The organism is Kitasatospora sp. NPDC087861 (genome assembly GCF_044742585.1).
Taxonomy (GTDB): domain Bacteria; phylum Actinomycetota; class Actinomycetes; order Streptomycetales; family Streptomycetaceae; genus Kitasatospora.
Map to the genome: position 1 here is coordinate 71,178 of NZ_JBIUUS010000017.1, position 55,735 is coordinate 126,912.

Consider the following 55,735-nt stretch of genomic DNA (forward strand, 5'->3'; position numbering starts at 1 on the left):
CTGCCGGCTTGACCCGCACCCCCCGCGCGCCCCCACCCCGCCACGCTCCCCCCGGCGGGGTGGCTGCGCGTCAGCATCCGGGCCGCCTTCACCGCTCTGACGGCGGGCCTGAGCGGGGACGCCGCGGTGTGGTCAGCCAGTCGCGCGGATGTAGATGTCGGCGGCGCCCGGGGCTCCGCCGGGGATAGTGGCGACGTAGATGCGGCGGGTGGCCTGGGGGTGGGTGGGGGTCGGGGTGAGAGTGAGGGAGGGGGCGGCGGTGGGGGCGGGGGTGTCGTCGGCGAGGTCCGGGCCCGGGTCGGCGTCGGGGTCGGCGTCGGGATCGGGGTCGGCGTCGGCGGCCTGGAGGCCCGGAGGTGCCGCGGGTGCCCTGGGCGCCGGGTCGGCGGTGGCGGCCGGTGATGGCGTGGGAGTAGGGGTGGGCGTGGGCTCGGGGTCTTCGGGGAGTTCAGGGGCCTCCGCCGGTTCGTCGCCGCCGAGGGCGGCGGTGAGGTCGGGCGGGAGAGGTGCGGTGGCGCCCGGGGCGGGGAGGTCGTAGGTGCGCAGGAAATCGCCGAGGCCGACATCCTTGCCCGCGATGCGGTAGTGCAGGTAGGCGATGGGGGTGCCGTCGGCGGTGCGGGTGTAGATGGCGCCGACGGGGACGTAGTAGAGGCCGGCGCCGGGGTGCTGGGAGGGGTGGAGGCCGGCGAGGCGTTCGGCGCGGTCGCGGTCGGTCTCGCGGCCGGTGCCACCGACGGTGAGCGAGTTGACCCCACGCACCACCAGGGCGGCCGCGACCGACACGCAGAGCACCAGCCCGACGGCGACGGTGCGCCGCAGGACGGGTCGGCCGTGCAGGGCGGGCCAGGAGTCGGTGACCGTACGCTCGGGTGGAATGCCGTCCACGGTTCTCGTTCCCCCGTTCGATCAGGACGTCACTGTGCTCGACGAGGGACCGTAGCCCAGAGTTCCTCAGCCCAGGTAGGCGGGGGCCACCGCAGCCTGGGTGACCCGCCGGGGAGCGCCGCCGCCGTCGGCCGGGACGGTCCACAGGTCGGCGCCGTAGTCGCCGGGCATGGCGTAGAGGAGCGTGCCGGTGTCCGACCAGACGGCCTGGTCGTCGATGTTGCGCTGCTCGGCGGTGGCGGTCTCGGTCATGGTGGCGAGGTCGAGGACGTACAGCCGCCAGGGCGCGTCCGGCGACGCACCGGGGACGCGCTTCTTGTACGCGATGCGGGTGCCGTCCGGGGAGAGCGAGGGGCACTCGACGTTCTCGTGCAGGGTGGTGAGGCTGTGGGCGGCGAGGTCGCCGTGGACGAGGTAGGTGTGGCCGCCGGTGGCGAGGGTGGCGTAGAAGGCGTTGTCGTCGGCGAAGGTGACGCCCCAGATGTTGATGTCGTGGGCCTGGTACGGGTGGCCGTCCTTGATCACGTCGAAGGTCTCCAGGTTGTCCCGGAGGTTCCAGTCGCGGACGTCGACGATCGAGGTGCGGGTGGAGAAGTCGGTGCCCGCGTAGGAGTCGCCGCTGACGAAGACCGTCCAGGCGGCGAGGTGCCCGGACGGGGAGACCCGGGAGCGGGTGGGGATGCCGGCGGCCGGGAAGGAGCGCCGCTCGCGCAGGTGGTCGTCGAGGACCACGGCGCGGTAGGTGTCCTCCAGGGCGCCGTGCTGGGACTGGAGGCAGATACCGGTGCCGGCGGCGGCGTAGAAGCGCAGGCACTGGACTCCGGAGGCGGTGCGCGGGCCGTCGGGCCGGTCGGCGGGGACGGCGGTGAGCTCGTCGCGGTGCGGGCCCCAGGCCATGTTGCGGAACACCAACTCCCGCCCACCGGAGGGTCCTTGCAGGGTGACGGCGCCTTCGGCGACGGCGGGGCCGCCGGGCTGGGCCTGGTCGCGCTGGGCGGTGCGGTCGGCCGCGTAGAGGACGGCCCCGGTGCCGACGGCGCCGAGCAGCAGCACGGCGACCAGCAGCACGATCACCCTGGTCCGGTTCTGGAGTCGGTTCACGAGGGCTCCTCGGAGGCGGTGGCGGCGGGATCGCGCGGGGTGTCAGGCTCGCGCGGGGCGGCAGGATCACCCGGGGCAGCGGGATCACCCGGGGCGGCGGGTTCGCGCAGGACGGCGGCCGCGCCGAGCACGCACACCGCGAGCGCCCCCGCCGACCAGCCCAGCGCGCCGGTGCCGCCGACCGCGCTCCACAGCGCACCGAACAGCAGCGAGCAGGCGAACCGGGCGAGCGCCTGCCCGGTGCCGACCAGGGCGAGCCCGGCGCCGCGCTGCCCGGCCGGGACGGCGTCGGCCGCGGCCGCGGCGAGCACTCCGTCGGTGGCCGCGTAGAACGCGCCGTGCAGCAGCAGGACGCAGACGACCGCGGGCACGCCGCTGACCGGTGAGAGCAGCAGCCCGTACGCGAGCAGCAGGACCGCGTGCCCGGCGAGGAAGAGCCGGCGGCGGCCGATCCGGTCGGCGAGTGCGCCGAGCGGGACGGCGAGCAGCAGGAAGGCGGCGGCGGTGCCGAGCGGCAGCAGCGGGAAGAGGCTGGTGTCGAGACCGAGCCGGCGCTGGATGAGCAGGTAGAGGAAGGAGTCGCTGACGGTGGTGAGTCCGAGCAGGACGGCGCAGAGCGTGAGCCGGCGCAGCCCGGGAAGCCGCAGCAGGGCGAGACTGTCCCGCAGCGAGGGGGCAGCAGTTGACGGACCGTCAGCCACCTGCCGGTTCGGCACGAACAGCAGCAGGATCAGCACGCCGAGCGCGGCGACGCACGCGCTGACCGTGAACACCGCGTCGTAGCCGTGCCGTTCGCCGCCGTCGGCGAGCAGCGGCCCGCCGGCGAGACGCAGCACCAGGAAGGCGGTCAGCGGGCCGAGCAGGGCACCGGCCGTGTCCATCGCCCGGTGCACGCCGAACGCCCGTCCGCGGTGGGCGGGTTCGGTGGAGAGCGAGATCATCGCGTCCCGGGGCGCGGTGCGCAGGCCCTTGCCGGTGCGGTCGACGGCGATGACGGCACCGATCAGCGGCACGGTGTGGACGAGCAGCAGCAGCGGCTTGCAGAGCGCGGACAGGCCGTAGCCGACGGCCGCGACGGCCTTGTGGCGGGCGGCGCCGTCACGGCCGCGGCGGTCGGCGAGGTGGCCGCCGGCGAGGCGGACGAGCGCGCTGAAGCCGTTCTGGATGCCGTCGAGCAGGCCGAAGCCGAGCGGGGAGAGGCCGAGCCCGGTGAGCAGGTAGAGCGGCAGCACGGCGCTGACCATCTCGGAGGAGACGTCGGTGACCAGGCTGACGGCACCGAGGGCGAGCACCGTCCCGGGTACGGCGCGCAGGGCCCCCCGCCGCCCCGGCCCGCCGGATGCGGGGGCCGGGGCGGCGGGGGCCTTGGAGCTGCGGGAATCCGCGACGTACACGGGCGTCAGTTCCAGATGCCGGCGATGTCGGTGGCGTTGGCGGCGTTGCCCGCGTGGGTGCTCAGCCCGGCGAGGTCCTCCAGGGTGCGCAGCACGTTGTAGTGGTTGTAGCTGGTGCCGGTGCTGCTGCCGGGGGTGACGTGGGCGCCGTAGACGAGGGTCGGGATGCGGTTGCCGGCGAGGCGGTTGTCCTCGTCGAAGGTGACCACGAGCAGGCTGTTGTGACTCTTGGCCCAGTCCGCGTAGGCGGCGAGGTTGGTCTGGAGCCAGGTGTCGCCGGTGCCGACGGAACAGTCGTGCATGTCGTTGCAGAGGTCCGGCACGACGAAGGAGACCTTGGGCAGGGTGGTGTAGTCGGTCGGGAAGGCGTCCATGCCGTAGGCGCTGGAGGCGGGTACGTTGCCGAAGCCGAACCACGGGTTGTGCTTCTGCGCGTAGTTGTCGACGCGACAGTCGGTGGCGCCCTGGGAGGGCAGGCCCTCGTTGTAGCTGGCCCAGGTCTGGCCGGCGGCGAGCAGCTCGGAGCCCAGGTTGGGCTGCTGGAGGGCGCCGACGTCGACGCAGCTGTCGTCGGTGACGCCCTGCGCGCTGCCCGAGAACAGCATGTAGTAGTTGGGCTGGCTGGGGTGGGTGAGCGCGAAGGACTGGGTCAGCGTCGCACCGCCGGCGACCAGCGTGTTGTTGATGTACGGCGCGCTGGAGCTGCCGATGACCTGCGAGTAGGCGTGGTTCTCCATGACCACGACGATCACGTGGTCGGGCGAGGGCAGCCCGGCGGCGGTGTCGGCGGCCGCGCTGCCGCCGGCGGCCCACAGGCCGAGCGAGCCGCCGACGAGACCGAGTCCGGCGGCGAGGGCGGTGAGGGGGCGGCGGAGCGGGCGGCGGGGGCTGGTGGTTCCGAGGGTGCGGAGTTGTGCGAAGGCCATCGGGTCCTCCGTGCGTCGGGGCTGCCTGGATGGAGCGCCCAGAACAGTAGGATCGCGCCGGTGTCGTGTACCGCACAAGAAGGATGAAGAACAGACGAACAGCTGCCGCCCGCCGGCGATGCGCGTCACAGCCGCCCCGATTGACCCGTTCCGGCCGGGCGTGGTGGGATCACGGGGGCTTGTGACCACGGGGGCCCGTGGGGGCTCGTGGCGAAGGAGCGGGACGTGATCGGACTGGTCGCCCTCAACGGGGCGGGCCGCCTGCTGGCCGGGGAGATCCACACCGCCTGGCCCGACACCACCCACGTCTACAAGGCCTCCGTCTCCTCCTGCTTCGGCCCGACCGAGGCCCTGAACCACGCCCTCGACCGACACGACCTGGTGGTCTGCCTCGCGTCCGTCGCGACCACCGTGCGGCTGTTCTCCGACGCTTCGCACCAGGGCTCGCGCCGGCCCGGGTTGGTCAGCCTGGACCTGGGCCTGCGCTACGCCGTGCCGCTGACCGACCGTGGCACCGGCGCCGAGGAGCTGGCCGAGGAGCTGGCCGCCCTGCTCGGCGTCCGGGCCGTCCTGACCGGCGGCCCGCCGCCCGCCGAGGCCCCGGGCCGGGCTCTGGCGCCGACCCTGGCTCCAGCCCTGACGCCGACCCTGGCCGGGCACCTCGACGGGCTTGCCTCCACCGCCACCCGCGGCCCGCGCGGAGCGGCGGCCTCGCAAGCGGTCGCCGAGGGCCGGCCGGTCCGGCTGGAGAACGACCTGGCGTACCCGCTGCCCGCCCTTCCGCCCTCGGTCCGTCCCGACGCGCCCGCCGACGCCCCCGTGCTACGGGTCACCGACCGCAGCTACCCCGGCGAGGACGTGCTCCTGGTCCACCCCCGCACCCTGGTCGTCGGGGTCGGCGCGGGCGGCGGTGCCGAGCAGAGCGAGCTGATGCGGCTGCTCATGGACACGCTGGAGGAGGGCGGCCTGGCCCGGTCGTCGGTGGCCCGGTTGGCCACCGTGGCCGGCAAGGCGGACCACCCGGCGGTGCGCTGGGCCGCCTTCTGCCTCGGCGGGGTACCGGTGGACGAGCACCCGGCGGCGGCCCTGGCCGCGGTGCCGGTGCCGACCCCGTCGGAGCTGGTCGGCGCGGCCGTGGGCACGCCGAGCGTCGCCGAGGCGGCCGCCCTGGCGAGCGCGCCCGGCGGCGAACTCGTCGTCACCAAGCGGAAGTCGGCCGCGGCCACGGTCGCGATCGCCCGTACCGCGCCGCGCGGGCGGCTCGCCGTCGTCGGGCTCGGGCCCGGCGAGCAGGACTTGCTGGTGCCCCGCGCGCTGGCGGAACTGCGGCGCGCCTCGGCGGTCGTGGGCACGCCGGGCGCGGTCGAGGCGGTCGCCGGACTGCTCCGGCCCGGGACCCGGCGGATCGTGACGGACGACTGCACCGAGGCGGCCCTCACCCTGGCCGCGCACGGGCACGCCGTCGCGCTGGTCGCCCTCGGCGACGGCGCCGCACCGACCGTGCCGCCCGGCCCGTACGACGTCCACCGCGTCCCCGGCCTGCCCGCCCCACCGGTCCCCGGCCTGCCCGCCCATCCGCAAGGAGACCCCGCGTGACCGCCCCCGAACCCGACCTTCGCCACCACGGCGACGCCGAGGTGCGCGCCGACGGGTCCGGCCTGGTCGACCTCGCCGTCAACGTCCGCACCGGCACTCCCCCGACCTGGCTGCGCGAACGGCTCGCAGCCACCCTCGGCGACCTCGCCGCCTACCCCGACCAGGGCGCCGCCCGCGCCGCCGTGGCCGCCCGGCACCGGCGGCCCACCGCCGAGGTGCTGCTCACCTCGGGGGCGGCGGAGGCCTTCGTGCTGCTCGCACGCGTCGTGACGGCTCGTCACATCGTCGTGGTGCACCCGCAGTTCACCGAGCCCGAGGCGGCGCTGCGGGACGCCGGGCACCAGGTGCACCGGGTGCTGCTCTCCCCCGACGACGGGTTCCGGCTGGGGTCCGTCCCGGCGGAGGCCGACCTGGTCGTCCTCGGGAACCCGACCAACCCGACTTCCGTCCTGCACCCCGCCGACGCCGTCGCCGCGCTCGCCCGCCCCGGGCGCACCCTGGTGGTCGACGAGGCGTTCATGGACACCGTGCCCGGCGAACGCGAGTCCCTCGCCCCGGTCCGGGACCTGCCCGGCCAGGTCGTCGTCCTGCGCAGCCTCACCAAGACCTGGGGCCTGGCCGGGCTGCGGATCGGCTACGTGCTCGGGCCGGCGCCGCTGATCGCCGCGCTCGGCGCCGCGCAGCCGCTGTGGCCGGTCTCCACCCCCGCGCTGGCCGCCGCCGAGGCGTGCAGCGCACCGGCCGCGCTCGCCGAGGCCGAGCAGGCGGCCGCCGACCTGGCGCTCTGGCGTGAGCACCTGCTGAAGGGGCTGGCCGGATTCCCGTCGGTGCGGGTGTACGGCGAGCCGGCCGCCTCCTTCGTCCTGGTACGGCTGCCGGGCGCGGCGGTCGTCCGGGAGCGGCTGCGCGGGCGCGGCTTCGCCGTGCGGCGCGGGGACACCTTCCCCGGGCTGGGCGAGGAGTGGCTGCGGATCGCCGTCCGGGACGAGGCGACCACGGACCGCTTCCTGGACGCCCTCGCGGCGGTCCTCGGCTCGGCCTGACCGCCCGCTGTCTGCTGACCCCCCGGTGGCCGCTCAGCCCAGCCCGACCTCGTCCCCCACCGCGATCCGGCCGGGCACCAGCACCTGCGCGTACACGCCCGCGCAGGGCAACGCGGGCATGCCCTCCAGCGGGACCAGCCGGTTGTGCTCGGCCGGTCCGCGCAGGGCGGACGTGCTCCGGGGCAGCGGGCCGTGCCGCAGGGTGGGCACGGCGCAGCGCGGGGTGGGCACCACGACGCGCAGCCGCAGCGCCGGCCCGATGGTCAACTCCCGCCCCACCCAGGCGTTCTCGACGTACCCCTCGCCCTCGGTGCGGATCACCAGGTTGGGGCGGTAGCGCTCCGCCTCGGCGCCGGTCGCGGCCAGCGTGGAGGTGGTGATCAGGTGCAGCGGGGCGAAGTCGAAGAACCCGCCGGCCGGCGCCGCCCGCCCCAACTCGTTGACGGTGACCTCGACTTCGGCCTCGATACCGTGCGCCAGCACCTCGTCCGGGACGGCCCGCTCGATCGTCGCCCCGGGCGGGCACTCCGCGACCAGGGCGACCTTGCGGCCGAGTGCCTCGGACAGTTCCGCCTCGTCCACGTGCCGTCCGTCCGGCCCGGTGATCGCCACGCCGTCGCCCGTCGTCGCGGTGGCGGTGACCGTCGCCGTGTAGCCCAGCAGGCCGGCCCACCGGCGCGGGTTCTTGGCGCTGGCGATCCTGCCGGTGCCGAGGTCGAGCAGGGCGCGGGCGCGGTCCCGGTCCACGCCGCGCGCATCCACCTCGGCCGCCGCCAGCTCCTCCCCCAGCAGCGACTTCACCGGGTAGCGCCGCAGCCGTTCGACCGTCCCGAGCCTCATGCCGCGGCCGCCCACTCGCGCAGGGTCGCGAAGTCGCCCTCGCGCAGGCCGAGTCGGGGGTTGATGTGCAGGGCGAGCGCCGGGCCGGGGTGGTGGGCGGCGATCCACTCGTCGTCCTGCGGGCCGAGTTCGTCGTCCACCCAGACGAACGGGCGGCCGCCCGCCCAGGCCACCACGTCCCGGGTCTTCCAGTGCAGGCCGTCCGGGTCCGCCCCGAAGAGGTCCGTCCAGCGGATGTACGGGAGCTCGGGCAGACCGATGTGCGGGCCGATGTGGGTGTTCGCGTCGGCCATCCAGGTGGTCGCCCACACCAGTTCGTAGGGCAGGGCGAGCAGTTCCGGCCCGTGCGCCGGGTTCAGCCACACCCGCAGCGGCTTCGCCTGCGTGTCCGAGCGGTGCGCCTGCCGGTCCGCCCACCAGGCCGGGAGCATGCGGTAGGTGTCGTAGCCATCCGGCCGGCGCGTCTTCGGCGCGGCGTAGGGGTTGAGCGGTCCGTCCACGTCGAGGAGGAGCAGGGGCAGCGTCATCCCTGAATTCTCCGGCTGACCCGGCAGATTGACCACCGAATTGACCACGGGATCAATGACCGGATCGACGACGGGATCGATGACCGGATCGACGTTCAACGAGTGGATCGACCACCGGCGTGCGGACTCACGGCCGGGTCCACAGGTTGCGGGCGGCCAGGAACGGCCGCCGGGCCTCCCCTCGCGTGGAGGGGAGGCCCGGCGGGGTGCTCAGGGGAGGGCGGCTCAGACGAGGCCGGCCTTCTCCAGGGCGGAGCAGCAGGTGTTGACCAGGAGGCGGGTCACCACGTAGGGGTCGACGTTGGCGTTCGGGCGGCGGTCCTCGATGTAGCCCTTCTGGTCCACCTCGACCTGCCACGGGATGCGCACCGAGGCGCCGCGGTTGGAGACGCCGTAGCTGTAGACGTTCCACGGGGCGGTCTCGTGCTTGCCGGTCAGGCGGGACTCGATGTCGGCGCCGTACTGGGTGACGTGCTCCAGGACCTTCTCCTGCGAGGCGCCGAGCGACTCGCAGGCGGTGATGATCGCGTCGTAGTTCTCGCGCATCGCCTTGGTGGAGAAGTTGGTGTGCGCGCCGGCACCGTTCCAGTCGCCGCGGGCGGGCTTGGCGTCGAGGGTGGCGTCGATGCCGAACTCCTCGGCGGTGCGGTAGAGCAGGTAGCGGGCGACCCACATGTGGTCGGAGACGGTCAGGGCGTCGACCGGGCCGATCTGGAACTCCCACTGGCCGGGCATGACCTCGGCGTTGATGCCGCAGATCGCCAGGCCGGCGTCGATGCAGCGGTCCAGGTGCAGCTCGACGATCTCGCGGCCGAAGACCTCCTCGGCGCCGACGCCGCAGTAGTAGCCGCCCTGCGGGGCCGGGAAGCCGCCCTCGGGGAAGCCGAGCGGGCGGGAGCCCTTGAAGAAGGTGTACTCCTGCTCGATGCCGAAGATCGACTCCTGAGCGGCGAACTGCTCGGCGATCGGGCGCAGCAGCGCACGGGTGTTGGACTCGTGCGGGGTACCGTCGATCTCGTTGACCTCGCACAGGACGAGGATGTTGTCACCGCCGCGGATCGGGTCCGGGAAGGTGGCGACCGGCGCGAGCACACGGTCCGAGGCGTGGCCCTCGGCCTGGTTGGTGGAGGAACCGTCGAAGCCCCAGGTGGGGATCTTGTCCGCGTTGGCCAGGACACGAGTCTTGGAACGGAGCTTCGCAGTCGGCTTGGTGCCGTCGATCCAGATGTACTCGGCCTTGATTGCCACGGCGGTGTACCTCGCATAGCTGGGTGGTGGGTGCCCGCGTAGCGTCGCAAGCCGCCGTTTCCCGGTTGTTCCTCTCGTGTAACGCGCATGTGAACCAACCGTCCGCGTTGGCACGGTCACGGTGCGGGAGTGCCGGGGACGGCACTCCCGCACCGCGGGGCGCCGAGGCTCAGTGCCGGCGGGCGTGCGCGGCCCGGCGGCGCCGGGTGGCCCACAGCGCGCAGGCCCCGCCCGCGACGAGCGCGGCGGCCCCGGCGGCCAGCGGGCCGGTGGCGCTGCTGCCGCCGGTGGCGGCGAGGCCGGCGGCCGGGGCCGGCTTCTCGGCCTTCCCGGTGCTCCCGGGCTTCCCGGTGGCGGGCGGCGGGGCGGCGGCGCCGGTGGTGGTGTCGGCCACCGGCTGGGCGGCGGGGGCGGTGGTGGGCGCGTCCGTGGCGGGGGCGGTGGCCGGGGTGGTGGGCGGCGCGGTGGGCTTCTCGCAGCTCACCGAGGCGACGGTGATCGTACCGGTGACCTTGGCGACGTTCAGGTTCAGCGGGTTCACCTCCACCTGCACCTCCAGCGCGGAGGCGGCGGCGGTGGTCGAGGTGGTGGTCTTCTTGGAGAGCTCCACGGAGACGCTGCCGATCAGCGGCACGTCCACCTTGGTCGGCCCGTACAGGCCGATGGTGACGGGCTTGCCGAGCACGGTCAGCCTGGCGGGCGCGACGACGTTGGCGGTCGGCTGCCCGTCGACCGGGCAGGTCGCCTCGGCGCTCATCGCCTCCAGGCCGAGCAGCGTGGTGGCGGGCAGGCCGGGGGCGTGCACGTCGGCGTTGACCAGTTGGACGGAGGCGGCGGCGCCCTTGGCGTCGGCGTGGGTCACGGACTTGCCGATGTCGGCCTTGACCAGGGTGACCGGGCCCTGCTGGTCGACGCCGTCCACCTTGGCCGTGAGGACCGAACCGTCGCGCTGCGCGGGCGTCTCCACCTTGTTGAGCGCGATGTTCACCGGAACGTCCACCGCCTTGTTCAACAGGCTGACGTCCAGGGCGAGTTCGGCGGTGACGGCACGCGCCTTGCCGGGCGACGCGGCGGGCGTCCCGGCGGGCGCCCCGGATCCGGTGGGCGCCGGGGCGGCCCCCGGAGCCGCCGGGGCGGCGTAGGCCGGTGGAACGGTGAGCAGGGTGCAGGCCGCGACGACGGCGGCGGCGGCGGAAACGATTCGGCGAGAAGGCCGGGAAGACATGGCGGTACCCCCACAGGTGCTGTTGCTCCGGAGCGCGCCCAGGACGTCACCCGCGACAGGCGGGGAGGGGCCGGTGCTCCGAACGGTGAGCCGCCAGTCTTCTCGAACAATCCGTCACATGAGTCACACAGAACGTCATTTCACTCGTTGGAGTGAGATTGACGCCTACCACTGACTCCGGTCTGCTAGAGCGCGCCCGGCCCCGCTACGGCAGCCGCCAGTCCACCGGCTGGGCCCCCTGCCGCGCCAGCAGTTCGTTCGCCCGGCTGAACGGCCGCGAGCCGAAGAAGCCGCCGCTCGCCGAGTACGGGCTCGGGTGCGCCGACTCGATCGCCGGGATCTCCCCGAGCAACGGCCGCAGGTTACGGGCGTCGCGCCCCCACAGGATCGCCACCAGCGGACCGCCGCGCGCCGTCAGCGCCCGGATCGCCTGCTCGGTGACCTCCTCCCAGCCCTTGCCCCGGTGCGCGGCGGGCTTGCGCGGCGCGGTGGTCAGCGCGCGGTTGAGCAGCAGCACGCCCTGCTGCGTCCACGGCGTGAGGTCGCCGTTGGACGGCTGCGGCAGGCCGAGGTCGGCGCCGTACTCCTGGAAGATGTTGATCAGGCTGGCCGGGATCGGCCGCACCTCCGGCCCCACCGAGAAGCTGAGCCCGACGGCGTGGCCCGGGGTCGGGTACGGGTCCTGCCCGACGATCAGCACCCGCACGTCGGCGAACGGCTGCTGGAAGGCCCGCAGCACGTTCGGGCCGGACGGCAGGTAGGTACGGCCTGCGGCCAGTTCGGCGCGCAGGAAGTCGCCCATGGCGGCGACCCGCCCGGCGACGGGTTCCAGGGCGGCGGCCCAGCCGGGCTCGACGATCTCGTTCAGTGGACGCGGTGCCATGGTGGCCACCCTATCGGCCTACACCGACAGCGCGTTCAGCGGATGATCATGTGAACGAAGGCCCACGAGGCAAGTGAGCGACGGCCCACGAGGCAGGTGGGCGCCGGCCCTTGAGGCAGGTGGGCGAAGACCCCCGAGGCAGGCCCGCGAGGCAGGTGGACGCCGGCCCGCGCGACAGGTCGACGACGGCTCGCGACAGGTGACCGACGCCCCGCGCGATCACCCGACCGGGCGGCCGCGCAGCACCACCAGCCGGGGATCGGCGAGCACCCGGACATCCGCCCGCGGATCCTCCCCGTAGACCACGAAGTCGGCCGACGCGCCCTCCTCCAGCCCCGGCCGCCCCAGCCACTCGCGCGCGCCCCACGTGGCCGCCGACAGCGCCTCCGCCGGGCTCAGCCCCGCCTTCACCAGCTCCGCCACCTCGTCCGCCACCAACCCGTGCGCGAGCGAGCCGCCCGCGTCCGTCCCGACGAACACCGGGATGCCCGCGTCGTGCGCGGCGCCCACGGTGGCGTAACGGCGCTCGTGCAGCCGGCGCATGTGGGCCGCCCAGGCCGGGAACCTGGCCTCGCCGCCCGACGCCAGGCCCGGGAAGGTGGCGATGTTGACCAGCGTCGGGACGATCGCCACGCCGCGCTCGGCGAAGGCCGGGATCAGCTCCTCGGTCAGCCCGGTGGCGTGCTCGACGCAGTCGATGCCGGCCGCCAGCAGGTCCGGCAGCGACTCGGCGGCGAAGCAGTGCGCGGTGACCCGTGCGCCCTCCTCGTGCGCCGCCGCGATCGCCTCGGCCAGCGCGTCGCCGGGCCAGCAGGCGGCGAGGTCGCCGCGCTCGCGGTCGATCCAGTCGCCGACCAGCTTCACCCAGCCGTCGCCACGCCGGGCCTCCGCGCGGACGTACGCGGCGAGGTCACCGGGCTCGATCTCGTGCGCGTAGTTGCGGATGTAGCGGCGGGTGCGGGCGATGTGCCGCCCGGCGCGGATGATCCGGGGCAGGTCCTCGCGCTCGTCGATCCACCGGGTGTCGGCGGCCGAGCCGGCGTCGCGGATCAGCAGGGTGCCGGCGTCACGGTCGGTGACCGCCTGCTTCTCGCTGGTCTCCGCGTCGACAGCGCCGTGCGCGTCCAGGCCGACGTGGCAGTGCGCGTCCACCAGACCGGGCAGCACCCAGCCGGTGACCGTCCGGACGTCCTCAGCGCCGGGCGGGCGGGTGAAGCTCACCCGGCCGTCCACCACCCAGAGTTCGTCCCGGACGTCCTCCGGACCGACCAGCACCCGACCCCGAACGTGCAGCACCGCGCCATCGCTCATGGCCGCACTCTACCGAGGGGCGGGTTCCGGGTGAGCGGCGAGAATGCGGCAGACTCGTTCTCGTCCCCACCATCCCCCGCAGCGAAAGGCCATCTCGACGTGAGCCCCTTCCTGGATCTCCCCCCGCTCAGCGCCGCCGAGTTCGCGGCGATCGAGGACCAGGTGGCCGCACTGCTGCACACCGGCGCCGACGTCATCGTCACCCAGGGTGAGGCGCTGCTGCCGCTGGAGGCCGCGATCCGCGGCGCCGCGCACCCCGGTTCCACCGCGCTCAACATCGTCACCGGCCCGTACGGGCAGACCTTCGGCAACTGGCTGCGCTCCTGCGGGGTCGAGGTCGTGGACCTGGCCGTCCCCTTCGACAGCGCGGTCAGCGCGCAGCAGGTCGCCGACGCGCTCGCCGCCCACCCGGCCGTCGACTTCGTCTCCCTGGTCCATGCCGAGGCCGCCACCGGCAACACCAACCCCGTCGCCGACATCGCCGCCGCCGTCCGCGCGCACGGCGCCCTGCTGATGCTCGACGCGGTCGCCTCCGTCGCCGCCGAGCCGCTGCTCACCGACGCGTGGGGCGTCGACCTGTGCGTCATCGGCGGCCAGAAGGCCATGGGCGGCCCCGCCGGGGTCTCCGCCGTCTCCGTCTCCGAGCGCGCCTGGGAGCGGATCGCCGCCAACCCGGCCGCCCCGCGCCGCTCCTACCTCTCCCTGCTGGACTGGAAGGAGCGCTGGACGGACGCCGGACGCACCGTACTCCCGCACGCCCCGGCCCAGTTGGAGATGCTCGCCCTCGGCGCCTGCCTCGACCGCATCACCGCCGACGGCCTGCCCGCCGTCATCGCCCGCCACCGTGCCGCCTCCGCCGCCACCCGCGCCGGCGTCCGCGCCCTCGGCACCCTCACCCCGTTCGTCTCCGAGGACGCCCACGCCGCGCCCGTCGCCACCACCCTGCGCACCCCGGCCGGCGTGCACGCGGCCGAACTCGCCGCCGCCGTGCTCCGCCTCGACCCGGCCCTCCCCGTCCAGCCCGGCGGCGGCCCCCTCGCCGCCTCGATGCTCCGGGTCAACCACTACGGCCCCGCCGCCTCCCTGGCCACCGTCCACGCCTGCCTCACGGCCCTCGCCACGGCCACCGCCACCGACCCGGCCCCGGCCCTCGCCGCCGCCGAGGCCGCCTGGACGGCGACCGTCCAGGGCTGAGCACGCAAAGGCGGCCCCCGTTCGCACGGGGGCCGCTCCGTTCACGCGGGCGGAATCGGCCGCCGATGCCGACCAGCCCCCTTCCGCAGCAGCGCCAGAGGCCTGTCCTCCTGCGGCTCGATGAGCTCCCCGTCCCGCCGCACAAGCAGCGGATACGCCTCCGCAAAGTCGTCCGCGACGGCAAGCGGCTGCCAGGCCCGGCCGTCCCACTCGACCACCAGCCGCGGGAGGTCCTCGAAGGGGTGCAGCTCCCGGCGGTCCTCGGGAACGAGCGCCAGCGCGTCACGGGTCCCTGGCGGCCGGTGACGGTCGGCGCGGGCGGCGTACCACTCCACGAGCGGTTCATCGTCGGGAAAGACCACGTTCTGATCCTCCTGCTCAGCGTCGGTCCGAGGGCAGCCCGTTCCGCCCCACCTCCACCGGCGGCTTGCCCTACTTCGGCTCCTGGTTGAGCACCGACAGCCGCTGTGCCGATCGGAGTCGCAGCGCGGCCGGTTCCGCAAGCTGTTTGGTCGCCCGTCTCGCCAGCACTGCCCGCAGATCCGCCCAGAGGCCGAGGAAGTCCCGGCCGCCGAGGTCCGGCGGCAGAGCGGAGCGAAGCGGGGCCGAGCCGCCTTGCGCAGCAGCTTTCGGCCATCGCCTCCCGACACAGTTCCCCCGGCGTTCATCTGTCCGGCACGCCGATCTCACCGGGGACCGGCAGGCTCCGGCCAGGGCGAAGTTGGCTATACAACTCCGCCCGGCAAGCCGCCGAGGAGGAGACCACCATGACCGAGCTGCCGCCGTACTGGCTGCGCGACAACTGCCCGTGCGCCGAGTGCCGGGACCCCCGGAACGGGCAGAAGCTGTTCCAGATCAACGATCTGGAGGAGGGGCTGACGATCTCCGCGAGCACGGAGATCGACGGCCACCTGGAGGTGCTCTGGTCGGACGGGCACCGCTCGCGGTACCCGGTGGCGTGGCTCGACGCGGAGCAGGACGGCGACGGGCGGACGGAGGCCGACAAGCGGCTCTGGGCGGCGGCGGACTTCGCCCGCGGCCTCCCCGAGGCGCAGTGGTCGGCGTACCTGGCGGACCCCGCCGAGCAGGCCGCCGTCCTCACCGCCGTGCGCCGCAGCGGCTTCGCGGTGCTGCGCGGGGTGCCGGCGGTGGAGCGGCAGGTCCTCCGGGTGGCCGGGACCTTCGGGTACGTGCGGGTCACCAACTACGGGGAGCTGTTCGACGTCCGGGTCGAGCCGGACCCGAACAACCTGGCCTTCACCAGCGTCGCGATCGCGCCGCACACCGACAACCCGTACCGGGACCCGGTGCCGACCCTCCAGCTGCTGCACTGCCTGGAGAACTCCGCGACGGGCGGCGACTCCGGCCTGGTGGACGGCTTCACGGCGGCCACGATCCTCCGGGAGGAGGCGCCCGCGGACTTCGCGGCGCTCACCGGCACACCCGTCCCGTTCGTCTTCCGCGACCGCCGCACCGAGCTGCGCGCCGACCGCCCGCTGATCGAGCTGGACGCGCTCGGACGGATCCGCGAGGTGCGGTTCAACAACCGCTCGATCGGCACCCTGCGCGGCACCCCCGAGGAGCTGAACGCCTTCTACGCCGCCTACCGCCGCTTCGCCGCGATCACCCTGCGCCCGGAGCTGCAGCTCACCTTCCGCCTCGACCGCGGCGACTGCCTGATCTTCGACAACTCCCGCCTGCTGCACGCCCGTACGGCCTTCCAGCAGGACGGCCACCGCCACCTCCAGGGCTGCTACGCCGACCTCGACTCCCTGGCGAGCACCCTCGCCGTGCTGCACCGCCGCACCGCCGCCCTGGACGCGATCGCCGAACTGTTCGCGGGCGAGGGCGCCGGGGAGTACCTGGGCGAAGAGGTCACCATGGCCGAGCACATGCTGCAGGCCGCCGCCGCTGCCGAGGCGGCCGGGGCGCCGCCGCACCTCGTCGCCGCCGCGCTGCTGCACGACGTCGGGCACTTCCAGGGCGCCCTGCACGGGCGGGACCTGATGGGAGGCCAGGACAACCGCCACAGCGACACCGGCGCAGACTGGCTGGCGCGCTGGTTCGGCCCCGAGGTGACCGAACCGGTCCGCCTGCACGTGGCCGCCAAGCGCTACCTGTGCGCGGTGGAGCCGGGCTACCGGCAGCAGCTGTCCGAGGCCTCGGAGTACACGCTGCAGGTGCAGGGCGGCCCGATGGACCAGCGACAGGCCGCCGCCTTCGCCGAACTCCCGGGCGCCGCCGACGCGCTGGCCGTGCGCCGCTGGGACGAGCAGGCGAAGGTGGCCGGTGCACCGACGCCGGGCTTCGAGCACTACCGCCCGCTGCTGACCGCACTGATGGGCTAGGGCCCAGAGTCGGGAGGCCCCGCCCGGGCAGGGCTGATGGGCTAGGGCCGAGTCGGGAGGCCCCGCCCAGGCGGGGCCTCCGTTCAGTCCTGTTCCCGCGCGTGCCGCGAAAGCGCCGACGTGGCCAGCGAGTTGTGGATGCTGAACGCCACCGTCCCGGGCAGGTAGCGGTCCTGGGACCACTCCACCGGGGTGCCGGTCGGGTCCGTCGTACGCCGCCGCTCGCGCAGCAGCGGGCCGCCGCGGCGGCAACCGAGCAGGCGGGCGTCCTCCGCGTTGGCGGCCACGATGTCGATGGTGTGGTCGGCGTCGGTGAACAGGATGCCGTGCTCGCGCAGGACCTCGGTGTGCGAGACGACGTCGGGCGGCAGCTCGGCGACGATCTCGCCGACCCGCGGCGGGTAGACGGTGCGCTCGACCATCACGGGCGCGCCGGAGAGGGTCCGCAGCCGGACGGTCACGTACACCTCGGCGCCGGGCTCCAGCCGCAGCTGCTCGCGTTCGGCGGCGTCGGCCGGGCGGCGGACCAGCGAGTCCAGGATGCCGCCGGGCTCCTCGCCCATCGAGTACGCCCAGTGCGTGAAGCTGAGCAGTTCGGAGAAGCTCTGCACCCGGGCGCCCCCGAGCACGACACGCCGGGTGCCGCGGCGGGAGGTGACCAGGCCGTCGGAGCGCAGGACGGCGAGCGCCTGGCGGACGGTGCCGCGGGAGACGCCGTACTGCTCGGCGAGCGCGCCCTCGGCGGGCAACCGGCCGGCCTCGCCGTACGCACCGGTGGTGATCGCCTCACGCAGGTCGGCGGCCACCTTGCGGTAGAGCGCACCGGAGGCGCCTTCCACGACCGGCGCCGGGCGCTGCTCGGCGGCCGGACGCTGCTGGGCCGCAGAGCGCTGCTGAGCCGCCGGGCGCCGCTCGGCCGCCGGGCGCTCGGGCTCAAGTGCCACGTCAGTCAATGTCCCTCCTGGGGCGGTGTCCTACGCAGCCGTACCGGCACGGACAGCCCGACCTTATCCCGCTGCGCCTTTGAAGCATCGCACCGAACGGATCACGCTCCGATGGCCTGATTCCACCGTTCCCGCAGCCGACCCCGGTTCTGGGCCGTCCGTTCACCTTCCCGTCACCGGACTCCGGCGTACTTACCTCCGTCAGCGAAGTTGGCTAGTCAACTCGGACGGTCTCGAACGGCTCCGGATCACTCCGAACGGCACCGGGCACACCAGAACGGCTCCGAACGGCCACTCGCACGATCCCCCGATCAGACAACCCCCGCAGCTCACCCCCTTGCAGTACACCCGATCAGGAGACTGACCCGTGTCCGTGCACCGCGCCCGTTCCGCCGCCTTCGCAGCGGTCTTGACCGCCGCCGCGCTGTCCCTCACCGCCTGCGGCTCCGCCGGCTCCTCCTCCGCGAAGTCCGGCGACGCCGCGGGCGGCAAGAACGCCAAGACCGCCACCTCGGTCGCCGACTTCGGCGGGATGGACGGCCTGGTCGCCGCCGCCAAGAAGGAGGGCAAGCTGCACGTCATCACGCTGCCGCGCGACTGGGCGAACTACGGCAAGCTGATGGACGACTTCAAGGCGAAGTACGGCATCGAGATCGAGGACGAGAACCCGGACGGCGCCAGCCAGGACGAGATCAACGCGGTCACCTCCCGCAAGGGCCAGGACCGCGCCCCCGACGTCCTCGACCTCGGCTCCGCCTTCGCCATCAGCGCCGCCAAGCAGGGCCTGCTGGCCCCGTACAAGGTCGTCGACTTCGACAAGATCCCGGACACCATGAAGGACCCGGCCGGCCTGCGCTACAACGACTACGGCGGCTACATGTCGATCGCCTGCGACGCCAAGAAGGTGGCCGCCTGCCCGAAGACCTTCGCCGACCTGCTGAAGCCCGAGTACAAGGGCATGGTCGCCCTGAACGGCAACCCGACCAAGGCCGGCGCCGCGTTCGGTGCCGTCTACGCGGCCGCGCTCGCCAACGGCGGTTCGCTGGACAACATCCAGCCCGGCATCGACTTCTTCGCCAAGGTCAAGCAGGCCGGCAACTTCAACCCGGTCGAGGTCACCCCGGCGACCATCGAGAAGGGCGAGACCCCGATCAGCATCGACTGGTCGTACCTGAACGCCGGCTACGCCGACAAGTTCAAGGACAAGGGCATCGACTGGCAGGTGTCCATCCCCTCGGACGGCTCCTACGCGCAGTACTACAACCAGGCGATCAACAAGGACGCGCCGCACCCGGCCGCCGCCCGCCTGTGGGAGGAGTACCTGTACAGCGCCGAGGGCCAGAACGGCTTCCTGGGCGGCTACGCCACCCCGGCCCTGTTCGACGCCATGAAGACGGCCGGCACCCTGGACAGCGCGCTGGCCGCCAAGCTCCCGTCGGTCGAGAAGCCCTTCACCACCTTCCCGACCCAGGAGCAGACGGACGCGGCGAAGAAGACCGTGACCGAGAACTGGGCCAAGGCGATCGCGGGCTGACCTGACGATGACCACGGCTCCCACCCCGGTGCCGGCCCCCGCCTCCGCCGCCCAGAGCGGCGGGGGCGCCCCCGGCCCCGCAACCCCCGCCAGCACGGCCGACGCCGCGAAGGCCACCACGGCCACCGCCGCGAACGCCACCGCCACCACGGCCACCGCCGCGAACGCCACCGCCCCCACGACCACCACCTCCGGCGCCAAGGCCTCCAAGGCCTCCAAGGCGCCCCGCCCCGGCCAGGCCCGGACCGGCCGCGGCCGCGCCTGGCTGGCCGCCCTCCCCCTGCTGCTGTTCTTCCTGGTCGGCTTCGGCCTGCCCGCCGTCGCAATCGCCATCGGCGCCTTCACCACCTCGTCCGACGCCCCCGACGGCGGCGGCACCTTCACCACCGACAACCTCACCAACTCGCTGCAGGGCGCCTACTGGACCGCCCTGTGGGGCAGCGTCAAGCTCTCGCTGCTGACCGCGCTGATCGCCACCGTGGTCGGTCTGCCGCTGGCCCAGGCCGTGGCGACGTCCCGGTTCCGGATGTTCCGCGAGGCGGTGATGTCCGCCTCCGGCGTGCTCGCCAACTTCGGCGGTGTGCCGCTCGCCTTCATGTTCGTCGCCACCCTCGGCAACGCCGGTGAGGTCACCAAGCGGTTCGGCCTGACCTCCCACGGCTGGAGCCTCTACACCTTCTCCGGCCTCTCGGTGGTCTACCTGTACTTCCTGGTCCCGCTGATGGTCATCACCGTCACCCCGGCCCTGGAGGGCCTGCGCACCCAGTGGCGCGAGGCCGCGTACAACAACGGCGCCACCGTCGTGCAGTACTGGCGGCACGTGGCGCTGCCGGTGCTGGTGCCCTCGCTGCTCGGCGGCTTCGTGCTGCTGTTCGGCGCCTCCTTCGCCGCGTACGCCACCGCCGAGGCCATGGTGGGCAGTTCGGTGCCGCTGATCTCGATGCAGATCGGCGACGCACTGTCCGGCAACGTCCTGGTCGGCCAGGGCAACCTCGCCCTCGCCCTCGGCCTCGACATGATCGTGGTCGCCTGCCTGGTGATGGCCGTGTACCTGCCCCTTCAGCGCCGGAGTGCCAAGTGGCTCGCCTGATCAACCGCATCCGTCTCGGCCGCGGCCTCGTCCTGCTGCTCTGCGGCGTCTACTTCGCGGTGCCGCTGGCCTCGTCGGTGTACTTCAGCATCGACGACAACAAGGGCGGCACCACCTTCCGCGCCTACACCGACCTGCTGAACGCGCCCGGCTTCACGGACAGCCTGGTGCTGAGCCTGGAGCTGGCCGGCGTCACCGTGGCGGTGCTGCTGCTCCTGCTGGTCCCGGCGATGCTCGCCGCCCGGCTCGGTGCGCCCAGGCTGCGCCCGGTGATCGAGGTGATGTGCTCGATGCCGCTGGTCGTCCCGGTGGTCGCGCTCACCACCGGCATCATCGGTGTGCTGCGCTGGGGCCCGGACTACCTGCAGGACACCCCGCTGTTCCAGACCATCGTGGCCATCCAGGACCCGACGTTCCCGATCGTCCTGGTCGTCGCCTACGTGCTGATGGCGCTGCCGTTCGCCTACCGCGCGCTGGACGCGGGGCTGCGCGGCGTGGACGTCGCCACCCTGGTCGAGGCCGCCCGCAACTGCGGCGCCGGCTGGCTGCGCGCGGTGTTCACCGTCGTCCTGCCGAACCTGCGCAGCGCGCTGCTGAACGCGGCGGTGCTCACCGTCGCCCTGGTGCTCGGCGAGTTCACCACCGCCTCCATCCTCGGTTTCGCCCCCTTCTCGGTGTGGATCAACTCCAACGGCAAGAGCGACGGCCAGATGTCCGTCGCCGTCTCGATGCTCAGCCTGCTGATCGTCTGGGTCGTCCTGCTGCTGATGTCCGCCGTCGGCCGGGGCCGCAAGGCCGCACGGTCCTGAACCACCCCACGCTTTCCAGGAGTTACCAGCCATGACCACGGTTACCGCCCCCGTCACCGGTGTCGCGCTCGCCCCCGGCAGCGCCACTGTCGAGTTCCGGTCCCTCCGCCGCTCGTTCGGCGCCACCACGGCCCTGGACGGCCTGGACCTGACCGTCCACCCCGGCGAACTCGTCGCCCTGCTCGGCCCGTCCGGCTGCGGCAAGACCACCGCGCTGCGGATCCTGGCCGGCTTCGAGCAGCACGACTCCGGCGAGGTCCTGGTCGACGGCCAGGACATCACCGCGATCCCCGCGCACAAGCGCGACGCGGGCATGGTGTTCCAGTCGTACAGCCTCTTCCCGCACCTGACCGCGCTGGACAACGTCGCCTTCGGGCTGCGGATGCGCGGCGCCGGCAAGGCCGAGCGCCGCAAGCGCGCCCAGGAACTGCTGGAACTGGTCGGCCTGCCGCACCGCGCCGAGCACTACCCGCACCAGATGTCCGGCGGCCAGCAGCAGCGCATCGCGCTCGCCCGCGCGCTCGCCCTGCAGCCGCGCGTGCTGCTGCTCGACGAGCCGCTGTCCGCGCTGGACGCCAAGGTCCGGCTCCAGCTGCGCGAGGAGATCCGCCGGCTCCAGCAGGAGCTGGGGATCACCACCCTGTTCGTCACCCACGACCAGGAGGAGGCGCTGTCGATGGCCGACCGGGTCGCGGTGCTGCGCGCGGGCCGACTGGAGCAGTGCGCCGCGCCGTCCGAGCTGTACGGCCGGCCGGCCACCGCCTTCGTCGCCGAGTTCGTCGGCACCATGAGCCGCATCCCGTGCACCCGCACGTCGGAGGGCGTCGAGGTGCTCGGCCGCCGGCACGCGGTGGACGGCGAGCTGCCGGCCGACGGCGAGCTGCAGGTGCTGGTCCGCCCGGAGAACGTCACCCTGACGCCGGCCGAGAACGGCCCGGCCCTGGTGGTCGCCGCGTCCTTCCTGGGCGCCGTCACCCGGCTCACCGTCCGCCTCGACGACGGTACCGAGGTCAAGGCCGACCTGCCCACCGAGGCCACCGCCGCCCTGCCGGCCGGCGCGCGCGCCGAACTCGTGCTGCCGGAGCGCCCGGTGCTGGTGGACCGCCGCGCCTGACCGCCCCGTCCCGGCTCGGCGCCTGACCGCCGTGCCTGACCATCCCGTCCAGGCGGCGGCGCCCGATCGGCGCGCCGTCTGAAACCCTCGTATCTCCACCTGATGAACCACCGAAGGTACCGCCATGCCTGAGACCCCCCTGCCCGCCGCCGTCCTGTTCGACATGGACGGCACCCTGGTCGACACCGAGCAGCTGTGGTGGCAGACCGCCGCCGAACTCGCCGACGAGCTCCACCACCCGCTCACCGACCGGGACGCCCCCGAGGTGCTCGGCCAGGCCGTCGAGCACACCGCCGCCCACCTGCACCGGGTCAGCGGCACCACCCTCTCCGAGGCCGAACTCGCCGACCGGCTCGGCGAGTCCTTCGCCGGCAAGGTCGCCGCCGAGACGGTGCCGCGCCCCGGCGCCCTCGCCCTGCTGGCCTCGCTGCGGGACGCCCGGGTGCCCACCGCGCTGGTCTCCGCCTCGCCGCGCCGGGTGGTCGACCTGGTCCTCTCCGCCATCGGCCGGGACTGGTTCGCCGTCACCCTCGCCGCCGAGGACACCGCGCGCACCAAGCCCGCGCCGGACCCGTACCTCGCCGCCGCCGAGCGCCTCGGGCTGGACCCGGTCACCTGCGTCGCCGTCGAGGACACCCCGACCGGGGTCGCCTCCGCCACCGCGGCCGGCTGCGCGGTGCTGGCCGTGCCGTCCACCGCGACGCCGATGCCGGACGGCGCCCGGATCACCCTGCTCGCCAGCCTGGAACAGGCCGACCTCGCCCTGCTGGGGAAGCTCGGCGCCGCTCCGACCGTTTGACGCTGACATGCCCTATCTCCTGCTCTCCCTCGCCATCCTGAGCGAGGTCTGCGCCACCAGTTGCCTCAAGCTCACCGAGGGCTTCACCCGCCTCTGGCCGAGCGTGGGGGTGGCCGTCGGCTACGTGCTGTCCTTCGCCCTGCTGGGGCGCGCGCTCAAGCACATACCGGTCTCGGTCGCCTACGCCGTCTGGTCGGGGGCCGGGACGGCCGCGGTGGCCGGGATCGGCGTGATCGCCTTCGGCGAGTCGCTGGGCCGCCTCCAGTGGCTGGGGATCGCCCTGGTGATCGTCGGGGTGGTCGTCCTCAACCTCAGGAGCAGCCACTGACGTCCTGACGGCCCGTCCGTCCCGAACATGCTGGTCAACTCCCCTTTCGGAGCGGGAAGTCGGGTGGGCCGACTGCCCGCTCCGACCGGTTCGCTACCGTGGCCCCATGACGGATCCCCGCCCCCACCACTACCGCTTCGTCCACCGCGAACTCCCCCGCCAGATCCTCGAATTCGGCCTGCGGCTGACCGTCCCGGACGGCGGCGGCAGCCTCCTGCCCGTCCTCACCGGCATCTGGGACGACCTCGGCCGGACCCTGTCGCCCGAGGACCGCCTGCCCAGCCACGGCCTCGACTGCCGCCACCTGGAGGCCGACGGCCACCCGCTGCTGCTGGTCGTCCTCCCCACCCCGGTCGGCGCCACCGAGGCCCACTTCGTCGCCGCCGTGCATCCCAAGGGCACCAAGGACGTCCGCTACGTGACCCTGGAGCACGCGCTCAGCCCGCTCGACGGCAGCCCCGGCACCGTCCTCGGCGAGTGGTCCGCCGAGGGCCACCTCAACCACGGCCAGGGGCCCTCCCCCGTCGCCGAGCTCTTCGTCGCCGCCGTGGCGAAGCTCGTCACCCCGAAGAAGCGCGGCTTCTGGCGCCGCTGACCCCCGGGGCGGCTGCCCGTCCGGCGGCCGCCGCCCGCCCCGTACAGAACCCGTCAGCATGGCGGAAAGCCGCCGTCAGAACGGATCGCCTGCGTACCGACTGCGGCTATGCTCGGCCGGTCACGCCATCGACACACCGGGGGAGAAGTGGCCGACTTCACGGTCAGCACCGAGTTCCTCGCCAAGCTGGCCAAGGATCTCAAAGGCTGCGGCGACGAGCTCGACCAAGGACTCAAGGCGCTCAAGGAGGCGAGCCGCAGCGGACTGGGCTACGACTTCCTCGACGAGGCCTGCGGGCACTTCCAGAGCAAGTGGGAGTACGGGCTCAAGAAGGTCCGGGAGTGCGTCAAGGTGCTCGACGAGGGGCTGGAGAAGGTGCAGCAGACCTACGACGGCACCGAACAGAGCATCACCAAGGCCCTCACCCCGGCGGGGCAGTCGTGACCGACCCCGCGCCCGACTGGTCCGGCCTCGGCTTCAACCCGGCCCCCGGCGACGCCGCCGCCGTCACCGGCCTCAGCGGGAGCCTGCGCCGGGTCGGCCAGCACCTGACCGACGTCCACACCACGCTCTCGCAGCTCTCCGCCAACCAGGGCCAGTGGACCGGCGAGGCCGCCAAGTCCTTCGCCGGCCAGTTCGGCAAGCTCCCCACCTACCTGCAAGACGCCGCCGACTCGATCACCGCCGCCTACCAGGCCCTCGACGTCTGGTACAAGGCGCTGACCGAACACCAGCCCAAGGCCGCCGAGTTGGCCCGCGCCGCAGTCGCCGCCAAGCAGCAGAAGGAGCAGGCCGACCAGGCGCACACCGCCGCGGCCGCCGCCCCCGACCTCAAACTCGCCGGACAGACCTTCCCCGACGACGCCGGCCTCGCCGCCGCCGAACAGCGCTACACCAAGGCGAAGAACCATCTGGACGCGGCCGCCAAACTCGTCAGCAGCGCCGCCGCCGACCTCACCGGCCTTCAGAGCCAGGCCCACGAACTCGCCGAAGGCCACAAGGCGGACGCCCGCAAGACGGCCGACGCCATCCGCAAGGCCGCCGACAGCAAGGCCCCACCGGAGCCCGGCTGGCTCAGCAAGGTCGGCAACTGGCTGAAGAACCACGGCGCGGACATGCTGACGGTCGCGGCCGGCATCTGCGGCGTCGCGGCGATCTTCTTCCCCGCCTTCGCGCTGCCGGCCATCCTGCTGAGCGCCGCCGCGGCGGGTACGCACGCGACCAAGTACGCCCTTGAGGGCAAGCTGTTGCCGCCGCAGAAGAACATCAGCAACTGGCTGACCCTGGGCGGCGACGTGCTCGGCGCGATCCCCGGGGTGGGCGTCGCCAAGTCCGGCTTCACCGCCGCCCGGGAGGCGAGCGCCGCCGGCGCGGGCGTCCGTGGAGCCGTGAGCGCCGGAACGACCGAGGTCCGGACCGCCGCCCGCGCCGTCGACCCGGCCAACCCGATCTTCACCACCGCGATCGAGAAGCCCGCCATCACGCTCGGGGTCTCCAAGGCCACCGCGATGAACGTCTCCGATGGCGTCCAGGCCGTCACCACCGTCGGGCTCAACGCCCCGACGGCGTACGCCCTCACTCAGGACAACCCGAGCGACGGCCTCACCAGCGCCGTCAACTACACCACCGGCGGCAACAGCGTCATCGGGTCGGTCGGCGTCGGCACCGGCGGCGGCAAGGCCAACGCCGTCATCGGCACCGTGTCCACCGTCGGCAACCTGCTCGGCATGGGCGGATGGGCGGCCGGCTATGGCCGTTGAGACCACCGAGGTTCCGCCGCTCTGGCTCACCCTGCCCGCAGGCTTCACCACCCTCGACCTGGACGAGGACCTCGGCGACCGGATGGCCCGCACGGCGGAGAGCCTGGACGCGGCCTTCCCCGGCGCCCGGCCCGAGCAGAAGCTCAGCACCGTGATCGCCGCCGAGACCGCCTTGCAGGCCCAACTGCGCGAGGGCGCCGTCCACGTCTCCAGCTGCCTGGTCCGGGCCGAGGACGACGAGCCCATCCACGGCATGCTCACCGTCTTCGTCCGCCCGCAGGACCTCGGCGCGCCCGGCAGCTACCCCGCCCGGGTCGCCGAACAGCTGGCCGAGGCCTGGCCGGACGCCGACGTCGGCGTGGTGGAACTGCCGATCGGCCGCGCCGCCCTCGCCGCCCGCGACCTGTCCGTCCCGGTGCCCGGCGCGGTGTTCGGCGTGCCCGAGTCCACCGTCAACACGGTGCGCCAGCTCGAACTGCTGATCCCGCACCCGTGGAGCCCGCACGTGGTCGCCGCCGTCTTCACCACCGAGGACCTCGAGTACTGGGACGAGTGGCTGCCGCTCCTGGCCACCGCGTTCCGCGGCATCGCCTTCCACCCGCCCCGGAACGAGAGCGCCGACGCGCTGCCGCCCCACCAGTGGGACAACATCCGAAAGGCCTTCGGATGACGGCCACCACCGACTCGGCTCCGCCGAAGGCCGAACCCCGCCGGGGCTCTATCCCGCTGACGATCGCCCTGGCGATCGCCGCGCCGCTGTCGATCGTCGGCCTCACCGCCGCCTACGGCGCCTACGGCTGGCCCGCCGGCCTCGCGGTCCTGGTGCTTGCCACCGCCGTCCTGTCGACAGGCCTCGGCCGACTGGCCGGCGGGACCCGCGGCTGCCTCGCGGCCCTGCTCGTCCCGATCGCGCTCCTCGTCGCGGCGTCCGCGACGAGCAACGTCCGCGCCGACCTGGTCCTGAGCTCCGGGCCCACCGTGACCGCCCGCGTCGTCGACAAGGAGCGCACCGCCGGGACGCGCGACCCTTCCTGGGACTACAGCCTGGCGTCCGTCGACGGCTCCCCCGTGCCCGGCGGCCGCCTCAACCAGCGCGACCAGTCCCTGCGGGTCGGCGACCAGGTCACCGTCCGCTTCGACCCCGACGGCACCGCCCGGCCCAAGCGCCCCGAGCAGCTCGACCTCGGCACCGACCTCTTCTGGGCCGTGGCCGTCCTGCTCGCCGCCGCCCTCGCCGTGGCCTGCCTCGGCCTCTCCAGCCGCCCGGCCGGCCCGCTGCGGGACCGCCTCGCCGCCCGCTCCCGCACCGGCCGCGAACGGGCCGGCCGCCTCGGCGCCGCCCGTACCGCACTCGCCTGGAGCGCGGTCACCGCGCCCTGGCTGCTGGCCTACCTGCTCGCCCGCCAGTACGTCGGCAGTCCGCTGACCACCGGACTGTTCGCGCTGTACGTGCTCGCCGTCACGGCCTGCTCCTGCTGGCTCGTCACCGACAAGAACACCGTCAAGCCCGGCGTCACCGTCCTCGCCACCGGCTCCGCCTGGTTCGTCCTCACCCTCTTCCTCTGATGCGTGACCCAGCTCACACCAGCTTGCTGAAACCTCGTCATCCGCCCCACCGTCTCACCCCTCGCACTTTCCGACACACTGACGGTCACGCACGGGGGATGACACCATGGCGGATGACGGACCGAAAGCCGGCGGCCCGGAGTTCAAGATCCGGCCGGGGGACCTGAAGGCGGCCGCGCCGACCTTCGAGACTCAGAGCAAGGCGCTCAAGGACGCCCTCGACAAGCTCAAACACAGCCTCGCCGACGCCGGCAGCCCGTGGGGCGACGACAAGCAGGGCAAGGAGTTCGCCCAGGCCTACAACGGCCCGCACGACCACGTGCTCTCCGCACTCGACACCCTGGTCAAGGGGCTCACCAGCATCCACGACGGGCTGAACGCCCACGCCGACAACCACACCGACGCCGACAACCACGTCCGGAAGAACCTGACGCCGTGATCGGCCGCCCTGCACGGAGGGAGTCGGCGCATGGGTGAATCCACGGCGGAGAAGATCGTCCGCAAGGTCACCGGCATGTGGTGGCCCGACGCCGACCCGGACAAGCTCCGCACGGTCGCCGCCGCCTGGGACACGATGGCCACCGCCATCGACAACGTCACCGCGCCCACCAACCAGGCCGCCGCCGCCATCGTCGCCAACAACCACGGCCCCGCCATCGACGCCTTCGGCAAGTTCTGGGGCAACTACTACGGCGGCAAGGACAGCGCGGGCCAGGGCAAGGGCTGGCTCCCCGACGCCGCCGCCGTCTGTCGCGCCCTCGCCAAAGCCCTGCGGGCCTTCGCCGACGAGGTCGACAAGGCGCTCAAGAAGCTGAAGGAGGAGGCCGCGATCGTCGGCGCCACCCTGGTCGCCGGCACCGCCCTCGCCTTCTTCACCGCCGGCATCTCCGAAGCCGCCGCCGGCACCGCCGCCGCGGGCATCATCGCCACCGCCGCAGGCCTCGGCGTCGCCGTCTCCGAAACCATCGCCACCATCGCCGCCACCGTGCTGGTCGGCGCCGCCTTCGGCGCCGTCGAGGCCATCACCGTGGACATCGCCGTCGCCCAGCCGGTCCGGATGTCCTTCGGCGACGGCGGGTTCAGCCTCACCGAGGCCGTCGACTCCGCCGAGACCGGCGGCATCATGGGCGGCGCCGGCTCCGCCCTCGGCGCCGGCGGCCGCGTCGTCGCCACCGCCGCGGAGGTCTCCGACAACGCCTCCGTCGCCCTCGCCGCCGCCGGCAAACTCGCCGGCGCCGCCGACACCCTCCCCGGCCGCATGGTCACCGGCGCGGGCCTCACCTACGGCTACGACGCCACCTTCCAGACCGGCCCGGTCATGCCCCTCGACCTCGTCCTGGGGGCCGTCGGCGGCGCAACCGGCCCGAGCGGCAAGGGCGTCGACACCGCGAAGCGGATCGCCGACCTCAGCGGCGAGGGCCACGCCCCGGGCCGCCACGTCAGACCCGACGACACCGCCCTGCAGACCAGGCTGGGCACCACGATCTTCAATCAGGACGGCACCCCCAGGGTGTACGGCCCGACCTCGGTGAACGCCGGCCACGTGAAGTCACGGGACCACATCGACCCCTTGACCGGCACCACGGCGGACGGCGAACACGGCGGCGTCCACAAGTGCGGACCCTACGCGACCCGTTACGAAGATCCGGCGGACATGGTCACGGTCGACAAATACATGCGCAAGTACATCCGGGAGCACGGCGGCCCGCCCAGGGATCCAGTGCCCATCGAGGACATCCTGGGCCCGGACGGGCACAAGCACTTCACCGGATTCTACAAGGACCCGCAGAATCCAAGCCAGTATCTGCCGGTCGATTTCGAAGGCGGGGAGGTTGTCGCCATCTACAGACAAGACGCGAACGGCCACTACGATCTGGTGACGTCGTACGCCAACCCCGCGCGCGGAAAGCACCCGTAAGGAAACCTATGGACCCCGATCTCGCCGGATTCATGCGCATGTACCTCAGCGTCGAAGTCGCCTACAGCACGCTGGCCAGTCTCAAAGGAACCATCCGGTCAGCGAGCTGGTGCGACGACGTGCAGCAGAGGTTCGGACGAATGCTCGCCGAACGGAACATGACCCGGGGCGAATACTGCGAGAACACCTGGATCGATTTCGATACCGACGAGGAGATGTACGAGTATCTGGAGAAGCTCCACGCCTACCTTTTCCTCGACCAAGGTGATTTCCCTCTCCCCCCCGACTGAGGAATCCGTGGACCCATATCTGGCAGGATTCTTCGAGTCCTATCTCAACATCGAGACCGCGGGCTATGTAGCGAGCCTCAAACGGACTATCGCGGTCTCAAGCCCTGCCTGGCGTGAGCGACTGAAGGAGATCTTCGAACAACTTCTCACGGAACGGTCCACCACTGCAGGCAGGTTCTGCGACTTCACATTCATCGAGTTCGAGACCGACGACGACATGTACGTCTACCTGACGAAGGTCCACGCCTACCTCTTCCTCGACGCCGAGGAAGTCCCGATCCCGCCCGATTGAGGCTCCCGCACCGGAGGGCGGTTCCGGACCCGTCGGGGCCGCCCAACCGCTCCGAACTACGCGAGCACAGCGCCTCGACGTCCGTGGGAAGAGTTACGGGATCGAGGTTCGCCCGCTCCGATCGCCGACGACCTCTCGAATCTCGATGTTCTGGTCGACGCGATCAAATCCCATCTTCGCGCGAAAGGTCACGACATCAAGTGAGTTCCGACGCTGTGCAGTCGATGGTTGATCGCCTCAGCCTCGCTGATGCCCGGGTCGATGTCGGTTTCGAGCGGCAAGAGCGCCGACACCGCCCCGTAGGTCCTCCCGGGCGCCACGCCAACCCCGTACAAGGGAAGCATCCGTGAGGACAATGATGGACCGCCGGCTGGCAGGATTCTTCGAGCAGTACCTCAACATCGAAATGGCCCACGGCTATCTGGCCCGTCTCAAGTGCACGATCCGGGGATCTGGTTGGTGCGGGGACGTCCAGCAGCGATTCGAGCGGATGCTCACGGAGCGGAACATGACGCGGGGCGAGTTCTGCGAGACCACGTGGATCGATTTCGAGACCGACGAGGAGATGTACGCGTACCTGGAGAAGGTCCACGCCTTCCTCTTCCTCGACCGCGGAGAGGTCCCACTGCCGCCCGACTGAGGCTTCATCATTCGTGGGCGGCCCCGGCCGGGCCGAGGCCGCCCACGCTCCGAACTAGCTGAGCTCGCCGGCCTTGATGCTCGCGACGAGGCCCTGCCAGGCCTCCGTAGTGAACTGGAGGTTCGGGCCGCTCTCGTCCTTCGAGTCGCGGATCGCGACCCCCGAGGACAGCCGCAGCGCCTTCACGCAGTTGCCGCCCTGCTCGCTGCTGTGACTGGACTGGCTGCTTCCTTGAGCATGCTGATCGATCGGTCGTGGCCGGCCGCCGTGCCGATCAGATCGGCCCACGTGTCCTCGTAGCCTCGAACGCGCTCACGATCATCTATCACCGTCGCGGAACCGAGCGCCTCAATATGCACGATCGGGCCGACCTTCGCGTCCTCGAAGCTCAGCATCGTGAACGAGTCCGTCATCGCGGGGTGGAATCCACTGCGGAAGGGAACCACCTGCAACTTGATGTTGGCGGCCGTGGCCAAGCCCGCCAGGTGTTTCAGCTGTTCTCGCATCAGCTCCGGGCCTCCCAACACGCGGCGCAGCACGGCCTCGTTGACGACGACGTTCAGGCGGGCCGGATCAACCTCCCGCGTCAGGATCGCCTGCCGCTTGAGCCGGATCTCGACTTGCCGATCGATCTCCTCCTGCGGCCGACGCGTATGCCGCAGCAACTCCCGCATGTACGACTCCGTTTGGAGCAATCCCGGCACATACTCCGACTCGTACGTCCGGACATGCGCGGCAGCGTTCTCAAGCCCCAGCCACGCCGAGAAGCCCGGCAGGAGTCGTCGAGGTGCGGGGCGACTTGGCCACGCTCTCCTACCAGGGCGTCCTCCGCCTGCGCCGCCTGCACGAGATCACCCCCCTGGACAGGCGGTGACGACGGTCGATGAGCGCACCGAACCCCGCCACCCCCCGCCTTGGCGACGTCCTCCACGATCGCAGGACCAGACGTACCGGCGTCCTCATGGACGTCATCGGCGGCCGCTACTACCTCCGTCCGCTGCGCGGCGAATATCCTCTTCCTCCTGATTCGTCTGCCTCGGCCCGGTCCCCATCACCCGCGCCGTCACAGCCGTCATCCGGCGCCGCCGACGGTGACACCCCGCCGGAAGACACTCACGAGCGCGGCGTAGCGTTCCCCCCGATCGCACGTACGACGGGGGGGCACCATGGCCTGGCTCAGGAAGTACCGAGGGACGGCCGCGCTGGTGCTGGCCGTGCCGGTGGGGACGTGCGGGCTGGTGCTCGCGGGCACCTACCTCAACGGGTTGGCGGCCGCGGCGCTCGGCCTGGTGCTGGTGGCCGGGTGGACGGTGGGCATGGTCCGGCTGACCGGGCGGCTGTTCGGCTGCTTCGTGGCGTTCTTCGCCGTCGTCCTGGGCGGGGCCACCACCGCGGCGGTGTCCCTCGCCCGGGACGACGTGGTCCTGGGGCTGTCCGGCGTGGACACCACCGCCCGGGTCACAGCGGAACGGGACCACCCCGAGGGCAAGCATCCGAGTTCGACATACGAGGTGGCGGGCGAGGACAGCACAGCGCTCGGCGAGCTGGTCCTGAACCTGCACGCGCTCGCCGTCGGCGACCGGGTGACCGTCCGCTACGACCCCGCGGGCCGGGCGGCGGCGCACCGCCCGGAGGACCTCCGCCTGCCCCGGGATCTCGCGATCGCCGTCGGCCTGAACGCCGCGCTGATGCTCGCCGTGGGCTGGCTGGGCCGCGAAGCGACCCGGAGGCGCAGCGGCATTCCGGCCGGCCCCTCGGCCTGACCCGCCCCACGGCCTGATCGGCCCCAAACCCCCGCTCACCATCGACCAGCTGCGCGGCATCGCGCTGAGCCCGCACGGGAACCGGTGAACCGGGAGCAGGAAGTCGGCCGGGCCAACTTCCTGCTCCGACGGCGGCCGGTCAGCCCAGCAGGCCCGGCAGTTCCGCCACCGAGCCGAGCACGTGGGTCGCCCCGTCGGCGCGCAGGCGGGCCTCGTCGTGGGCGCCGGTGAGGACGCCGGCGACGACCGACGCGCCCGCCCGCACACCGGTCAGCATGTCGTAGCCGGTGTCCCCGGCGACCGCGATCTGCCGCACCGAGTCAACCCCGGTGCGCAGCAGCGCGGTGAGCGCGAGGTCCGGGTACGGGCGGCCGCGGCCGGCCTCGGCGGGGCAGAGGGTGAGGTCGGCGATGGACTGCCAGCCGAGCGCGGTGAGGATGCGGTCCTGGGTGGCCCGGGAGAAGCCGGTGGTGAGGACGACCTTCCGGCCCTGGCCGCGGAGTTCGGCGATGGCCTCGGCGGCGCCGGGCAGGGCGGCGCAGTGGCCGGCGTCGACGAGGTCGTGGTAGGCGGCCTCGAAGGCGGTGTTGGCCTGCTGGGCCTTCTCCTCCTCGCCGAACAGGTGCCGGAAGACGGAGATCTTGGACTCGCCCATGGTGGCGCGCACGTGCGCCAGCATGGGCTCGTAGGCGGGGCTGCCGGCCTCGACGCCGAGCGTGGCGGCGGCGGCGCCGAAGGCCTGCTCGACGAGACCGTCGTCGGCCACGGTGGTGCCGGCCATGTCGAGGACGACCAGGCGGATATCAGGAGACATGTCAACTACCCTTACAGATTTGCGAGTTCAGCGGTGGTCTCGGCGATGGCCGGGGAGCAGGTCATACCGCGGCCGCCGGGGCCGGTGACCAGCCAGACGCCGTCGCGGACGCGTTCGCGGTGGACGACCCGGGTGGTGTCGACGCACTGGGCGTACACCCCGGCCCAGCGGCGGCGCACGCGCGGCAGCGGGCGGCCGAGCAGTTCCTCGGCGACGCCGACCAGGTGGTCGTACGGGTCCTCGACGACGTCGAAGCCGAACGGCTGGTCGTACTCGTGGGTGTCGCCGATGGTGAGGCCGCCGTCACGGCGCTGGACCATGAGCAGCTGCATCTTGTGCTCGGCGGCGACGTCCGGCTGCGGCTGGGTCTCGCGCAGGCGGTCCAGGGCGCTGCCCGCGAAGGCGGGGTAGTAGCGGAAGCTGTCGCCGTCGGCGACGGAGGTGGTGAGGGTCTCGCCGAGCGGGTCGGTCTGCATCATCTGCAGCCGGACCCGGCGGACGGGCAGGGCGGGGGCGAGTTCGCGGACGAGGCCGCCGAGCCAGGCGCCGGTGCAGAGGATGACCAGGTCGCCGGTGTGGACGTCGCCGTGGTCGTCGCGGACGGCGTTCTCGCCGATCACGTCGCGGACCTCGCGGCCGGGCAGGAAGGTGTAGCGGCCGGTGGCCTGCAGGGCGGCGCGCAGCGCGGGCTGGGCGGTGCGGGGTTCGACGGCGGCGTCGCGGTCGCACGACAGGGCGCCGAGCAGCTTGCCGCGCAGGGCCGGGTTGGCGGCCCTGGCCTGGTCGGCGTCGAGCAGCCGGTAGCCGCGGGCGGCGGCGTCCGGCAGCGTGAGCGCCTGTTCGGCGACGGCGAGTTCGGCCTCGGTACGGATCGCGGTGAGCGACCCGTTGGCGCGGAAGCCGAGGTCGGGGACGCGTGCGCCGATGCCCTCCCACAGTTCGCGGGCGCGCAGCGCGGTGTCCAGTTCCTCGCCCTGCGCGCGGCCGCTGACCCAGACCAGGCCGAAGTTGCGCACCGAGGCGCCGCGCGCCTCGGTCTCGCGCTCCAGGTGGACGACCTCGTGGCCGCGTTCGACGGCCTGCCAGGCGTGCATGGTGCCGAGCACGCCTGCTCCTACGACGATGACTCTCATGCGGCCAGGCTGATGCGGCCAGGTGTCCGAGGGGCGTCCGGGTGACGTCCCGCAGATGAATCACCTGAAAAGTTGTACAGACAACCTGGCCGGATAACCCGGACAGACAGCCCGGCCAGACGACCCAGCCCGGTAACCCGGCCGGGCAACCCGATCAGAGACCCCGCCACCGGGCCGTCACCGCAGCACCCGCGCCCGCAGGTAGTTGCGCCGCCCGAAGTTCGGCTCGTCCACCGCCGTCAGCTCCTCCACCTGGAACCGGTACAGCGCCGCCGCCCCGCCCCCGGTGAGGAACTGCCGCCGGACCTCCTCGTCCTGCGCGAAGGACGGGTACCGCCCCTGGTAGGCAGCCAGCGCCGCCTCGGCCTGCCGCCCCCAGGCCTCGCTCGCGCCGCCGGTCAGCTGCAGGCCGCGCAGCTGCTCGCCGAAGACCGGCGGCGGCAGGAAGACGGTGGCGGCGGCCCGGGCCTCCTCGGCGAGGTGGTGGCTGTGCCGGGTGGAGCGCTCGCTGACGAAGTAGAGAACGAGGTCGTCGTCGTACGCGAAGAAGGCCAGGTTGGCGTGCGGGCCGTGCTCGTGGCCGGCGGTGGCGAGGGTGAGCACCATGGCCTCCGAGAGCAGGCCCTCGACGCCCTTGTGCGGCGACTCGCCCGGCCAGTCCCCCTGCGTGATGTCGAGTCGGTACGGCATTGGCACTCCCTCCGCTGGCACGCCCGGCGCTCCCGCGCCCCGGCACGACTGAGCCGGGCGGGTTCCCCGCGAAGGGGCCCCACGCCCGGCTCACATGCTCTACCCGCCACCCCGGCCAGACAAGGGTCGGACGGGCTACGGGCAGGCTACGGAATCAGTGCCGTCGGGTCTCGTACGAGGCGTGGCCGCGGGCGACGACCGGCAGCGTCCCCGGGCCGAGCAGCGGGCGCAGCGCGCCCGCCCGCATCCGGTCCACCAGAGGTCCGCAGCGCCCGACGAGCGGCGCCAGCACCAGCGCGACCAGGAGGCCGACCAGCGCGCCGACGGCCACGTCGTGCGGGTAGTGCACGCCGACCCAGACCCGGGAGGCGCCCATCAGCACCGCGAAGATCCCGGCGATCCAGCCGAGCCGCCGGTCGGCGAACCAGAGCGCGGTGGCGGCGGCGAAGGCGATCACGGTGTGGTTGCTGGGGAAGGACCAGTCGCCGACACCCGGGCAGGTCTCCAGCGAGACGCTGCCGGGGATCTGGGCGCACGGCCGGACCTCCTCGACCATGCCCTTGAGGACCGAGTTGACGCCGTACGCGACGACCACGATCACCGGCGAGGCGAGCACCCGGGCCATCACCACCGAGTCGGCGCCGCGCGCCCGCCACCAGGCGTAGAGCATGAAGACCGCGAACAGGCCGAGGCCGATCGCCGACCAGACCTTGATCAGCTCGTCCAGCCAGTGCGGGGCGTCCTGAGCCCACCCGTTCACCCGGGTGTAGAGGGAGCCGTCGATGCCGCTGCCGTCGTACACGGCCAGAGCCCGAGAGGACATCACGCGTCACCTCCGTGACGGCGCGCCTTACGGGCGCGGAACAGTTCGAGAACAATGGGGAGCACGGAGACAACTACTACCAGACCGATGATCGGGAGCAGATATTTGTCGATGCTCGGGATCGACGATCCGAGCCCGTACCCGGCGAGCACCACGCCGACGGTCCAGATCGCACCGCCGGTCACCTGCCAGAAGGTGAACGAGCGGGCCGGCACTTCGAGCACGCCGCAGAGCGGGTTCAGCACCGTTCGGACCACCGGGATGAACCGGGCGAGCACGATCGCCTTGCCGTGGCCGTACTTGCCGAGCAGCTCCTCGGCCCGCTCGACGCCCTCCAGCAGGCTCCTGCGCTTGGTGCGGCGCAGCAGCGCGCGGCCGCCGCGCTTGCCGATCAGATAGCCGACCTGGGCGCCGGCCAGCGCGCCGACCAGGGCGGCGGGCAGCACCTGGTAGAGCTCCAGCTGCGGGCCCTTGGTGGCGCCGGGCACGCAGAGCAGGCCGGCGGTGAACAGCAGCGAGTCGCCGGGCAGGAAGAAGCCCACCAGCAGACCGGTCTCGGCGAAGAGCACGACGGCGATGCCGAGCGCGCCGAAGGCGGCGAGCAACGAGGACGCGTCCAGCGGGTTCACCGCGAGGTGAGCGGCCGGATCGGCGAGGAACTGAAGCAAGGCTGGCGGACCTCCCGTACGTTGGAGGGCGGATCGCAGCGAAACCCACCCTGACCGTCTACAGTGACGTAGACGGTCTACATGACTGTAGACGAAACCTGGAGGAAGCGCCGCCATGTCCGACGTACCGTCCGCCCGCCGGCCCGCCGGGGAGCTGGAGGCCGAGGTGCTGGCCGCGCTCTGGTCGGCCCGGCAGCCGATGACCCCGCAGGACGTCCAGACGGCGCTCGGCGGAGACCTCGCCCGCACCACCATCGCCACGATCCTCGCCCGGCTGCACGACAAGGGCACCGTGGAACGCACCCGGGCCGGCCGCGCCTACGCCTACACCCCGACCGTCCAGGACACCGCGGGCCTCGCCGCCCGCCGGATGCACACCGAGCTCGGCCGCGAGGCCGACCGCTCCACCGTGCTCGCCCGCTTCGTCTCCGACCTCTCCGCCGAGGACGAGCAGCTGCTGCGCGACCTGCTCGGCGACGGCGCCCCAGGCCTCGGCGACGGCACCTCAGGGCTCGGTGACGGCGACGGCGCCCCAGGCCTCGGCGACGGCATTCCCGGCTTCGGCCACAGCGCCCCCAGCCTCGGCGACGGAACCCCCGGGGCGGCCGGATCGTGATGATCGCCGTCTGGGCCCCGCTGCTGCTGCCGTTCCTGGCCGCCCCGCTGGCCCGCCGCCTCGCCGACGCCCTGCCGCCCCGGGCCGCCGCCTGGATGCTCGCCGGGACGGCCGCCGTCCTGGCCGTCGGCACCCTCTGCTCGCTCGGCCTGCTCGCCACCGCCGGGCTGCTCCAGCTGCCGCCGGTCGCCGCCATCGGCCACCTGTCGCTGCCCTGGCTCACCGCCGCCGCACCCAGCGCGCCGCCGGCGGCCGCCGCGGCCGGCCTGGTGCTCGCCGCGCTGACCGCCCAGGCCGTCCGCACCGCCCGCCGCCACCGGCTGGAGCTGCGCGCGGCCCGGGCCGCCCTCCCGGCCTGCCCGGCGGCGGCCGACGACCGGCATCCGGACACGCGCCCCCGGCACGCCACCATGCGCCGGGCGCGCACCCCGCAGGCCGTCCTGGCCTGCGCCCACGCCCTGCTCCAGCCGGGCGAGCACCCGCTCGCCGTCCTCGACGACGAGCGCGCCGACGCCTTCGCCCTGCCCGGGCGGCTGCGCCGACCCGGCCGCCCCGGCGAACCCGGCCGGATCGTGGTCACCTCCGGCATGCTGCGCGCCCTCACCGGGCCCGAGCGGGCCGCCCTGATCGCCCACGAACGGGCCCACCTGACCGCCCGCCACCACGTCTTCCTCGCCCTTGCCGAGCATGCCGCCGACCTCCACCCGGCGCTGCGGCGGCTGCGCGCGCCCCTCGGGTACCACCTGGAGCGCTGGGCCGACGAGGTGGCGGCCGCCCGGGTCGGCGACCGCGCGGTGACCGCCCGCGCGGTCGGCCGGGCCGCCCTGGCCGCCAGCCACTCCCCCTGGCCGACCCGGCCCCGGCTGGTCCCCGCCGCCCACTCCGGGCCGGTCCCGCGCCGGGTCGCCGCCCTGCTCCAGCCCCGCCCGGCCACCACCGGCGCCCGGCTGCGCCCGGCCGCGATCGCGCTGGCCGCCTGCCTGGCCCTGAGCACCGCCGCCACCCTGGAGGCCACCGCCGACCTGCACCACACCGTCGAGGCGGCCCAGCGCGGCACCGGCGCGGAACGCTGACCCCGGCACCCACGACTCCGGCGACGCCAGGGCCCTCGACCCGACGGCCGAGGCCCGTCCGATCCCGCCGGCCCGCCCTTAGCCATCACACCTCGACCTGTCCACGGTCGTACCGTCCGGTATGCCGAGTTGGCAGACCCCATCCCCAGATACCCACCGCCCCCGTACTCTTTCGTCAGCGCGTCGACCCCGGCGCGTCCTCGAACGGCGGCGAGGAGCAACGCGAGTGCGGCAGACCGGACGGCAGTCCCGACGACCAGAACGCCGCACCCCGCCGACCGCGGCCGAGCTGGCCAGAGTCCACGAGCGCACCCTCGCCGAAGCCGCCGCCCGCGAACTCGCCCAGCCCCTGTCCCCCGACCCCGCCACCCCCGGCCGGCTCGAACCCCGCCCCGAGATCGGCGACTCCTGGGCCCGGCTGCGCCGCCTCGGGCTCGACCCCGACGCCGGCGCCGCCGCCGTCCACCTCGGCCCCGCCGAGATCGAGCAGCGCCGCCGCGCCAGCGGCCTGGACGCGGTCATGCCGGTGCTGCGCGACACCCTGCTGGAGCCGGTCGGCCAGACCCCGCTGATCCTCGCCATCGCCGACGCCGAGGGCCACGTGCTGTGGCAGGAGGGCGAGCGCGGCCTGCGCCGCAGCGCCGACCGGATCGGCTTCCTCACCGGCGCCCGCTGGATCGAGGAGAGCGTCGGCACCAACGGCATCGCCGTCGCGCTGCGCGCCCAGCGCCCGATGCACGTCCACTCCGCCGAGCACTACCTGCGCAGCCACCACTCCTGGACCTGTGTGGCCGCCCCCGTGCGCGACCCGGGCACCGGACGGCTGGTCGGCGCGATCAACCTCAGCGGCCCGGCCCGCAGCATCCGCCCGTACCTGCTCCAGCTGACCGCCACCGCCGCCCGGCTCGCCGAGACCGAGCTGCGCGCGCACCGGCTGGAGGCGTTGAACCAGCTGCGCACCCTGGCCGCCCCGATGCTCGCCCGGGTGGCCGGCCCGGCCCTGGTGGTGGACGCCGCCGGGTGGACCGCCGCCGCGGCCGGCCTGCCGCCGCTCGGCCGGCTGCGGGTGCCGGTCGACGGCTGGGGCACCGCCGCCGTGCACTGGGTGCCCGGCCTCGGCGAGTGCGCCCTGGAACCGCTCGCGGACGGCTGGCTGGTCCGGCCGGTCCGGCCGCCCGAGACGGACGGCTCCGGCACGGTGACCGCCGAGCAGGCCGAGGGCGCCCGGCTCCGGCTCGACCTGCGCCGCCACGACCGCCCGGAGCTGACCGTGCAGGGCGCTGCCGACGGCTGGTCGCACCCGCTCAGCCCGCGCCACGCCGAACTGCTGCTCCTGCTCGCCACCGGCCGCGAGGGCAGCACCGCCGCGCAGCTCGCGGAGGCGCTGTTCGGCGACCCGGGCCGGACGGTGACGGTGCGCGCCGAGCTGTCCCGGCTGCGCCGCTACCTGGGCAGCCTGCTGGCCCACCGGCCGTACCGCTTCGCCGAGTCGGTGCTGGTCACGGTGGACGGGCCGGAGGACCCGTACGACCTGCTGCCCGCCTCCTCGGCCCCGGCCGTCCGGCGGCTGCGGGCCGGGCTGGCCGCGGGGACGGTCCGGCTGCCCGGCACGGCGTCCGTCCCGCAGCCGCGCGCGCCCGGGGACGCCCCGACCGCGCCTCAGCCGCCCGCGAGCAGCGCGGCCAGCTGGTCGTCGGTCGGGCCGCAGGCGCGCTCCGCCTCGACGGAGACCAGCGCGTAGGTACGGTCCAGCCAGGCCTGCACCCGGGGCTTGGAGGCCTCCAGCAGGGCGCTGCCGTGCGGCGATTCGAGCGCCAGGTGCAACGTCGAGCCGTGGCACGGGCAGTACGCCGGCCACAGCTTGACGTCGCCCTGACCGCTCAGCGTGTGCAGGCCGTCGCGCAGCAGCTCGCGCGAGAACACCCAGTCGGCCTCGTCCGAGCGCCCCAGGTGGAAGGTCAGCACCACCTCGTACGGGCGGGCGGCGTCGAACCGGAACCGGGTGCGCACCTCGCCGACCACCTCCTCGCCCAGCGAGATCCGTAGGGTCAGCACCTCCTCCACCGCCGCCGGAGCGGCGGTGGAGCCGTCCCCATCGCCGCCCGTGGGGGTGGCGGCGAGGGGTGGACTGGAGGCTGCGGACAGCGGGTCGGGCGGCATGACGGTCTCTCCGGGACGGCGTGGGATGACCTCAGCCTGGTCCACCGCGGGCCGGGCGGGCAAGGGTTGCAAGGAGGTTGCAATATCCTCCGTTCGAGCGAGCAGACCCCTGACCGACCTTGTCAGACGGATCGTCAACTTCCGTATGTCGAACGGCTGTCCACGCAATGGATGGAAACCGTCCGGGATGCGATCACCCGCTGGTACGCTCTCCCCTCCCGGCACGGGCCCCACCCGGCCCCCGGCCGACCGACCCCGGGCGGCCGATGCCGACCCGGCCTCGGCGCGTGGGAGAATACCGCGACCGCAACGGCGACTTCGGGGAGGGAGGGGTCCGGTGGCTGTGCGCGAGGACGCCGCACGGGACGTGCAGCACGAGCCCGTACGGCACGGCCGGCACGGGCGGCCGCGCCCGTTCGGCGGCCGGTTCCGGCTGCCCACCCTGCGCTTCTCCGGTGCCGCGATGGCGATGTCCACCGTCGTCGGCATCAGCATCGCCACCACGCTCCTGCTCAACGAGCAGCAGGGCGTGGGCCGGCGGGCCGGGGTCGCCCGGGTCGGGACCACTCCGCCACCCACGCCCACTCCGGGCGAGCAGGCCCAGGCGGCCGCCGACCAGGTCCCGGCCGGGCAGAACCCCACCGATCCCCCGGCCACCGGCCGGCCCTCGGCGCCCCGGCCCGCCGAGTCCCGGTCCCCGTCGCAACACTCGGGGGCGGCGTCGAGCACGGCCTCCGGATCGGCCTCGCCCAGCGAGTCCGGCACCCGGTCGGCGGTCCCGGAGGAGACCGGCGGACAGGCCGCCGCCGATCGCGGCTCCGGCCGCGGGCCCGGCTCCTGGCCGGCCGACACCGGCACGCCCGCCACGCAGGCCGACGCCGCCGCCGGGCCCTCGCCGTCGGCCCAGCCCGGCGTGCCCGCCACCGACCAACCCGCCGCGACGCCTTCGACCTCCCCCTCGCCGACCGTGCCGCACGCGCCCGGGCCCCGCCCGGTGTCCGGCCCGGCGCCCGCCCCGGGCGGGTCCACCGCCCCGTCCGGCCCCTCCGACGGCACCGGCACCGGCACCCCCGCCCCGGGCGCCGACCCGGACACCGCGCCGGACGTCGACCAGGCCCTGGTCGGCGTCGCGACCGTCACGCCGCTCGGCCGCGACGGCCTCCGGCACCAGCTCGACCTCGCCGTCGCCGAGCCGCTGACCGCGCTTCAGGCCGAATTCCGGCTCTCCCCGGGCGAGTTGGCCCCCGGCAGCGGCACCGCCTGGACCGATCTGCCCGGCGCGGTCGTCACCGCCCAGCAGGACCGCGGCACCCTGGTCTACCGCTTCACCACCCCGGCCGGCACCGACGTCCCGCCCGGCCGGTACGCCTTCGGCGTGCGCGGCACCCGCCCGACCGCCGGTCCATCCGGCCCGTCCGGCCCGTCCGGCCTGGTCCGCAAGCCCGTCGCGCTGGAGAGCTGGAGCGCCGCCGCCTTCGGCATCGACCACCCCCGGGCGGTCGCCGCCCTCGGCTCCTTCGGCCCGGTCGCGCCCCAGCCGGCCGAACCGCAGGCGCCCGGGCTCCCGCCGACCACCGCACCGCGCACCACCGCATCGCAAGACACTGCGCCGCAGAACACCGCGCCGCCGGCCATCGCACCCCGCTGAGGCCCAGCCGTACCGTCCGACGATCCGACAGGTCACCGCCCCGGACGGGCTCATCCCGGCACCCCCGTTCGTTACTGTGGGCAGCACCCGGCCCGGCGGCCCCGACGGCCCCGGCCGGTCGCCGTTCCGCACCCGAGGAGGAGTCCGTGTCCACCGTCCTGACCCAAGGCGGCAACGCCCCGCTGACCGCCGCGCGGGTGACTGTCGAGGTCACCGCACCCAAGGCGCTGGACGTCTCCGGTCTGCTGCTGACCGACGCCGGAAAGGTGCGCTCGGACGACGACTTCGTCTTCTTCAACGCCCCGCACGGCCCCGGCGTCAGCCACCGCCCGGCCACCGCCGGAACGCCGGACGCGATCACCGTCGACACCCTGGCCGTCCCGGCCGACATCACCAAGATCGTGGTGACCGCCAGCCCCGCCGACGACTCCGCCACCTTCGCCGGAATGGAGCCGACCGCCACCGTCCGCGACGCCGACACCGGGCAGGTCCTGGTCACCTTCACCCCGCCGCAGCTGGGCCGGGAGACCGCGCTCATCGTGGTCGAGGTCTACCTGCGCGGCGGCGCCTGGAAGGTGCGCGCGGTCGGCCAGGGCTACGCCAACGGCCTGGCGGGCATCGCCACCGACTTCGGCGTCACCGTCGACGACGCCCCGGCCCCGGCCACCCCGGCCCAGACCGCGCCCATCCCGCCCGCGCCGCCCGCCGCACCCGTCGCTCCCCCTGCGACCCCTGCGGCCCCGGCGGCCCCCGCCCCGGTCCCGGCCCCCGTCGACCCGCGGATCGCCCTCGCCTCCACCGAGCCCGTACCGCCAGCACCCCCGGCCGCACCGCCGGCGCCGCCCGCCCCCGCCAAGGTCACCCTGGACAAGGGCCGGGTCAGCCTGGTCAAGGGCAGCTCGGTCTCCCTGGTGAAGAACGGCCGCCCCTTCCTCTCCTCAGTCCGGATGGCACTCGGCTGGGAGCCCGCCGGCCGCGGCCGCAGCGTCGACCTGGACGCCTCCTGCCTCGCCTTCGACGCCCGGCGCAAGAAGCTGGAGACGGCCTGGTTCATGAAGCTGACCGTCTTCAACGGCGCGATCGCCCACTCCGGCGACAACCTCACCGGCGGCGGCGCCGGCGACGACGAGTCGATCACCGTGCACCTGGACGGCCTGCCGGCCGAGGTCACCGGCCTGGTCTTCGTCGTCAACTCCTTCTCCGGCCAGCGGTTCACCGAGGTGAAGAACGCCTACTGCCGCCTGCTGGACGCCCGGACGGAGGAGGAACTGGTCCGCTTCGACCTCACCCACTCCGAGCCGAGCACCGGCGTGGTGATGTGCAAGCTGGTCCGCCAGACGTCCGGCGAGTGGGTGATGACCGCGCTCGGCGAGTACGTCGACGCCAAGACCGCCCGGGCGATGGCCGATCCGTCCGCCGCCCTGCTCTGACCCACTCCGGCCGAACGGCCCGACGTCACGGTCACGCCGACGAATTCACCCTCCTGAGGCATCAAGTCGTCCACACGGCGACTCGATCTACCTCTAGGGGGGTGAATCGCGCTCTCCCGCGCACTCGTTGAGGGAGAGACCGTGCCACGCTTCCTGTCCCGCCTGGTCATCGCCGGCAGCGCCGTCGCACTCACCGCCGGCCTGATCACCCCGTCCGCCGCCGAGGCCGCCGCCAAGCCGTCCGGCCGTGCCGGGGCCCTCACCTGGGCCGCGCTCGGCGACTCCTACACCGCCGGCGTCATCGAGGCCACCGGCGGCGAGACCGACCCCCACGACGGCTGCGCCCGCACCACCCTCTCCTACCCCGAGGTGATCCGCCGCCGCCTCGGCCCGCTGCTCGACCTGCGCAACGCCAGCTGCAGCGGCGCCACCGCCAAGGACGTCTACCAGACCAAGCTGACCCCGCTCGGCCGCCCGCTCCCGCCCTTCGGCACCGACCCCGACGCCCCCTTCCCGCCGGTCCCGCCGCAGATCGACACCGTCTCCCCCGACACCGACCTGATCACCGTCGGGGTCGGCGGCAACACCCTCGGCTTCGCCGAGATCCTCAAGGCCTGCATCGAACTCGGCGCGGGCAACCTCGGCAAGGGCACGCCCTGCAAGGACAAGTACGACGCGAGCCTGCCCGGGCGCCTCAACCAACTGCGCGGCGACTACGACCAGATGCTCGGCGCGCTGCACGCCAAGGCCCCGTTCGCGCGGCTGCTGACCGTCGGCTACCCGCACCTCATCCCCGAGGACGCCACCCGCTGCCGGTACGGCGACCTGCACCAGTTCGCCACCTTCACCACCGGCGACCTCGCCTGGGCCCGCACCGCCATCCTGGAGCCGCTCAACGCGGTCATCGCCCAGGAGACCGCCGCCCACGGCGACACCTTCGTCGACCTCTACCCCTCCACCGCCGGCCACAGCGTCTGCGACGACGACCACTGGCTGGACGGCGTGCTGACCAGCATCATCCCGCTGCACTACGCCCTGGTGCACCCCAACGCCAAGGGCCAGGCCCACGCGGCCGCCCTGGTCGAGGACGCCATCCTCGGCTGACCACGCCCGGACGATCCGCACCCGGCGGGCGGAGTCCCGAAATGCAGTTGCCCAGCCCGCCGGGTGCGGATCATGCTGAGCGGATGCTCATCCGCGAAGCCACCCCCGAGGACTGGCCGGCCATCTGGCCCTTCTTCCACGCCATCGTCGCCGCCGGCGAGACCTTCACGTTCCCGCTCGACCTGGACTTCGAGCAGGGCCGGGGCTGGTGGCTGCTCACGGCCCCGAACCGCACGGTGGTCGCCGTCGACGAGGCCACCGGCGCGGTGCTCGGCACCGCCAAGATGAACCGCAACCACCAGGGCAACGGCTCGCACATCGCCAGCGCCAGCTACATGGTCGACCCGGCCCACTCCGGCCGGGGCATCGGCCGGGCCCTCGCCGAGTACACCATCGCGTGGGCCCGTGAAGCCGGTTACCGGGCGATGCAGTTCAACGCCGTGGTCGCCTCCAACGAGCACGCGGTGAAGCTCTACGAGTCGCTCGGCTTCACCGTCATCGGCACCCTCCCGGAGGGCTTCCACCACCCCACCGAGGGCTACGTCGGCCTGCACGTCATGCACCGGCCCCTGTAGGGAACTTCGCTACTCCTCGATCGCCCCGCCGACCCGCCGCAGGTGCTGCCGGAAGCTGTACGACGGGTCGGCGGCCCGGCGCTCCAGGTACGCGTCGAAGGCGGTCTGCCGGCGCAGCGTGTCGCCGGCGGCGATCCGCTCGGCCTGCGCCCGCTCGGTGCGGGCGATCGCGGCGGCCGTCTCCAGTACCTCCCCGGCCCGGGCCGCACCGTACGCCTCCAGGAACACGTCCACGCTCCCGTAGTGCCGCACCGGCAGCACCCGCCCGGCGACCCGGCCCCCGGCCGTCACCGCCACCACCCCCACCGGCGCCGCCCGCAGCTCCACCCCCAACCGCACACACGCATCCGCCACCACCGGCGTCGACAGCCCCGCGAACTCCTTCAGCATCCCCAACTCCTCGCGCCAAACGCCCAGTTCACCAAGCTCCGATCCTAGTCCGAAACTCAAACCCACACCATCGAGTGAAATCAAACCGTGCACGGCATAACCCGGTTCGGCACTCGCTAGCGTGACGTCCATCTGAAGGAGGGGCATCATGAGTGCTGTGGCGCATGAGCAACCGATCACGGACTCCCCGTCGCAGGCCGACATCCTGCTGGAGAGCTTCCTGAGCCTGCACTCCCCCGAAGGCTTCCGAGCCGAGCTCATCGAGGGAGAGATCGTCGTGGCACCACCGCCGGACGGCGATCACGAGGACCACATCAGTCACCTGATCAAGCAGGTGATCCGGCATTCCACGACCGACATGAGCGTTTCCGGCGGCAAGGGCCTTCGACTCGTGAGTGGCGGTCTCTGCCCGAAGAACCACGTCATCCCCGATGCCACCTTCGCCCCCGAGGATCTCCGCCTCTTCCGGGGCGCCCCGTCCTGGATGGAGCCGGACGGTGTCGCCATGGTGGCGGAGGTGACGTCCGGCAAGCCCGACCAGGACCGCATCGCCAAACGCCACTGCTACGCCCGCGCCGCGATCCCGCTCTACCTCCTCGTCGACCGCGAGAGGTCGCAGATCAGCCTGTTCGGCAAGCCCCACCGCGACGAGTACACCGAGGTCCATCTGGCCGCCTTCGGCGAGCCTCTCGCGCTGCCCGAACCCTTCGGCTTCGAGCTGGACACCAAACCGTTCCTCTGACGCGAAAACGGCCCGCCCCCCTTCCACCGGGGGTGCGGGCCGTTCGACGTGGCGTCAGGGTCAGCCGCGGGTGGCCATGGCGCGCAGGAAGAAGGTGAGGTTCGCCGGGCGCTCGGCGAGGCGGCGCATGAAGTAGCCGTACCACTCCTGGCCGTACGGGAGGTACACGCGCATGGTGTTGCCCTCGCCGGCGAGGCGCAGCTGCTCCTCGGGGCGGATGCCGAACAGCATCTGGTACTCGAAGGAGTCCCGCTTGCGGCCGTTCCACTGGGCGAGCTGGCCGGCGATCTTGATCATGTTGGGGTCGTGCGAGGCGATCATCGGGTAGCCCTCGCCGGCCATCAGGATCTTCAGCGCGCGGACGTACGCGAGGTCGACCTCGTGCTTGCCCTGGTACGCGACCGACTCGGGCTCCTTGTAGGCGCCCTTGCACAGGCGCACGCGCGAGCCGGGGCCGGAGAACTCGCGGCAGTCGGCCTCGGTGCGGCGCAGGTAGGCCTGGAGCACGACGCCCAGCCAGGGGAAGTCGGCCCGCAGCTCGCGCGCGATGGCGAGGGTGGAGTCGGTGGTGGTGTGGTCCTCCATGTCGAGGGTCACCGTGGTGCCCGCGTCGGCGGCGGCCTCGCAGATGCGGCGGGCGTTCTCCAGCGCGATCTTCTCGCCGTCCACCGGGAGGAACTGGCCGACGGCCGACAGCTTGACCGACACCTCGGCACCGGCCGCGAGGCCGGTCTCCTTGAGCGCCTTGAGCAGGTGCTCGTAGGCCTCGGCGGTGCCGGCGGCCTGGGCGGCGTCCTGGGTGTCCTCGCCGAGGTGGTCCAGGGTGACCTTGCGGCCGGTGGCAACCAGGTCGTCGCAGGCGGTGACGGCGTCGTCGAGGGCCTCACCGGCGACGAAGCGCTCGACTATCGCGTGGGTCGGCGGGAACTTCTCGACCACGGTGCGGACCTGCGGCGACCGGGAGGCCGCGAGAAGGGCGGAACGGAGCATCGTGACTCCTGGAGCTGGTGCTTCTAAGGGTGGCAGAAAGGGGCCGGGGCGGCGGTACGGGAGTGGGGCCCGCCGCCCCGGCGGGCGACGCCCGGCTGCGGGGCCGGGCGTCAGGTGACCGATGTGGTCGGGAGGGGCACTCAGCCCATGTGCGGGTAGCGGTAGTCCGTCGGCGGGACGAAGGTCTCCTTGACCGAGCGGGTCGAGGTCCAGCGCGCCAGGTTCTGCTTGGCGCCGGCCTTGTCGTTGGTCCCCGAGGCCCGGCCGCCACCGAAGGGCTGCTGGCCGACGACGGCGCCGGTCGGCTTGTCGTTGATGTAGAAGTTGCCGGCCGCGAAGCGCAGCTTGTGCATGGCGTCCTGGGCGGCCGCGCGGTCCTGGGAGATGATCGCGCCGGTCAGGCCGTACGGGGACACCGACTCCATCTGGGCCAGCATCTCCTCGTAGTTCTCGTCCTGGTAGACGTGCACGGCGAGGATCGGGCCGAAGTACTCGTCACGGAAGTACTCGGACGCCGGGTCCTCGCAGACCAGGACGGTCGGGCGGACGAAGTAGCCGACCGAGTCGTCGTACGTCCCGCCGGCCAGGACCTCGACCCCGGGGTCGGCCTGGGCACGGTCGATGGCGGCCTTGTTCTTGGCGAAGGCGCGGTCGTCGATGACGGCGGACATGAAGTTCGCCAGGTCGGTGACGTCGCCCATGGTCAGGCCCTCGACCTCGGCCGCGAACTCGTCCTTGAGGCCGGCCCAGATCGAGGCCGGGACGTAGGCGCGGGAGAGCGCCGAGCACTTCTGGCCCTGGAACTCGAAGGCGCCGCGGGTCATCGCGGTCTTCAGCACGGCCGGGTCGGCGGACGGGTGGGCGACCAGGAAGTCCTTGCCGCCGGTCTCGCCGACGATCCGCGGGTAGGTGCGGTACGAGGCGATGTTGGTGCCGACCTCACGCCACAGGTGCTGGAAGGTGGCGGTGGAGCCGGTGAAGTGGATGCCGGCCAGCGCCGGGTGCTTGAGCGCCACGGCGGAGACGTCCAGGCCGTCGCCGGTCACCATGTTGATGACGCCCTTGGGCAGGCCGGCCTCCTGCAGCAGCTGCATCAGCAGGTGCGCGGAGTACTGCTGGGTCGGGGACGGCTTCCACAGCACCACGTTGCCCATCAGCGCGGGCGCGGTCGGCAGGTTGCCGGCGATCGCGGTGAAGTTGAACGGGGTGATGGCGTAGACGAAGCCCTCCAGCGGGCGGTGGTCGCTGCGGTTCCACACGCCGCCCGAGGAGATCGGCTGCTCGGCCATGATCTGGCGGGCGAAGTGGACGTTGAACCGCAGGAAGTCGACCAGCTCGCAGGGGGTGTCGATCTCGGCCTGCTGGGCGGTCTTGGACTGGCCGAGCATGGTGGCGGCGGCCAGGGTCTCGCGCCAGGGGCCGGCCAGCAGGTCGGCGGCCTTGAGGAAGATCGCGGCACGGGAGTCGAAGGAGAGCGCCTGCCAGGCCGGGGCCGCGGCCAGGGCAGTGTCGATGGCCTCCTGCGCGTCCGCCTGGGTGGCGTTGCGCAGGGTGCCGAGCCTCGCCGCGTGGTTGTGCGGCTGGACGACGTGGATCTCGGCGCCGCCGCCCATGCGGCGCTCACCGTTGATCGTCATGGTCAGCTGGACCGGCTCCTGGCCGCCCAGCTCCTTCAGCTTGGCCTCCAGGCGGGCCCGTTCCGGGCTGCCCGGGGCGTAGCTGTGGACCGGCTCGTTCACCGGCGCGGGGACCTGGGTCACAGCGTCCATAGAGCGCACGCTCTCCTTCGTTGTTGCGGGGGGGATGCCGGCGCGGGTCGCACGCCGGCCACAGCACGAACGCTATTCCTGCCCCCGGGGCCACTTGATTGGCCGGAAGGCTAAATTCCCCCGTACGGCGTTGTCCGGCCCGACGAAGGGGTCACGGCGCGGTCACGGCGCGCCGTTGACGGCCCGTCGCGGTGGGAGCCGCCGTCACCGGGCGGTCCCAGTCGATCCGGTGGCCGTGCACCGGGCGGAGCATCTTCTCCGGGCTCATGAAGGTCCGCATCGCGATCGGCGCGAGCAGCCGGAACAGCGCCCGGCCGACCGGACCGGAGGCCTTCTGGTCGTTGGTGCGCGCCGCGTTGGCGGCGATCTTCTCGACCCGGGGCCGGCGCAGCGCCTCGTACGCGGCGAAGGCGGCGGTGTGGTCGGGCAGGTCCCGCAGGCAGCGGGCGAGTTCGACGGCGCTCTCGACGGCCAGCGAGACGCCCTGGCCGGAGCTGTTGGAGGGCGCGTGCACGGAGTCGCCGACCAGCACCATCCGGCCGCGGTACCAGTGCGGGACGGACGGCATGATCTCCAGCCGCGGGAAGACCTCGACGGTGTCGGCGTCGGCCTCGCGCAGCACGTCCCGGGCGGGCAGGTCGTCGGCGTGCAGGTCGCGAACCCGGCGCAGCCACTCCTCCCGGCTGACGGCGCGGACCTGCTCGGCGCTCTGCTGCTCGGGCTGCGGGATGTTGCTGAACCAGGCCGTCCCGGCGCCGTCCGGCAGCCCCCAGTAGCCGAAGAAGGCGCGGGCGCCGTTGGCGAAGTGCATGGTCTCGCCGCGTCCGGCCCGGCCGGGCAGCCGGTGGGGGCTGTAGCCGCCGACGCCGAGCAGGCCGGTGTACTGCGCGCCGGGCGCGGCCGGGTCGATCAGCGTGCGGACGGTGGAGCGGGTGCCGTCGGTGCCGATCAGCAGGTCGCCGGTGGCGGTGCCGCCGTCGGCGAAGCGGGCGGTGACGCCGTCGGCGCCCTCCTCCGCGCCGACCAGCCGTTTGCCGTACCGGACCTCGATGCCGGTCTCCCGCAGCCGCCGCTGGAGCACCTCGTACAGTTCGGCGCGGCGCATGACCCGGCCGGGCGGCAGGTCGGCGAGGCCGGCGAACTCGGCCAGCACGCCGCCCTTGCCGTCCTCGATCAGCATCGGGCCGATCGGCTGCCCGATCGCCCCGACCTCCGCCGCCAGGCCGACGACCGCCAGGGCGTCGAGCCCGTTGGGCGCGATCATGAAGGTGCCGCCGATGCCCTCGGCCGAGGCGTCGTAGGCCTCGAAGACGACCGCTTCGATGCCGGCCTTGCGCAGGGCCAGCGCCATCACCGGTCCGGCGATCCCGCCGCCGATGACCAGCGCCTTCTTCGCGGTGCGGATTGCGTTCACTGCAGACTCCCGAAGATCTCGTGCCAGGTCCGGAGGAACTCCGGCTCCTGGAGCTGTCGGACGAGGTGCTCGACGAAGCGGCTCTCGGCCTCCAGCCCGCCGGCCCGGTACTCCTCCTCGATCAGGAACATCCAGGCCACGCCGTCGTCCAGGGCCGTCCGCAGGCTCGCCCGGATGCCCGCCACCTCGGCGGCCAGCGCGGCCAGGCGCTGCTCCAGCAGCTCCACGGCCTCGGCCGGCGGGAGCACCATGAGCAGCGACAGCGAGACCCCGAACGCGGGGTACTCGTGCTGCGGTTCGGCGACGAGTTCGCGCATCCAGTCGCGGAGCTCCGCCCTGCCCTCGGGGGTGACGGCGTAGACGGTGCGCTCCGGTCGCTGGGTGTCGCGGACGGTCTCCTGCTCGGCGACGAACCCGGCCTTCCGCAGCTGCTCCACGACCATGTAGAGCGAGCTGCGGTTGTACTTGATGTTGCGGTCCTTGCCGTGCTCCTTGAGCCGGCGCCCCATCTCGTACGGGTGCATCGGCTCGGCCACGAGCTCGGCCAGGACCGCGAGGGCCAGCGGGTTCGACACCTTGCGTCGCTTCGCCACGAGACGTCCTCATCTCTTGGTCAGTACCGACTATCCATTCCTGAATAGTCAGAGTCAACTATCTACGAAAGCCGGACCGAAAAGCTGTCCGCCCGGCTAAAATCAACCACACGGCCTTGTCCGAGCGGATGAAGGAGGCCCGATGACGACCCCCGGCCTCCCGCTCCGGCAGCTCCTGATGTCCCTCGGCGAACCCCTGGTCGAACTGCAGGCCGCCCCGCACGGCCTGGACGTCCCGGTCCGCGACGTGGCGATCCTCGACCCGGAGGACCCGCCGACCGCCGCCCCCGGCGAACTCGTCCTCGCGATCGGCGCCCGCGGCCGCGCCGCCCTCCCCGCCCTGCGCGCCGCCGGACGGGCCGGCGCCGCGGCGGTGGCCGTCAAGCTGGACGGCCCCGGACAGGCGGACGCGCTGCGCGAGGCCGCCACCGACGCGGGCGTCGCCCTGCTCTCGGTCCGCCGCGAGACCCGCTGGGAACACCTCGACTCGCTCGCCCGCGCGATCATCGCCGGCCCGGACGCCCCCGACACCCCCGGCGCCCCCGAGCCCAACGCGGGTGACCTCTTCTCCCTCGCCCAGACCGTCGCCGTGCTCACCAACGGCATCGTCTCGATCGAGGACACCTCCAGCCGGGTGCTGGCGTACTCCCGCTCCTCCGACTCGGACGAGGTCGACGACCTGCGCCGGCTCTCCATCCTCGGCTGGCAGGGCCCCGAGCCGTACCTGTCCAAGCTCCGCGAGTGGGGCATCTTCCAGCACCTGCGCAGCTCGGACGCCCCGATCGCGGTCGAGCCGCACCCCGAACTCGGCCTGCGCCGCCGCCTGGCGATCGGCATCCGGGCCGGGGCGCAGCCGCTCGGCACCATCTGGGTACAGGAGGGGGCGCAGCCGCTGGCGCCGCTCGCCGAGCAGGCCCTGGTCGGCGCCGCCCGGGTGGCCGCCGCCCAACTGGTGCGCCGCCGACGCGAGTTGTCCGCCGACGTGCGGCTCACCCGGACCCTGCTCACCGGCCTGCTGGAGGGCTCCACCGGCCCGCAGTCGCTCGCCACCCACCTGGGCCTGGACCTGCGCCGCCCGGCCACCGTGCTCGCGTACAGCGCGCACACCACCGAGGCACTGCACCGCTCCGACGTCACCGGCCTGATCTCGGTGCACACCGCCGCCCGGCACCGCACCGCGCTGCTCGCCCCGATCGAGTCCCGGGTGTACGTGCTGCTGCCCGAGCTCCCGTCCGCCCTGCCGATGGCCACCGTGCGCGGCTGGGCGGACGAGGTGGTGACGGCCGCCCGGGAGCACCTCGGGGTCCCGCTGCGCGCCGCGATCGGCTCGACCGTGGACGGCCTGGCCCAGGTGCCGGACTCCCGCGCGCAGGCGGACCGCATCCTGGACGCGATGGGCCGCGGCGGGGTGGACCTCGACGTGGCGGCGCTGATCGACGTCCAGGCCGAGGTGCTGGTCAGCGAGATGCTCGCGCTGCTGCAGGAGCGCGCCGGCCTGCGCGACCCCCGGCTGACCGCGCTCGCCGCGTACGACCGCCGGCACGGCACCCGGCTCGCCGAGTCGGTGCTGGCCTGGCTGGACGCGCTCGGCGAGGTCCGGGTCGCCGCCGACGCCCTGCACATCCACCCCAACACCCTGCGCTACCGGGTGCGCCGGGCCGAGCAGTTGACCGGCATCGACCTCGCCCAGCCGCAGCAGCGCCTGCTGGCGATGCTGCAACTGCGGCTGCCCGCGGACGAGTGACCGCGGGCAGCCGATTCACCTCACACTACGAACCCCGGGTCACTCGCCGTAGCCCTGGCCGCGCTTGTGCTCGTTCAGCCGGTGCCACGGGCCGGTGACGGCCAGCTGGATGCCCGGGGTCTGGATGTTGGCGAAGAGGGTCTTGCCGTCGTCCGAGAAGGTCACCCCGGTGAACTCGCTGAACTCCGGCTTCTCGGCGGTGCCGATGTTCAGCTCGTTGCGGGCGATCGAGTAGGTCAGCCCGTCCTCGGTGGCGCCGAACAGGTGCGACACGCCCTCGCCGTCCTCGGCGATCACGATGCCGCCGTACGGCGAGACGGTGATGTTGTCCGGACCGTCGAAGTTGTCGTGGTCGCCCCAGACGTCGGTGTTGACGCCGAGCAGCACCTTCAGGGTGATGGTGCGGCGGGTCGGGTTGTAGAACCAGACCTGGCCGTCGTGCTGCACCGGGCTCTCCGAGCGGGCGAAGCTGGAGACGAAGTAGAAGCCGCCGTCACCCCACCACATGCCCTCCAGCTTGCGGGCGCGGGTGACCTCGCCGTCCTTGAACTGCTTGCGGACCGAGACGGTCCTGGCGTCGCGGTCCTGGACCTTGACCCAGTCCGCGCCGTAGGTGGTGCCGACCTTGGTGGCGCGGGAGAGGTCGTCGACGAACTTGCCCTGGGCGTCGAAGACCTTGAAGGCCTCCAGCACGCCGGCGTCGGCGGCCAGCTTGCGCAGCTGGTAGCGGCCGTGCTTGAAGCCGGCCGGCGGGGTCCAGCGGAACAGCAGGCCGTTCGGGTTCGAGGCGTCCTCGGTCAGGTAGACGTGGCCGCGCTTCGGGTCCACCACGACGGCCTCGTGCGCGTACCGGCCGAAGGCCTTCACCGGCTGCGGGTCGCGGTTGTAGTCGTCGTCGAACGGGTCGACCTCGAAGATGTACCCGTGGTCCTTGGTGAAGCCGTTCTTGCCGGCCCTGTCCTCGGTCTCCTCGCCGGACAGCCAGGTGCCCCACGGGGTCACGCCGCCCGCGCAGTTGGTGGAGGTGCCGGCGATGCCGACCCACTGCTCGACCGAGCCGTTCCGCTTGGCGTGCACGATGGTGCAGCCGCCGGCCGCGCCCGGGTCGTAGACGTGGCCCTCGGTCAGCGGCACCGGGTACGGCCAGTTGGCGCGGGCACCGGACAGCTCGTGGTTGACGACCAGCAGGTTGCCGCCGCGCTCGTCCTCGAAGGCGGAGGTGCCGTCGTGGTTGCTCGGGGTGAACTCGCCGGTGCGCAGCTTGGTGACGCCGGCGCGGTTCACCACCTTGTACGAGAAGCCCTTCGGCAGCGACAGCAGCCCGGCCGGGTCCTGCACCAGCGGGCCGTAGCCGACGGCGGCGCGCGCGCCGTCGGCGACAGCGGCGGCGGCCGCGTCCGGCAGCTCGCCACCGGCCGGGGCGGCGATCGCGCCCGGGGCACTGGCCAGCGCCTCCGCGCTGCCGGCGATCAGCACGCCGGCCCCGACGAGGGTGGAACGGTTGACGAAGTCCCGGCGGGACAGCGACATGGCAGCAACTCCTGAGGAATCGGCCGCCGGACCGGGGTGGGCCCGGTGGCCGGCGAGCGGGGCGTCGAGGCAGGTCGTCGACGCCCAGCAGACTCCGCCGCAGGGATGAACCGGGTATGACGCCCACCTCACGCCGAGGCGGCCATTTGCCAACCGATGACCGACACATGACCTCCGCTTTGCCTCGGTCCGCCCTCGAACCCGCCCCGGCGCACCCGGCAGGTGGTCATCCGCGCGCCCGGCCGGTGGTCATCCTGCCCGCGTCGTCCGCCACTGCTCCCAGGCCGACAGCCACAGCTGCTCGGCGAGCCGCTGCTCCTCCCAGATCTCCGGCCCGCCGCCGCCCGGCCGCTCCCGCCACAGCTGCTCCCAGGCCCGCTGCGCCGGCAGGCTCGCCACCTCGCTGGCGAACACCGTGTACCGGACGACCTCCTCGACGGCCGCCGCGCCCTCCGGCGTCCCGATCAGCCAATGCGTCTGCCGGGACAGCCGGTTGAGGTGGTTGACCATCCCGGTCACCGCCACCGTGGCCTCCTCCCGGGTCTCGGTGGCCAGCCGCATCTGCTGACGCACCGCCACCTCCCAGCGCACCGCGTAGCCGTCCCCGCGCAGCCCGCGCGGACGCCGCGGGGTCCGCCCGGCCCGGACCTGCGCCTCGATCGCGGCGGACTCGGCGATGCTCTGCACGATCAGCTCCCGGTGCGCCTCCAGCCCGACGGCGGGCGGCAGTTCGCGCTCCTCGACCGGGACCTGCCGGGCCCGCCGGGCGGCCAGGTCGTCCAGCACCTCGGTGCGGCCGCGCAGGTACGGCTCGAAGTCCGCGATCCCGCCGAGATCCACGCCGCCGGGCGACACCCCGCGCCCGCACACCGTCACGGTCAGCCCGCCGATCCGCAGCCGCCCGGCCCAGACCGGGCCCGCCCCGCCGCCGGCCGGCGCACCCGGCCAGAGCACCGGCCGGTCCTCGTGCACCTCCACCGGGCACGGCTCGCCGTCCACGGTGATCCACTCGCGCAACGCCCGTACCCGGCCGGGCCCGTCGCCCTCGTCGACCCCCAGGTGGTCGTAGACGCGGTCGCGTTCGTCCTCGACCACGTCCTCCAACTCGGGCAGGTCCTCGCCGAGCTCGGCGCTCGGCCGGTAGGTGCGCACGGTCACGTACGGGCCGGCCGCCGAACCCCGGTCGCCGGACTGCACCTCGACCCAGGAGAGCTCGCCGCCGGAGGTCTCGAAGGCGGCCAGCGCGTCGCCCCCGCGGTCCAGCCCGGCGACCACGCCGTACACCGGGAAGTCGGCCGCCGCCAGGGTCCGGCGGGAGAACTCCTCCATGGCGGCGAAACGATCCTCCTGGCTCCTCGGGTCGGGCACGCGCGCACGACCCGTCCGCTCGGCGTTTCGCTCCGGGGGCCTGCCGCCGCTCTCCCGCATCATCCTGTGCCGCACCCCCGAGTCCTCGCGCCCGCATCGCCGACGCCACCTTACGTGCCGGGGACCTGCCGGGTCATCAGCTCGGGGGCGGGGCAGGGACGCAGACCGTGTCAGGACGCGCGGTTGTCAGCCGTGCTCCCTACCCTGGCGGCATGACAGCAGACAGCAGCTTCCCCGCCCGGATCAGCATCGTCACCCTCGGGGTCGCCGACCTCGACCGCAGCACCCGCTTCTACGAAGACCTGGGCTGGCGGCGGTCCTCCGCCTCCAGCCCGGAGATCGTCTGGTTCCGCACCGCCGACTCGGTGCTCGGCCTCTTCCCCACCGAGGAACTGGCCGCCGACGCGGGCGTGCCCGCCACCGGCGAGCCCGCCTTCCGCGGCGTCACCCTCGCGGTGAACCTGGAGTCCCCCGCGCTGGTGGACGCCGCGCTGA

General features: G+C 73.4%; 57 protein-coding genes and 1 pseudogene (1 of these 58 running past the window's edge). 31 read left to right on the forward strand and 27 right to left on the reverse strand.

Going from position 1 to position 55,735, the window contains the following annotated elements; all coding sequences use genetic code 11:
* Window positions 1–132: 132 nt before the first annotated feature.
* From ACIOJE_RS23700 to ACIOJE_RS23715, 4 genes are all read right to left on the reverse strand, one after another.
* Complete coding sequence (locus tag ACIOJE_RS23700; RefSeq protein ID WP_400778587.1) at window positions 133–888, reverse strand: hypothetical protein; 756 nt, start codon at window positions 886–888, stop codon at window positions 133–135.
* A gap of 66 nt (window positions 889–954) precedes the next feature.
* Window positions 955–1,989: a TolB-like translocation protein gene (locus tag ACIOJE_RS23705; RefSeq protein WP_280678161.1), complete on the reverse strand. Its 1,035-nt coding sequence runs from the start codon at window positions 1,987–1,989 to the stop codon at window positions 955–957.
* Window positions 1,986–3,383 (reverse strand): MFS transporter, encoded by a 1,398-nt coding sequence (locus tag ACIOJE_RS23710; RefSeq protein WP_280678159.1) that lies wholly within the window; start codon window positions 3,381–3,383, stop codon window positions 1,986–1,988. Before ACIOJE_RS23710 ends, ACIOJE_RS23705 begins: the two co-directional genes overlap by 4 nt.
* Window positions 3,384–3,388: 5 nt before the next feature.
* Window positions 3,389–4,309, reverse strand: a complete 921-nt coding sequence (locus tag ACIOJE_RS23715) for an alkaline phosphatase family protein (RefSeq protein WP_400778591.1) — start codon at window positions 4,307–4,309, stop codon at window positions 3,389–3,391.
* A gap of 225 nt (window positions 4,310–4,534) precedes the next feature.
* Here ACIOJE_RS23715 and ACIOJE_RS23720 point away from each other — a divergent pair, with 225 nt between their 5' ends.
* Together ACIOJE_RS23720 and cobC are read left to right on the forward strand one after the other, a co-directional pair.
* Window positions 4,535–5,905, forward strand: coding sequence for a cobalamin biosynthesis protein (locus tag ACIOJE_RS23720; RefSeq protein ID WP_400778593.1), 1,371 nt, complete (start codon window positions 4,535–4,537; stop codon window positions 5,903–5,905).
* The gene (cobC, locus tag ACIOJE_RS23725) at window positions 5,902–6,948 is read left to right on the forward strand and encodes an Rv2231c family pyridoxal phosphate-dependent protein CobC (protein ID WP_400778596.1); all 1,047 of its coding nucleotides are present in this window, start codon (window positions 5,902–5,904) and stop codon (window positions 6,946–6,948) included. The genes ACIOJE_RS23720 and cobC overlap by 4 nt, the downstream gene beginning before the upstream one ends.
* 33 nt (window positions 6,949–6,981) lie before the next feature.
* Here cobC and ACIOJE_RS23730 read toward each other — a convergent pair whose 3' ends face one another.
* From ACIOJE_RS23730 to ACIOJE_RS23755, 6 genes are all read right to left on the reverse strand, one after another.
* The gene (locus ACIOJE_RS23730; protein WP_400778599.1) at window positions 6,982–7,788 is read right to left on the reverse strand and encodes an MOSC domain-containing protein; all 807 of its coding nucleotides are present in this window, start codon (window positions 7,786–7,788) and stop codon (window positions 6,982–6,984) included.
* On the reverse strand, window positions 7,785–8,315 hold the full coding sequence (locus ACIOJE_RS23735; protein WP_400778601.1) for a hypothetical protein: 531 nt from the start codon (window positions 8,313–8,315) through the stop codon (window positions 7,785–7,787). The genes ACIOJE_RS23730 and ACIOJE_RS23735 overlap by 4 nt, the downstream gene beginning before the upstream one ends.
* 225 nt (window positions 8,316–8,540) lie before the next feature.
* Window positions 8,541–9,563: a glutamine synthetase gene (gene glnII, locus ACIOJE_RS23740; RefSeq protein WP_280678147.1), complete on the reverse strand. Its 1,023-nt coding sequence runs from the start codon at window positions 9,561–9,563 to the stop codon at window positions 8,541–8,543.
* Window positions 9,564–9,732: 169 nt separating this feature from the next.
* Complete coding sequence (locus ACIOJE_RS23745) at window positions 9,733–10,788, reverse strand: SCO1860 family LAETG-anchored protein (protein ID WP_400778604.1); 1,056 nt, start codon at window positions 10,786–10,788, stop codon at window positions 9,733–9,735.
* 205 nt (window positions 10,789–10,993) lie between these two features.
* A complete protein-coding gene (locus ACIOJE_RS23750; RefSeq protein WP_400778606.1) occupies window positions 10,994–11,671 on the reverse strand; it encodes a uracil-DNA glycosylase in 678 nt (225 codons plus the stop codon).
* A 219-nt stretch (window positions 11,672–11,890) separates the two neighbouring features.
* On the reverse strand, window positions 11,891–12,982 hold the full coding sequence (locus ACIOJE_RS23755; protein ID WP_400778609.1) for an amidohydrolase family protein: 1,092 nt from the start codon (window positions 12,980–12,982) through the stop codon (window positions 11,891–11,893).
* A 99-nt stretch (window positions 12,983–13,081) separates the two neighbouring features.
* On the opposite strand from ACIOJE_RS23755, the gene ACIOJE_RS23760 reads away from it, so the two are divergent.
* Complete coding sequence (locus tag ACIOJE_RS23760) at window positions 13,082–14,176, forward strand: alanine--glyoxylate aminotransferase family protein (RefSeq protein WP_280678139.1); 1,095 nt, start codon at window positions 13,082–13,084, stop codon at window positions 14,174–14,176.
* A 41-nt stretch (window positions 14,177–14,217) separates the two neighbouring features.
* On the opposite strand, the gene ACIOJE_RS23765 is transcribed toward ACIOJE_RS23760, so the two are convergent.
* Window positions 14,218–14,538: a DUF6087 family protein gene (locus ACIOJE_RS23765; protein WP_400778613.1), complete on the reverse strand. Its 321-nt coding sequence runs from the start codon at window positions 14,536–14,538 to the stop codon at window positions 14,218–14,220.
* Between the two features lie 405 nt (window positions 14,539–14,943).
* Between ACIOJE_RS23765 and ACIOJE_RS23770 the strand changes: the two genes are divergently transcribed.
* Window positions 14,944–16,524, forward strand: a complete 1,581-nt coding sequence (locus ACIOJE_RS23770; RefSeq protein ID WP_400778616.1) for a phosphonate degradation HD-domain oxygenase — start codon at window positions 14,944–14,946, stop codon at window positions 16,522–16,524.
* An 83-nt stretch (window positions 16,525–16,607) separates the two neighbouring features.
* On the opposite strand, the gene ACIOJE_RS23775 is transcribed toward ACIOJE_RS23770, so the two are convergent.
* Window positions 16,608–17,468, reverse strand: a complete 861-nt coding sequence (locus tag ACIOJE_RS23775; protein ID WP_400778619.1) for a GntR family transcriptional regulator — start codon at window positions 17,466–17,468, stop codon at window positions 16,608–16,610.
* A 367-nt stretch (window positions 17,469–17,835) separates the two neighbouring features.
* Here ACIOJE_RS23775 and ACIOJE_RS23780 point away from each other — a divergent pair, with 367 nt between their 5' ends.
* The 16 genes from ACIOJE_RS23780 to ACIOJE_RS23855 all read left to right on the forward strand — a co-directional run bounded on the left by ACIOJE_RS23780 (window position 17,836) and on the right by ACIOJE_RS23855 (window position 30,203).
* A complete protein-coding gene (locus ACIOJE_RS23780; protein ID WP_400778622.1) occupies window positions 17,836–19,002 on the forward strand; it encodes an ABC transporter substrate-binding protein in 1,167 nt (388 codons plus the stop codon).
* Window positions 19,003–19,009: 7 nt separating this feature from the next.
* Window positions 19,010–20,092 (forward strand): ABC transporter permease, encoded by a 1,083-nt coding sequence (locus tag ACIOJE_RS23785; protein ID WP_400778624.1) that lies wholly within the window; start codon window positions 19,010–19,012, stop codon window positions 20,090–20,092.
* On the forward strand, window positions 20,092–20,901 hold the full coding sequence (locus tag ACIOJE_RS23790) for an ABC transporter permease (protein ID WP_280678333.1): 810 nt from the start codon (window positions 20,092–20,094) through the stop codon (window positions 20,899–20,901). The genes ACIOJE_RS23785 and ACIOJE_RS23790 overlap by 1 nt, the downstream gene beginning before the upstream one ends.
* Window positions 20,902–20,932: 31 nt before the next feature.
* Window positions 20,933–22,015 (forward strand): ABC transporter ATP-binding protein, encoded by a 1,083-nt coding sequence (locus tag ACIOJE_RS23795; protein ID WP_280678129.1) that lies wholly within the window; start codon window positions 20,933–20,935, stop codon window positions 22,013–22,015.
* Between the two features lie 124 nt (window positions 22,016–22,139).
* A complete protein-coding gene (locus ACIOJE_RS23800) occupies window positions 22,140–22,814 on the forward strand; it encodes an HAD family phosphatase (protein WP_280678127.1) in 675 nt (224 codons plus the stop codon).
* 7 nt (window positions 22,815–22,821) lie between these two features.
* The gene (locus tag ACIOJE_RS23805) at window positions 22,822–23,142 is read left to right on the forward strand and encodes a multidrug efflux SMR transporter (RefSeq protein WP_280678125.1); all 321 of its coding nucleotides are present in this window, start codon (window positions 22,822–22,824) and stop codon (window positions 23,140–23,142) included.
* A 106-nt stretch (window positions 23,143–23,248) separates the two neighbouring features.
* Window positions 23,249–23,737 (forward strand): hypothetical protein, encoded by a 489-nt coding sequence (locus ACIOJE_RS23810; RefSeq protein ID WP_400778629.1) that lies wholly within the window; start codon window positions 23,249–23,251, stop codon window positions 23,735–23,737.
* A gap of 147 nt (window positions 23,738–23,884) precedes the next feature.
* Complete coding sequence (locus ACIOJE_RS23815; protein ID WP_280678122.1) at window positions 23,885–24,181, forward strand: hypothetical protein; 297 nt, start codon at window positions 23,885–23,887, stop codon at window positions 24,179–24,181.
* On the forward strand, window positions 24,178–25,497 hold the full coding sequence (locus tag ACIOJE_RS23820; RefSeq protein ID WP_280678120.1) for a putative T7SS-secreted protein: 1,320 nt from the start codon (window positions 24,178–24,180) through the stop codon (window positions 25,495–25,497). Before ACIOJE_RS23815 ends, ACIOJE_RS23820 begins: the two co-directional genes overlap by 4 nt.
* On the forward strand, window positions 25,487–26,167 hold the full coding sequence (locus tag ACIOJE_RS23825; RefSeq protein WP_400778632.1) for a hypothetical protein: 681 nt from the start codon (window positions 25,487–25,489) through the stop codon (window positions 26,165–26,167). Before ACIOJE_RS23820 ends, ACIOJE_RS23825 begins: the two co-directional genes overlap by 11 nt.
* On the forward strand, window positions 26,164–27,063 hold the full coding sequence (locus tag ACIOJE_RS23830; RefSeq protein ID WP_400778635.1) for a hypothetical protein: 900 nt from the start codon (window positions 26,164–26,166) through the stop codon (window positions 27,061–27,063). Before ACIOJE_RS23825 ends, ACIOJE_RS23830 begins: the two co-directional genes overlap by 4 nt.
* Before the next feature lie 106 nt (window positions 27,064–27,169).
* Window positions 27,170–27,502, forward strand: coding sequence for a WXG100 family type VII secretion target (locus tag ACIOJE_RS23835; RefSeq protein WP_280678115.1), 333 nt, complete (start codon window positions 27,170–27,172; stop codon window positions 27,500–27,502).
* Between the two features lie 30 nt (window positions 27,503–27,532).
* The gene (locus tag ACIOJE_RS23840) at window positions 27,533–28,981 is read left to right on the forward strand and encodes a hypothetical protein (RefSeq protein ID WP_400778638.1); all 1,449 of its coding nucleotides are present in this window, start codon (window positions 27,533–27,535) and stop codon (window positions 28,979–28,981) included.
* Window positions 28,982–28,989: 8 nt separating this feature from the next.
* Window positions 28,990–29,271: a hypothetical protein gene (locus ACIOJE_RS23845; RefSeq protein WP_400778641.1), complete on the forward strand. Its 282-nt coding sequence runs from the start codon at window positions 28,990–28,992 to the stop codon at window positions 29,269–29,271.
* A gap of 7 nt (window positions 29,272–29,278) precedes the next feature.
* The gene (locus ACIOJE_RS23850; protein WP_400778644.1) at window positions 29,279–29,563 is read left to right on the forward strand and encodes a hypothetical protein; all 285 of its coding nucleotides are present in this window, start codon (window positions 29,279–29,281) and stop codon (window positions 29,561–29,563) included.
* Between the two features lie 346 nt (window positions 29,564–29,909).
* Window positions 29,910–30,203, forward strand: a complete 294-nt coding sequence (locus tag ACIOJE_RS23855; RefSeq protein WP_400778647.1) for a hypothetical protein — start codon at window positions 29,910–29,912, stop codon at window positions 30,201–30,203.
* Window positions 30,204–30,257: 54 nt separating this feature from the next.
* Here ACIOJE_RS23855 and ACIOJE_RS23860 read toward each other — a convergent pair whose 3' ends face one another.
* Window positions 30,258–30,389, reverse strand: a complete 132-nt coding sequence (locus tag ACIOJE_RS23860; RefSeq protein ID WP_400778648.1) for a DUF397 domain-containing protein — start codon at window positions 30,387–30,389, stop codon at window positions 30,258–30,260.
* Window positions 30,386–30,979, reverse strand: coding sequence for a DUF5753 domain-containing protein (locus ACIOJE_RS23865; protein WP_400778785.1), 594 nt, complete (start codon window positions 30,977–30,979; stop codon window positions 30,386–30,388). The genes ACIOJE_RS23860 and ACIOJE_RS23865 overlap by 4 nt, the downstream gene beginning before the upstream one ends.
* 390 nt (window positions 30,980–31,369) lie before the next feature.
* Here ACIOJE_RS23865 and ACIOJE_RS23870 point away from each other — a divergent pair, with 390 nt between their 5' ends.
* Window positions 31,370–31,966: a hypothetical protein gene (locus ACIOJE_RS23870; RefSeq protein WP_400778651.1), complete on the forward strand. Its 597-nt coding sequence runs from the start codon at window positions 31,370–31,372 to the stop codon at window positions 31,964–31,966.
* Between the two features lie 139 nt (window positions 31,967–32,105).
* Here the strand turns inward: ACIOJE_RS23870 and ACIOJE_RS23875 are convergent, their stop codons facing one another.
* The 5 genes from ACIOJE_RS23875 to ACIOJE_RS23895 all read right to left on the reverse strand — a co-directional run bounded on the left by ACIOJE_RS23875 (window position 32,106) and on the right by ACIOJE_RS23895 (window position 36,094).
* The gene (locus ACIOJE_RS23875) at window positions 32,106–32,780 is read right to left on the reverse strand and encodes a phosphonatase-like hydrolase (RefSeq protein WP_400778654.1); all 675 of its coding nucleotides are present in this window, start codon (window positions 32,778–32,780) and stop codon (window positions 32,106–32,108) included.
* Window positions 32,781–32,791: 11 nt separating this feature from the next.
* Window positions 32,792–33,913: a TIGR03364 family FAD-dependent oxidoreductase gene (locus ACIOJE_RS23880; RefSeq protein WP_400778657.1), complete on the reverse strand. Its 1,122-nt coding sequence runs from the start codon at window positions 33,911–33,913 to the stop codon at window positions 32,792–32,794.
* A 177-nt stretch (window positions 33,914–34,090) separates the two neighbouring features.
* On the reverse strand, window positions 34,091–34,603 hold the full coding sequence (locus tag ACIOJE_RS23885; RefSeq protein WP_280678100.1) for a pyridoxamine 5'-phosphate oxidase family protein: 513 nt from the start codon (window positions 34,601–34,603) through the stop codon (window positions 34,091–34,093).
* Window positions 34,604–34,757: 154 nt separating this feature from the next.
* Window positions 34,758–35,426: a phosphatase PAP2 family protein gene (locus tag ACIOJE_RS23890; protein WP_280678098.1), complete on the reverse strand. Its 669-nt coding sequence runs from the start codon at window positions 35,424–35,426 to the stop codon at window positions 34,758–34,760.
* Window positions 35,426–36,094, reverse strand: coding sequence for a DedA family protein (locus ACIOJE_RS23895; protein ID WP_280678096.1), 669 nt, complete (start codon window positions 36,092–36,094; stop codon window positions 35,426–35,428). Before ACIOJE_RS23895 ends, ACIOJE_RS23890 begins: the two co-directional genes overlap by 1 nt.
* Window positions 36,095–36,209: 115 nt before the next feature.
* Here ACIOJE_RS23895 and ACIOJE_RS23900 point away from each other — a divergent pair.
* From ACIOJE_RS23900 to ACIOJE_RS23910, 3 genes and pseudogenes are all read left to right on the forward strand, one after another.
* Window positions 36,210–36,575: pseudogene (locus tag ACIOJE_RS23900) on the forward strand (BlaI/MecI/CopY family transcriptional regulator); the annotation flags it as partial.
* A 134-nt stretch (window positions 36,576–36,709) separates the two neighbouring features.
* Entirely contained in the window at window positions 36,710–37,783 is a 1,074-nt protein-coding gene (locus ACIOJE_RS23905) for a M56 family metallopeptidase (RefSeq protein WP_400778787.1), read from the forward strand.
* Window positions 37,784–38,009: 226 nt separating this feature from the next.
* On the forward strand, window positions 38,010–39,524 hold the full coding sequence (locus ACIOJE_RS23910) for a GAF domain-containing protein (RefSeq protein ID WP_400778662.1): 1,515 nt from the start codon (window positions 38,010–38,012) through the stop codon (window positions 39,522–39,524).
* Here ACIOJE_RS23910 and ACIOJE_RS23915 read toward each other — a convergent pair.
* Window positions 39,443–39,943 (reverse strand): SsgA family sporulation/cell division regulator, encoded by a 501-nt coding sequence (locus tag ACIOJE_RS23915; protein WP_400778665.1) that lies wholly within the window; start codon window positions 39,941–39,943, stop codon window positions 39,443–39,445. The genes ACIOJE_RS23910 and ACIOJE_RS23915 overlap by 82 nt on opposite strands.
* Before the next feature lie 337 nt (window positions 39,944–40,280).
* Between ACIOJE_RS23915 and ACIOJE_RS23920 the strand changes: the two genes are divergently transcribed.
* From ACIOJE_RS23920 to ACIOJE_RS23935, 4 genes are all read left to right on the forward strand, one after another.
* On the forward strand, window positions 40,281–41,591 hold the full coding sequence (locus ACIOJE_RS23920; RefSeq protein WP_400778668.1) for a hypothetical protein: 1,311 nt from the start codon (window positions 40,281–40,283) through the stop codon (window positions 41,589–41,591).
* A 158-nt stretch (window positions 41,592–41,749) separates the two neighbouring features.
* Complete coding sequence (locus ACIOJE_RS23925; protein ID WP_400778789.1) at window positions 41,750–43,021, forward strand: TerD family protein; 1,272 nt, start codon at window positions 41,750–41,752, stop codon at window positions 43,019–43,021.
* Between the two features lie 141 nt (window positions 43,022–43,162).
* On the forward strand, window positions 43,163–44,125 hold the full coding sequence (locus ACIOJE_RS23930; protein ID WP_400778671.1) for an SGNH/GDSL hydrolase family protein: 963 nt from the start codon (window positions 43,163–43,165) through the stop codon (window positions 44,123–44,125).
* 83 nt (window positions 44,126–44,208) lie between these two features.
* Window positions 44,209–44,700: a GNAT family N-acetyltransferase gene (locus ACIOJE_RS23935; protein WP_400778674.1), complete on the forward strand. Its 492-nt coding sequence runs from the start codon at window positions 44,209–44,211 to the stop codon at window positions 44,698–44,700.
* A gap of 9 nt (window positions 44,701–44,709) precedes the next feature.
* On the opposite strand, the gene ACIOJE_RS23940 is transcribed toward ACIOJE_RS23935, so the two are convergent.
* Window positions 44,710–45,090: a hypothetical protein gene (locus ACIOJE_RS23940; RefSeq protein ID WP_400778677.1), complete on the reverse strand. Its 381-nt coding sequence runs from the start codon at window positions 45,088–45,090 to the stop codon at window positions 44,710–44,712.
* Between the two features lie 148 nt (window positions 45,091–45,238).
* On the opposite strand from ACIOJE_RS23940, the gene ACIOJE_RS23945 reads away from it, so the two are divergent.
* Window positions 45,239–45,832, forward strand: coding sequence for a Uma2 family endonuclease (locus ACIOJE_RS23945; RefSeq protein ID WP_400778679.1), 594 nt, complete (start codon window positions 45,239–45,241; stop codon window positions 45,830–45,832).
* A 60-nt stretch (window positions 45,833–45,892) separates the two neighbouring features.
* On the opposite strand, the gene ACIOJE_RS23950 is transcribed toward ACIOJE_RS23945, so the two are convergent.
* The 4 genes from ACIOJE_RS23950 to ACIOJE_RS23965 all read right to left on the reverse strand — a co-directional run bounded on the left by ACIOJE_RS23950 (window position 45,893) and on the right by ACIOJE_RS23965 (window position 50,598).
* A complete protein-coding gene (locus ACIOJE_RS23950) occupies window positions 45,893–46,822 on the reverse strand; it encodes a proline dehydrogenase family protein (RefSeq protein WP_280678081.1) in 930 nt (309 codons plus the stop codon).
* A 140-nt stretch (window positions 46,823–46,962) separates the two neighbouring features.
* Window positions 46,963–48,591, reverse strand: coding sequence for an L-glutamate gamma-semialdehyde dehydrogenase (pruA, locus tag ACIOJE_RS23955; RefSeq protein ID WP_400778681.1), 1,629 nt, complete (start codon window positions 48,589–48,591; stop codon window positions 46,963–46,965).
* Window positions 48,592–48,742: 151 nt separating this feature from the next.
* Window positions 48,743–50,005, reverse strand: coding sequence for an FAD-dependent oxidoreductase (locus ACIOJE_RS23960; protein ID WP_400778683.1), 1,263 nt, complete (start codon window positions 50,003–50,005; stop codon window positions 48,743–48,745).
* Window positions 50,002–50,598, reverse strand: a complete 597-nt coding sequence (locus ACIOJE_RS23965) for a PadR family transcriptional regulator (RefSeq protein WP_280678075.1) — start codon at window positions 50,596–50,598, stop codon at window positions 50,002–50,004. The genes ACIOJE_RS23960 and ACIOJE_RS23965 overlap by 4 nt, the downstream gene beginning before the upstream one ends.
* Before the next feature lie 142 nt (window positions 50,599–50,740).
* On the opposite strand from ACIOJE_RS23965, the gene ACIOJE_RS23970 reads away from it, so the two are divergent.
* The gene (locus ACIOJE_RS23970) at window positions 50,741–52,342 is read left to right on the forward strand and encodes a helix-turn-helix domain-containing protein (RefSeq protein ID WP_280678073.1); all 1,602 of its coding nucleotides are present in this window, start codon (window positions 50,741–50,743) and stop codon (window positions 52,340–52,342) included.
* Between the two features lie 39 nt (window positions 52,343–52,381).
* Here ACIOJE_RS23970 and ACIOJE_RS23975 read toward each other — a convergent pair whose 3' ends face one another.
* Window positions 52,382–53,872 (reverse strand): alkaline phosphatase PhoX, encoded by a 1,491-nt coding sequence (locus ACIOJE_RS23975; RefSeq protein WP_280678071.1) that lies wholly within the window; start codon window positions 53,870–53,872, stop codon window positions 52,382–52,384.
* Between the two features lie 249 nt (window positions 53,873–54,121).
* On the reverse strand, window positions 54,122–55,240 hold the full coding sequence (locus ACIOJE_RS23980; protein WP_400778688.1) for a hypothetical protein: 1,119 nt from the start codon (window positions 55,238–55,240) through the stop codon (window positions 54,122–54,124).
* A gap of 212 nt (window positions 55,241–55,452) precedes the next feature.
* On the opposite strand from ACIOJE_RS23980, the gene ACIOJE_RS23985 reads away from it, so the two are divergent.
* Window positions 55,453–55,735 carry the 5' portion of a VOC family protein gene (locus tag ACIOJE_RS23985; RefSeq protein ID WP_280678067.1) on the forward strand. Its footprint extends 161 nt past the window's final position, so the window shows 283 of its 444 coding nt (coding positions 1–283); its start codon is at window positions 55,453–55,455; the stop codon falls past the right edge of the window.

Coding starts and splice junctions, on each gene's coding strand:
- ACIOJE_RS23840 (WP_400778638.1), top strand. CDS start 27,533: ATGGGTGAATCCACGGCGGAGAAGATCGTCCGCAAGGTCACCGGCATG.
- ACIOJE_RS23845 (WP_400778641.1), top strand. CDS start 28,990: ATGGACCCCGATCTCGCCGGATTCATGCGCATGTACCTCAGCGTCGAA.
- ACIOJE_RS23945 (WP_400778679.1), top strand. CDS start 45,239: ATGAGTGCTGTGGCGCATGAGCAACCGATCACGGACTCCCCGTCGCAG.
- ACIOJE_RS23785 (WP_400778624.1), top strand. CDS start 19,010: ATGACCACGGCTCCCACCCCGGTGCCGGCCCCCGCCTCCGCCGCCCAG.
- ACIOJE_RS23810 (WP_400778629.1), top strand. CDS start 23,249: ATGACGGATCCCCGCCCCCACCACTACCGCTTCGTCCACCGCGAACTC.
- ACIOJE_RS23830 (WP_400778635.1), top strand. CDS start 26,164: ATGACGGCCACCACCGACTCGGCTCCGCCGAAGGCCGAACCCCGCCGG.
- ACIOJE_RS23715 (WP_400778591.1), bottom strand. CDS start 4,309: ATGGCCTTCGCACAACTCCGCACCCTCGGAACCACCAGCCCCCGCCGC.
- ACIOJE_RS23730 (WP_400778599.1), bottom strand. CDS start 7,788: ATGAGGCTCGGGACGGTCGAACGGCTGCGGCGCTACCCGGTGAAGTCG.
- ACIOJE_RS23735 (WP_400778601.1), bottom strand. CDS start 8,315: ATGACGCTGCCCCTGCTCCTCCTCGACGTGGACGGACCGCTCAACCCC.
- ACIOJE_RS23805 (WP_280678125.1), top strand. CDS start 22,822: ATGCCCTATCTCCTGCTCTCCCTCGCCATCCTGAGCGAGGTCTGCGCC.
- ACIOJE_RS23935 (WP_400778674.1), top strand. CDS start 44,209: ATGCTCATCCGCGAAGCCACCCCCGAGGACTGGCCGGCCATCTGGCCC.
- ACIOJE_RS23825 (WP_400778632.1), top strand. CDS start 25,487: ATGGCCGTTGAGACCACCGAGGTTCCGCCGCTCTGGCTCACCCTGCCC.
- pruA (WP_400778681.1), bottom strand. CDS start 48,591: ATGGACGCTGTGACCCAGGTCCCCGCGCCGGTGAACGAGCCGGTCCAC.
- ACIOJE_RS23905 (WP_400778787.1), top strand. CDS start 36,710: ATGATCGCCGTCTGGGCCCCGCTGCTGCTGCCGTTCCTGGCCGCCCCG.
- ACIOJE_RS23875 (WP_400778654.1), bottom strand. CDS start 32,780: ATGTCTCCTGATATCCGCCTGGTCGTCCTCGACATGGCCGGCACCACC.
- ACIOJE_RS23890 (WP_280678098.1), bottom strand. CDS start 35,426: ATGTCCTCTCGGGCTCTGGCCGTGTACGACGGCAGCGGCATCGACGGC.
- ACIOJE_RS23870 (WP_400778651.1), top strand. CDS start 31,370: ATGGCCTGGCTCAGGAAGTACCGAGGGACGGCCGCGCTGGTGCTGGCC.
- ACIOJE_RS23755 (WP_400778609.1), bottom strand. CDS start 12,982: ATGAGCGATGGCGCGGTGCTGCACGTTCGGGGTCGGGTGCTGGTCGGT.
- ACIOJE_RS23745 (WP_400778604.1), bottom strand. CDS start 10,788: ATGTCTTCCCGGCCTTCTCGCCGAATCGTTTCCGCCGCCGCCGCCGTC.
- ACIOJE_RS23880 (WP_400778657.1), bottom strand. CDS start 33,913: ATGAGAGTCATCGTCGTAGGAGCAGGCGTGCTCGGCACCATGCACGCC.
- ACIOJE_RS23800 (WP_280678127.1), top strand. CDS start 22,140: ATGCCTGAGACCCCCCTGCCCGCCGCCGTCCTGTTCGACATGGACGGC.
- ACIOJE_RS23915 (WP_400778665.1), bottom strand. CDS start 39,943: ATGCCGCCCGACCCGCTGTCCGCAGCCTCCAGTCCACCCCTCGCCGCC.
- ACIOJE_RS23940 (WP_400778677.1), bottom strand. CDS start 45,090: ATGCTGAAGGAGTTCGCGGGGCTGTCGACGCCGGTGGTGGCGGATGCG.
- ACIOJE_RS23835 (WP_280678115.1), top strand. CDS start 27,170: ATGGCGGATGACGGACCGAAAGCCGGCGGCCCGGAGTTCAAGATCCGG.
- ACIOJE_RS23795 (WP_280678129.1), top strand. CDS start 20,933: ATGACCACGGTTACCGCCCCCGTCACCGGTGTCGCGCTCGCCCCCGGC.
- ACIOJE_RS23750 (WP_400778606.1), bottom strand. CDS start 11,671: ATGGCACCGCGTCCACTGAACGAGATCGTCGAGCCCGGCTGGGCCGCC.
- ACIOJE_RS23770 (WP_400778616.1), top strand. CDS start 14,944: ATGACCGAGCTGCCGCCGTACTGGCTGCGCGACAACTGCCCGTGCGCC.
- ACIOJE_RS23950 (WP_280678081.1), bottom strand. CDS start 46,822: ATGCTCCGTTCCGCCCTTCTCGCGGCCTCCCGGTCGCCGCAGGTCCGC.
- ACIOJE_RS23885 (WP_280678100.1), bottom strand. CDS start 34,603: ATGCCGTACCGACTCGACATCACGCAGGGGGACTGGCCGGGCGAGTCG.
- ACIOJE_RS23975 (WP_280678071.1), bottom strand. CDS start 53,872: ATGTCGCTGTCCCGCCGGGACTTCGTCAACCGTTCCACCCTCGTCGGG.
- ACIOJE_RS23970 (WP_280678073.1), top strand. CDS start 50,741: ATGACGACCCCCGGCCTCCCGCTCCGGCAGCTCCTGATGTCCCTCGGC.